Here is a 56,066-nt window from a genome sequence, read left to right on the forward strand (position 1 = left end):
TTTTTGTCTGGGTTTTTCTACTCTGCTCCCTTCGGGGCGGTGGCGTTTTGTTTTTGGTTTTTCTTTTCTGTGCGCCCCCCACTACAGGTTGTTTTTGCACTGAGGGAGCGGCGCAAGCCGCGAATCCGATAGATCTGCAGCGCAAAGCACCCCTCCCCAACCCTCCCCTTGCCTGCGGCGAAGGGAGGGAGCGATGCACGTGCTCGCGCAGATGCAGGGATGCCTGTAGCGCCGAGCCTTGCTCGGCACTACAGGGGAAGCCTTAACGACGACGGGCAGCCATTGGCTGCCCGTGCGGTACATCTGTATGCGGAGGTGCTTAGTAGCGCAGCAGCGCCGAGCCCCAGGTGAAACCGCCACCGAAGGCTTCCAGCAGCAACAGCTGGCCACGCTCGACGCGACCGGAACGGATCGCGGCATCCAGCGCCAGCGGCACCGAACCGGACGAGGTGTTGCCATGCTTGTCGACGGTGACCACAACGCGGTCCATCGGCATATCCAGGCGCTTGGCCGTGGCTTCGATGATGCGCAGGTTGGCCTGGTGCGGGATCAACCAATCCAGGTCGGACTTGTCCAGGCCATTGGCCTGCAGGGTTTCATCAACCACCGAGTCCAGCGCCTTGACGGCGTACTTGAACACGTCGTTGCCCTTCATGTTGATCTTGCCCGGCTTGTCGAAACCGACCGACACACCGATCGGATCCCACAGCAACTCCTTCTTGCTGCCATCGGCATGCAGGTGGGTGCTGAGAATGCCGGTTTCTTCGTCGGCCTTGAGCACGACGGCGCCCGCGCCATCGCCGAACAGCACGCAGGTAGTGCGATCGGTCCAGTCGACGATACGGGTCAGGGTTTCCGCACCGATCACCAGGATGTGCTTGGCGTCGCCGCTGCGGATGAATTTGTCGGCCACGCTCAGGGCGAAAATGAAGCCCGAGCACGCCGCGTTCACGTCAAATGCCGCCGAACCAGAGGCGCCAAGGCGGGCCTGGATCAAGCATGCGGTAGACGGGAAGATCAGATCCGGCGTGGTGGTACCCACGATGATCATGTCCAGCTGCGAAGCCTCGATGCCGGCAGCTTCCAGCGCGCGCAAAGCGGCGTTGTAGCCCAGGTCACTGGTGGTTTCGCTGTCGGCAGCGATGTGCCGCTCACGGATACCCGTGCGCGACTCGATCCACTCGTTGGTCGTGTCGACAATCTTGGTCAGATCGTCGTTGGTCAACACTTTCTCGGGCAAGTAACTACCAGTGCCCGCGATCCTCGAGTAGATCCGCTTGCTCATGCTGTTTCCTATTGCGCGAAGCCGCCCGCAGGCGGCCCCGGAAGAATCGGTGCAACAACCGCCACACTCAGGTGGCGGCAGCCGTCACAAATCAATCTTCTTCAACGACCGAGTTCGACTTGGTCGTGATCACCTTCTTGCCGCGGTAGAAACCGTCAGCAGTGATGTGGTGACGCAGATGCACTTCACCGGTGGTCGGATCGGTGGACAGCTGCTTTGCGCTCAGGGCGTCGTGGGCACGACGCTGGCCGCGGCGGGACGGGGTAACACGGGATTTCTGCACAGCCATGGGATTGCTCCAAACTCGGTTTCGTTTGCTTCGTCGTTTAATTGCACAGGACGCCAGCGTCCAGCACTACTCGCTTTCGCCGCAGCCGCCGACGATTACCGGCCGCAATTATTTCTTCAGCGCCGCCAATGCCGCAAAGGGATTGGCCTTGCTCAATTCTTCTTCGGTTGCGGAGAAGTCACGTTCGACCGCCTCGCTCCCCGGCGCCAGTGCAACCACCGGCACCGCCAACACCAATTCGTCTTCCACCAGATCCAGCGGCCGCAGGTTGCCATCTTCCGGCACCAGCAGCGCTTCATATTCCTCTGGAAGCGCGGATTCCTCGTCCTCGTCCTTGATCAAGCCCAAGCGCTGCTTGATCGACACCGGCAGCAGGAAGCGCTGCATGGTGCGCTGACAGATCAAGGGCAGCTCGGTATCGATGGTCAGATCGACATAGGCCACCTGCAGCACGTTGTCGCGATCAAATTCCAGCGCATACGTGCACTGGCCTTCGGTATCGGCAACCAGACCCTGCAGGCGGGTCAATTCGGACAAAGGCACCTGGCCGTCAAAGCGCCTACGCGCTACGACCATCCGCCAAGCATCCAGCAATTCGGGCACGTTCGCGGACATAAGCTGCAGAATGTTAAGGAGTAGCCCCGCCGCTGTCAAATCCAAGGCGACGGAAACATTGTCAGACCGGGGGCGGGGCAGCAGACTGCCCGTCCCGAGCTGCGTATTTTTACACATGAAGCCCCTGGTTCTCGCCTCCACGTCACGATATCGCGCCGAATTGCTTAACCGGCTCAGGATTTCGTTCAGTTCGGCCGCCCCGACGGTGGACGAAACCCCACTCCCCGGCGAACCGCCAAGCGCTCTGGCACGCCGCCTGGCCAGCGCCAAGGCCGACGTCGTGGCCCGCCAGCACCCGGGCAGCTGGGCTATCGGTTCGGACCAGGTTGCCGAGCTGAATGGGCAACCTCTGGGCAAACCCGGTAGCCGCGAGGCCGCTTGTGCGCAGCTGGCGGCAATGTCCGGCCATGAAGTGCTGTTCCATACGGCCGTATGCGTCAGCAATGGCGATGCGCAACTTCAAGCCATTGATCTCACCCGCGTGCGCTTCAGGACCCTGCTGATGGCAGAGATCGAGCGCTACGTCGATGCCGAGCAACCGCTGGACTGTGCTGGCAGCTTCAAGTGTGAGGGCCTGGGCATCACCCTGTTCGAGGCCATCGAGAACACCGACCCTACCGCGCTGATCGGCTTGCCGCTGATAAAGACCGCGCAGCTGCTGCGACAGGCAGGCTATCAACTGCCCTAACCTGCGGTTTCACCGTAGCGCGGGTAAGCGCAGCGCACCCGGGAACCACTATCTACCGGTCGTTCAATACTTCTCGCCAACAGCCCCGGGGGCGCTGTGCTTACCCGGGCTATGCTGCTGCGCTTACCCGGGCCACGGCTTCAGCTGCGACAAACCGACCAGGTCGCTATTTGACCTCGAACGGCTGCTCGGCCCAGGTTTCGACACTGCCGTCATTGCCGTGCAGGCGCAGACCCAGCCAATGCCTGCCTGGTGTCAATGCCGAGGTCTCCAGGCGTGCGTCGAAGCCGATATTTGGATGCTGCGGATCGTTGGATATCTTCCAGAACGGGCGCACGTCAAAGCTGCGCCCATAGGTGGCGTCGCCCACGCTGCGCCCATCCAGCAGCACTTCCACCCGCGACAAGCCGACACCGTCCTTGAAGGCCCAGCCACTGACTTCCAGTGCGCCATCCACCGTCTGACCCAGCAGCGGGGTTTCCACCCATGCCATCGCCGGCGTGACGCACGCCCCCTGCCGCTTCTGCGCTGGCAGGCGGAACAGCAGGAAGCGCTGGAAGCCATGGTCGAGGGAGATCACCCGCGGCGGCGGCAACGGCCCCACCAGCTCGCAGACCTTGTGGTAGCGCGCCAGCAGGTCACGGTACCGCTGGTCTCCCGGCGCCAATACCAGCAGCACCGGCGTCGAGCGGTTGCCATCGCTGATCAGCTTCCACAACGCCAGCTGCGCGGTACGACCGTGACGATCGTTGAGCGCATGCGGCAATACCTTGATCGCCGGATCATTGAGGCGGAAGCCGAGCTCGGCCCCCACCTTGAAGCTGCCTGCCAGCAATTGGGTATCTTCCGGCATCTGCGCGAGCTCATCGCGCACCCCATCCGCCAATTGCTGCCAACCAGCGAAATTGCGCGGGTAGTACTTGCTGCCGGCCATATGCTCGCGCAGCCCCGGCGAGGCGGCGAACAGGTAGTAACTCATCGCCAGCACCAGGCCCAGCGAGGTGAGCGCCCACAGCGCGCGCCGCCATGGGCGCGACCAATGGTTGAGCAGCGCCGGCACACAGACCAGCAGTGCCAGATAGCCCGGCAGCGGCCAATGGAAGCTGACCCGCTCCACGTCGGTGAAGAAGCCCAGTGCAAAGATCAGCAAGGTGGAGGTGGCCCCTACCAAGGCAAAGTAGCGCCATTGCAGATGATGGAAACCACCCTGCGCATTGCGCAGGCCCCGGACTGCCACCACCGCCATAGCCGCGAACAGCAGCGGCGTCACCATCAGCGGCTGGATCACCAGGAACAACAACCCTTCCGATTGGAACGCCCATGGATGGCGCTCAACCAGCTGGAACTTCAGCCCTGCATCCTGGTTGTCCAGGTTCCACGCCAGCAACGGCACCCAAGCCGCCACGCCTACCGACAGCGCAATCCATACGCGCGGATCGCGCAGCATCCGGCGGCCTTCCTGCAACAGCAGCAGCGCAATGAAGCCGACGCAGATCACACCGATGAAACGGTAATGGCTCAGCGCGCCCATCAACAGGCCGCAGGCCAGCAACAAGGCGCCGCCGGCGCCCACGCCACGCAGCAAGCGTGCACCGGCATCCAGACATAGCAGCGCCGCGATCGCCATCGGCACGTCCGGCACCGCTAGGATACCCAGCGTCGCCGACAAGGGCATCAACAAGGCCAGGGAACCGGCGCGCCAACCCATGCGCACGCCAAACCAGCGTGTGCAGATGGCAGCGACCATCCATGGCAACGCCGCGCCCATGATCAGGAACGGCAAGCGCACCCCAAGCCGATGATCACCGGCAACCTCGACCCCCAGCCGCGTCAACCACGCCGTCAGGCCAGGCAGGTCCGAATAGGCAGCAGCCAGATGCTGGCCTTCCTGCCAATAGAACGCTTCGTCCACGAACAGAGGCAATTGCGAGGCAAGCAGAACCTTGGCCGTGGTGACCAGCACCCACAACACCAGGAACGTTACGTATGCGCGTTGCTCACCCCTGATTGCCACGTACACTTCCTTCAGCCCAAATATCGAGACGACCATGACAATGGCGCCGCCCGGAATGCTAACCGAAGTAACACTACAGTCCCTATCGGCAGCGCAACAGCAGGTCAATTCCCTATTGCTCGGCAAGGCGCAGGAGGTGCGGATGGCATTTGTCGCGCTGCTGTCCGGCGGACATCTGCTGATCGAAGACCTGCCCGGGCTTGGCAAGACCACCCTGGCCCATGCCATGGCCTCCAGCCTGGGCCTGCAATTCCAGCGCGTGCAGTTCACCTCCGATCTGTTGCCCGCCGATGTGCTCGGCATCTCGGTTTACGAAGCCCATAGCCGCAGCTTCCAGTTCCATCCCGGCCCCGTGTTCTGCAACCTGTTGCTGGCTGACGAGATCAACCGCGCACCGCCCCGCACGCAGAGCGCCCTGCTCGAAGCGATGGCCGAGCAGCAGGTGACGCTCGATGGCGTGACCCATCGCCTGCCCGATCCCTTCTTCGTGATCGCTACCCAGAACCCGGTGGACATGTCCGGCACCTTCCCGTTGCCGGACTCACAGCTGGATCGCTTCCTGCTGCGCCTGACCCTGGGCTATCCCAATGCCGATGCCGAACGTGCCCTGCTGGCTGGCGAAGACCGCCGTGATCTCATCGCGCGGGTTGCGCCCTGCCTCTCCGAGCAGGACATCCGCATGCTGCGCGACGCGGTGACCCAGGTACATGCCAGCGACGCGCTGGTGGACTATGTGCAGGCCCTGCTTACCCGCAGCCGCCAGCATCCGGGGGTGCGCGTAGGCCTGTCGCCACGCGCCGGCATCGCCCTGCTGCGCGCAGCCAAGGCGCACGCCCTGCTGCTCGGCCGCCGCCATGTGATACCGGAAGACGTGCAGGCCTTGTTCATCGCGGTAGCCGGGCATCGCCTGGTCGCCGAGGCCGAAGCGTCCTCCGGCCCGACCCTGGCGCGCGCCATCCTGCACAGCGTGCGGGTCGACTGAAGTGCGGGCAGCGTTGCGGCAACGCCTGCAATCACTGCAGCTTCTGGCCCGCCCCCGGCAGCCCGAACAACTGCCTACGCAGCTGGATCGACGCCGCATCTACGTGCTGCCGACCGGCTTTGGGCTGTTCCTGGCGGCCCTGCTTGCAGTGATGCTGCTCGGCGCGCTGAATTACAACAACAACCCGGCCCTGTTGTTGGCCCTGGTCTTGGCCGCAACCGCACTGGCCAGCAGCTTGCAGGCACATCTGCAGCTGTCCGGCCTGCGCCTGGACGCCGTTTCCGCCGATCCGGTGGCCGCCGGCACTCCCATCCGCCTGCGCCTGGCACTTGCCCGCAGCGACGGTCGCCCGCGCCGTGCCCTGCAACTGGACTGCGCGCAGGCAGGGACCCACTTCAATCTGGAGCAGCACAGCCAGGCCGAGGCCGATCTGTGGCTGCCGACCGTGCAGCGCGGTTGGCTGGATCTTTCCCGCATCCGCATCGCAACCACGCAACCACTGGGACTGGTCCGCGCCTGGGCATGGTTCTGGCCAGACGCGGCGCTGCTGGTCTATCCCGCACCGGAAGCCAACGCGCCACCGCTACCCGACGCCGGCAGCGCTTCCACCCGCACCCGCGTGCATCCGCAGGGCGAGGAGCTGCAGCAGATGCGTCCTTACCGCAGCGGCGATTCGCGCCGCAGCATCGCCTGGAAACACTCGGCACGACGCGATGAATTGCTGGTGCGCGAGTACGAGCGCCCCTACGGCGCCGAACTGGTACTGGATTGGCAGCAGCTGCGCGCCCTGCCGCACGAACGCCGCATCTCCCGACTCGCACGCTGGGTGGAAGACGCCGAGCGCGAAGGCCGCAGCTACCAACTGCGCCTGCCGGGCATGCCTGCACTGGGACCGGCCAGCGGCGATGCCCACCGCCATCTCTGCCTGCGCGCATTGGCGCTGCTGCCACCGGCATGAAGATCAATTCCCCCGCACTGAGCGCCGGCAGCCGCGCCTGGATCAACCTGGTCACCGTGCTGTGCCTGCTGCCCTTGCTGCTGCAGCTGCCTGTCACGCTTGCCGTGGTCTTCGGTATCACCACGTTGCTGGTGGCGCTGTGGTCATGGCGCAACGCCATGCCCTTGCCGCTGCGCCTGTTGCTGGTTGGCATCATGCTGGCCTGCATCTACTGGCAGATGGGCGCCAGACCCGGCCGCGACAGCGGCTGCGCCCTGCTCGCCGCAATGCTGGCGATCAAGTCCAGCGAGCTGCGCAACCTGCGCGATGCACGCAGCCTGATTGGTTTTGCCCTGTTCGCCCCCTTCGCCGCCTTCCTGCTTGACCAGGGGCCAGGCACCTTGCTGATGTCCGCAGCCGCGGTGGTCGCCGCCCTGCTGGCCCTGCAACGGCTGGCGGATGAGGAAGTCGGCATCGCCCACCTGCCGCCGCGCGCGCAGCTGCGCACGGTGGGCCGGCTGATGTTGCTGGCGCTGCCGCTGGCGTTGTCGGCGTTCTGGCTGGTACCGCGCCTGCCGACGCCGCTGTGGGGCACGCCGGAACGGGCAGTCAGCCGGCCAGGCCTGTCCGGCAGCATGCAGCCCGGCGGTTGGATCGACCTGATGGCTGACGACAGTCCGGCGCTGCGGGTGGAGTTCTTTGGCCCGGTGCCACCGCAGGACCAGCGGTATTGGCGCGGCCCGGTACTGACCCGCTTCGACGGCCGCCGCTGGACCCGCCTGGAAAGCCAGCTCTACGGACAGCCGCCGGCGCTGCGCCCTGCCGCCCCGCGTTGGGATTACCAGATCGAGTACGAGCCGACCGACCGCCGCGAACTGGTCGCACTCGACCTGCCACTGCAGGCTCCCAACGGTGCCCATCTGGACGCCGACTACAGCCTCAGCACACCGCAACCACTCACCGCACTGAGCCGCTGGCGCATGCAGTCCAGCGCCGCCAGCACCTTCCAGGCCGAATTGCCGGCACCTCTGCGACGGCAGGTCCTGCAGCTGCCAGAGGGCTTCAATCCGCGCACCCTGGCCCTGGCCCGGCAATGGCGCGACGAAGCCGGCAATGACCAGGCCGCCCTGGTCCGCCGTAGCCTGGACTGGATCCACCGCGAGTTCGCCTACACCTTGGCCACGCCCTTGGCCGGCCGCCATTCCGTCGACGAATTCCTGTTCGACCAGAAAGCCGGCTACTGCGAGCATTTCAGCGCTGCGTTCGTGGTGCTGATGCGCGGCGCCGGGGTGCCCGCACGCGTTGTCACCGGTTACGCCGGTGGTGTCCGCAACCGGTTCGGCAATTACTGGGTTGTGCGCCGCCTGGATGCACACGCCTGGGCCGAAGTGTGGCTGCCACAGCGCGGCTGGGTACGCGTGGACCCCACCGCAGCGGTTGCGCCGGAGCGTATCTACGACACGCTCGAAGACCGCCTGGGCGACAACGACACCGGCGGCACAGGACTGGACCTGGCCGGCCGCTGGGGCAGCCTGCTGCAATACGGTGACTACCTGCGCCGCGGCTGGAACACCGCCGTGCTGTCCTTCAACGCCGAACGCCAGCAACACCTGCTCAGCGCCATCGGCATCAAGCAGTTGAACCCCTCGCAACTGGTCGCCTTGTTTGCCGGTTTCGCCGCCCTCACCCTGGGCCTGATGGTCTGGTTGCTGGCCCGGGGCGAACGCCAGCGTGACCCGCTGCTGCGTGCCTGGCAGCGACTGGACCGGCGCTACCAGCGCCTGGGCCTGGGCCGCGAGCCCTTCGAAACCGCCAGCGACTGGGCCAGGCGCGTCGACCGCGAACGCCCCGGCAGCGACCTGCTGGCACTCAGCCAGCGTTTCACCCAGGCGCGCTACGCTGGCGTCCGATCGGATGTCGTTTCATTATTGGCGGACCTGCACAGGCACCGCCCGAAACCCGGAGTACGAACATGAAGACCCGCATCCTCCTCGTTGCCGCTGCCAGCCTGGTGCTGGCCGCCTGTGCCACGGCCCCCAAACCGCTGCAGGGACAGTTCACCCCGGTTTCGCCGCGTGATGCGGTGGCACAGAAGCAGACCGGCGCACCGGTACGCTGGGGCGGCCGCATCATCGAAACCATCCCCGGCCAGGGCGAAACCTGCTTCCAGATGCTGGCCCGCCCGCTCAATGCCAGCGGCCGCCCGAGCACCACGTCCAGCGATGCCAGCGACGGCCGCTTCCTGGCCTGCCGCAGCGGCTTTTATGATCCGGCGGTGTTCGAGCCGGGCCGTGACGTGACCTTCATTGGCCGCATCGATGGCTACCAGAGCACCAAGATCGGCGAATACGACTACCCGCTGCCCAAGCTTGCCGCCGACGTGGTCTACCTGTGGCCGGTACAGCGCGAAGTGGAAGTAGTGCCCGCCTACCCGTACGGCCCGTGGGGCCCGGGTTGGGGTCCCGGCTGGGGCTGGGGTTACCGCGGCTGGTGGTAACAAACTGAAAACGCCGCCCCAAGGGCGGCGTTTTCTTTTGCTTGTTTAGCTCTTTTGTAGGAGCGGCGTAAGCCGCGAAGCCACAGATCCATCAAACACAGCAAGGCAAAGGCAAAACCACCCCCTCCCCAACCCTCCCCTTGCCTGCGGCAAAGGGAGGGAGCACAGCCGCCCCGCTCCCACAATCAACTAAACAACATCAAATCACGCGCCGAAATGCCCCAACGGCGCACCCGCCAGAAGATGCAGATGGATATGGAATACCGTCTGCCCGGCATCTTCGCGGCAGTTCATGACGATGCGGTAGCCGTTCTCGGCAAAGCCTTCCTGACGTGCGTAGGCTGCAGCTGCCAAGGCCAGCTTGCCGATCAGGTGCGCCTGCGTGGGCTGCAGATCATCCAGGGTGGGGATGACCTCGTTCTTCGGGATGAAAAGCACATGCACCGGCGCCTGCGGGGCAATGTCCTTGAAGCCCAGCACTTCATCGTCTTCGTAGACGATGGCGGCGGGAATTTCGCGACGAATGATCTTGCCGAAAATGGTGTCGGTCATGTGGGGCTCGCTGCAGTAAACGACCTACAGCTTACAACCCCCGCAGCGCTTATTCGCCGACTTCGCTGCGGCTGCCGAAGGCATGCGACAAAGTGCCGCGATCCACGTACTCAAGCTCGCCGCCCAATGGCAGGCCCTGGGCCAGGCGGCTGGGGCGCACCTTGTTGCGGCGGGCCAGCTGCGCCAGGTAATGCGCGGTGGCCTCGCCTTCAACCGTGGAGTTGGTGGCGATGATCAATTCGGTGACTTCGCCCTGCGCCAAACGTGTTTCCAGCTGATCCAGGCCCAGCTCACGCGGGCCGATGCCATCCAGCGGCGACAAGCGCCCCTGCAGCACGTAGTACACGCCGCGGTAGCTGGTGGCGTGCTCGATTGCCAGCCGATCCGCCGGTGACTCGATCACGCACAGCATCTGCCGCTCGCGGCTGCTGCTGGCGCAGACCGGGCACAGCTCGGTTTCGCTGAAGTCGCGGCATTGCTTGCAGTGGCCGATCTTCTCGATGGCCTCGGCCAACACTTCCGACAGGCGCTGGCCGCCGTCACGGGCACGCTCCAGCACGTGGTAAGCCATGCGCTGGGCCGTCTTCTGGCCAACGCCGGGCAGTACCCGGAAGGCTTCGATCAGTTGTTCCAGCAGCGGCAGGCTCATCGCAACGGTCTCATCACAGCAGGCGTATCGCTAAAACAAGCGCGCGAAGCCCGGAGGCTTCGCGGCGCGGGGACGTGCATGCGCCGGGTCAGCCGGCGCGAACCACATCAGAACGGCAGCTTCATGCCCGGCGGCAGCTTCATGCCGGCCGTGGCCGAACCCATGCGGCTCTGCGATTCGGCGTCGATCTTGTTGGAAGCATCATTGAAGGCGGCGGCGATCAGGTCTTCAGCCATTTCCGGATCGCTCAGCACCGACGGATCGATGCGCACCTTGCGGCACTCCTTGGTGCCACTCAGGGTCACGCTGACCATGCCGCCGCCGGCGCTGCCGGTGACTTCCAACTTGGCGATTTCTTCCTGGGCCTTCTGCAGGTTTTCCTGCATCTTCTGGGCCTGCTGCATCATTTGGGCGATATTGCCGCGCATGGTTCGTTACTCTTTGAAAGGACGGATGGAATCGGCCACGACCCGTGCACCCTGCTGTAGCAGCTGCTGCACCTGGGGGTCGGCCATGAACACGGCTTCTGCCGCGGATTGTTGTTCACCGCGCTGACGATCAGCGCGCTGGTGCAAGGTCTCAGCCTGCGCGTCACCGGTCTCAATGAGGATCTTGGGCGTGCTACCCAAGGCCTGCGACAGCGCCTGCGCCAAAGCATTCAAGGCGCGCTCAGACTGCAGGTATTCAAAGCCCGGCAACAAGGCCAGCCGCAGCACACCGTGCTGGAAGCTGACGAAGGCGGCATTGGCGGCCAGCTCGCGCGACGGACCACTCAGGCCGCTGTCGTCGATCAGGTCCAGCCACTGCTCGGCCGTGTTCAGGCTGCGCCCGCCCTGCGACGATACGGTCGGCGCTGCTGGTACCGCCGGTTCGATGGCGATGCCGGTCGGACGCACCGGCTCAGCCCGCTGAACCGGCTGCGGCGCAGCGACGGGCGCCGGCTTCGGCGACTCAATCGATGTTGCAGCCGGCATTTCAATGGCTTCGGGCGCTTCCGGCATGGCCATTTCGGCCGCCATTGCCTCATCGCGCGCATTCGCTTCAGCTGCCTCAACCGCCCATGGCGGCAGATCTTCGTCGGCCGCTGCGGGCTTGGCGGTTTGAACCGGGGCCGGAGCTGCTGCCGGAGCTTGCGCAGGCTCAGGCTTGAACGCGGGCTCGGCCGGTTCGGTTTCCGGCGCGAGTTGCTGAGGAGCAACCACTGCTGGTGCGGACACCGGCTCTGGCTTGGGCTCTGACACAGACGCAACCGGTGCCACCACAGCCGGTGCGAGCTGCGCTGCAACCGACTTGGCGGTTTGCGCCGACGCTGCGGCAGCGGCAGCGGCAGGTGCGGTTTGCGTGTTGCCACCCACACCTGCGCCAGTCCCGGATGCGCTGCCTTCCGGCGTTGCCGGCACCGCGCCTGCCGGGCGGAACGCCAGCATGCGCAGCACGGTCATTTCGAAGCCCGCGCGCGGGCTGGGTGCCAGATGCAGGTCGCGACGGCCGCCAAGGGCCATCTGATACCAGAGCTGCACCACTTCCGGGCGCAGGCGCTGGGCAAACGCCACCGCGTCAACGCCCTCGCCCGGTACGACAGTGCCCGGCACCAATTGCTGCACCTGGATGCGGTGCAGGCCTTCAGCCAGGGCATCGAGCACCCCGCTCCAGTCCGGCGAGAACTCAGCCAGCCCGGCAACCACCTGCAGCAGGCGCGCGCCTTCGCCATCGGCCAGGGCATCGAGCATGGCGCTGACCTGCGTGCGATCAACCGTGCCCAGCATGGTGCGCACCACGTCGTCGCGCAGCGCGCCGCCCGCATAGGCAATGGACTGGTCCAGCAACGACAAACCGTCACGCAGCGAGCCGTCGGCCGCACGCGCCAGCTGCACGATGGCACTGTCGTCGAACTCGATCTGCTCGGCGCCGAGGATCCGCGTCATCTGCCCACGGATCTGCTCCTCGTCCAGGCGCTTGAGGTTGAACTGCAGGCAGCGGCTGAGCACGGTGACCGGCAGCTTCTGCGGATCGGTGGTGGCCAGCAGGAACTTCACGTGCTCCGGCGGCTCTTCCAGCGTCTTCAGCAGCGCATTGAACGCCGCCTTGGAGAGCATGTGCACTTCGTCGATCAGGTAGACCTTGTACTGCCCGCGCGAGGGCATGTACTGGGCGTTCTCGATCACCTCACGGACGTCATCGACGCCGGTATTGGAGGCGGCATCGATTTCCAGCAGGTCGATGTAGCGGCCGGCATCGATGTCCAGGCAGGCCCGGCACTGACCGCAGGGGTCGGCACTGGTGCCGTTCTCACAGTTCAGCGACTTGGCGAAGATGCGGGCAATGGTGGTCTTGCCGACACCCCGGGTGCCGGTGAACAGAAAGGCGTGGTGGACGCGGCCACTGTCGAGCGCATTGCTGAGCGCGCGGACCACGTGTTCCTGGCCCACCAACTCGGCAAAACGCTTCGGACGCCACTTGCGGGCAAGGACGAGATAGGACATCAGGCAACCGTCTTCATCTGAAGCCCCATTGTGCCACGCCCGACCCTTCCGCCAGCACCCGCTCAGGGGGTGCTTGTGAACGGCCGCCAGTCCCTATAGAATCCACGCCCCTGCCGAGGCATTAGCGCGGCAGGATCCGGAGAGGTGTCCGAGTGGTTGAAGGAGCACGCCTGGAAAGTGTGTAAGCGTCTAAACCGCGCTTCGGGGGTTCGAATCCCCCTCTCTCCGCCAGATTACGCAAACCCCTGTTTACGCAGGGGTTTTTGCTTTTCTGGGGTGACCTTCGGCGGGACACAAATCGGGACACATCTCTCGATGCGCATCCCACACCACCTCGTTCGCGCGCCCTCAGGGCTCTGGTCTTTCCGGCAACGGGTCCCCACCGATCTCCAGGCCATCGTTGGCCGGCGCATCTTCAAGCGCACCCTGCGCACGTCCGAGCTGGCCGTGGCCCAGTTGCGCGCCCTGCAACTGGCGGCGCGCTATGCTCAAGCCTTCGACGTGTTGAGGGAGCAACGCATGGGAATCAAGGAAGAGGACATCGACGCGCTGCTCAGGCGCCTGACCGATGGCGACCCGCTACAGCAGTTGATCTTGAACCGGACCAAGACAGCAGACGGGACGGTGACCGAGCACTGGCAAATCGACACGCCAGACGATGTCAGGCTCTATCAGCAGATGATGGAGCTCTCTGCCTCTCAGCCCAGTGAGCTGAGCGAGTTGATCCGTGAGGGCGTGCCGCCCATGCCCGTGGCCCGTCGCGTGACCAAGCCTGCCGTGGAGACCATCACCCTGGGCAAGGCCCGCGACGCTTGGCTGGCCAGCATCCAGCCCGGCTGCCTCCCCAAAACGTTCACCATTAAAAAGACCGCCATCGAGGCACTGGTGTCCTTCCTGGGGGAAAAGGCCAAACTCCACTCGGTCACCCGGTCCGACCTGGCTCGGTGGTATCAGTTCATGCGAGACGGGGGCGCAGCCACCCCCACCCTTACGAACAAGCAAAGTTATGTCGGCGGCCGCGGAGGGTTTTTCGAATGGGCGATTGCATCCGGCCACTACCCCAAAGGCGACAACCCAGCGGCCGGCCATATCACTTACTCCACTAGGGAGAAGCGGGCGCGGAAGAAGTTCGGCTTCAAAGCCTATGACAGTCATCAGGTCCAAGCGCTGTTCGCACCGGCCGCGTTCCAAGACCTGGCCCTGTCCGCCCGTTGGGCCTCGTTGCTGGGCCTCTACACGGGTGCCCGGGCCTCAGAGGTCGGTCAGCTCTTGGTCGAGGATGTCTTGACGGTGGACGGACTGCCCTGCATTAGGATTTCTGACGAGGGGGAGCACCAGAAGGTCAAGACCGAAGTCAGCCTGCGCACCATCCCCGTGCATCCCGACCTCATTGAGCTGGGCTTCTTGGACTGGGTGGGCACCCTTCGAGCCCAGAAGGCACCACGGCTCTTCCCCGCCGCCAAGGCGAACGCCAAAAACGGTGCGGGCAACTGGATCACGAAGGCGTTTGGCCGACACCTGGAACAGGTCGGGGCGAACTGGCCGGAAGCCAAAAGGGGCTTCCATTCGTTGCGCAAGACCTTCATCCAAGAGCTTCAGGGCGCTGGCGTAGTGTCCGAACTCCGGGCCCAACTGGTGGGCCATGAGCTGGACGACGAGCACCATGCGACCTACAGCAGGACCTTCACGGTCCGGGAAAAGCTGGAAGGCCTTAAAGGCGTCTCGCCGGGGCTGGCGGTGCTTTCGTATGGGTTGACTCTGCCGGTCCTCAGGAGTCTCCTGACCGGTTAAAGCGCTAAACACCCCGCGACGGCGGGTGAAGCGGTTTGTCTTTTTAGCTTTTCAACATCAGGAGGATGTATGGGACGGCGAAGCGGCTTAGAAGGGTTTTTGCGGGCAGCCGGCCGGGCAGCGGCGGCGGCAGAGCGGGAGACCAAACGCCAGCAGAGGATGCAAGCCACTCAACAGAGGCAGTTGGAGCGCCAAGAGCGCATGGCGGCCGCACAGCTGTTGCGAGAGATTCGCGCCTACGAGCTGTCGGAACGTGAAGCCGCTCGCCAAGCCAAAGCGGGATACCTAGAAGATCGACAGGGCGAGGTCGACGATCTCAACGCCGAGTTGAAGGACCGCCTGGAGGAGCTCGAGGGGTTGCTGGTGCACACCCTGTCGGTGAACGACACCATCCGCTTTGACAGCCTACGTCACACCGCCCCCCACCCTGCCTTTGAGGTGCCGAAGGAGTTGGTGCCCGGCTTCGCACCAGCCGCTGCGGAGATCGTCCCACCGACGGGCCTTGCCCGCTTTTGGCCGGGAGCCGGGAAAAAGCACGCGGCTGCATTGGCGGCGGCGCAACAGGCCCACCAGCAAATCCTCGACCAGTTCCAACGGGCAGAGACGCTAAAGAAGCAGAAGCTGGCTGACCTGCGTGCTCAACACGAGGCTGCTCGCGCCCTCTACGAGGCCGACGTGGCCCGCCGAAACGGGGAAGTTGACGAGTTCCAACGCGCCTACTTGGCCCATGAGCCTGATGCCATCGTGGCCTACAACGACATGGTCTTGGCACGCTCGGAATACCCGACCCAAGGCTTTCCCCAGCGATACAAGCTCGCGTATGCGGACGCGTCCAAGGAACTGATCATCGAATACGACCTTCCAGAGCTTTCGGTCGTTCCCACGGAGGCCGACTACCGCTACGTCAAGACCCGGGATGCTATCGACGCCAAGGCGCGTAAGGCAAGCGACATCAAAGCGCTCTACCAGGACATCATCGCCTCGATCACCTTGCGCACGCTGCACGAGGTGTTTGAAGCCGACCAAGCGGATGCCTTAGCGTTGGTGACCTTCAATGGCGTGGTCGATGCACACGACCCCACCACTGGGCAAGAGGTCCGCGTCCCTGTGGTCTCGGTCCGCGCGACCAAGGCCGCCTTCCTGCAACTGCGGCTGGACCGAGTGGAAAAAATCCCATGCCTCCGGAACTTGGGCGCTCAGGTATCCAGCCGGCCGGATGAGCTACAAGCCATCAAGCCGATTGTTGAGTTCAACATGGTCGATAAGCGCTTCATTGCCCAGACAGACGTGCTCTCGGGCCTGGAGTCGCGGCCCAATCTGCTGGAGCTGACCCCTGGTGAGTTCGAAGCGCTGGTATCGAATCTCTTTAGTCAAATGGGGTTGGATACGAAGCTGACACGCAGCTCCCGCGACGGCGGCGTGGATGCGGTGGCCTTCGACACCCGGCCGGTGCTGGGTGGAAAGGTCGTCATTCAAGCCAAGCGCTATAAGGACACAGTGGGCGTCAGCGCGGTTCGGGACCTCTACGGAACCATGCTCAACGAAGGTGCCAGCAAAGGCATCCTAGTTTGCACCAGCGGCTACGGCACTGCGGCGTTCGAGTTCGCAAAGGATAAGCCCATCGAGTTGATCGATGGAGGCGGCCTGCTCTACCTCTTAAGGGAGCATGCAGGCCTTGATGCACGTATCGCAGCGTAAGGACCAACAAAATGGCAAACGGATCCGCCGCTCACGATAGCAAAGTGGCTGTGTTGGTCGATTGCGACAATGTAAACCCTGAGATCGTTGACCATGCCCTACTGATGGGAGCGCAGTTCGGCCGGGTGGTGGTTCGGAGGGGTTACGGCAACCACTCCACGCTGACCAAGCGTTGGCAGGAAACACTCGTCCGGCAAGCGTTTACCCCATGCCTGCAATACCAATACGCCGCTGGCAAGAACACGGCGGACATCGCGTTGGCGCTGGACGCCTTAGAAGCCATGTTCGACCAGCGCGCAGACACCTTCTGTTTGGTCACCAGTGACTCTGACTTCGCCTACCTGTGTCGTAAGCTTCGAGAACGAGGAGCCACGGTTTGCATCGTGGGTGAAGCTAAGACGCCAGAGGCGTTGCGTAACGCCTGCGACCAGTTTTTTGAGTGGCAACCAACGGAGTCGAATGCGACCTGCGAAGAGTCGCCTGCTCCGACTGCTAAAGTCGCGCCCAGCAAAGCCGAAGTGGCCAAGCCGATTCCCAAACGCCGCCCTCGCTTCCTTGTCGACGCGGTTGCCTTACTAGCCGATGGGACCACGGACGGGGAAGTGGTGCTAGGGACACTCGGCCACTATCTGAAGCGGACTGACCCATCCTTCTCGCCGAAGGCCTACGGCCACTCCGGCCTCCTGGACATGATCCAGACATATGACCTGCTGACAGCCACACAAGCGCCCGGCGGGCATTGGCTAGTCAGACTGGCACCACAACCCGAATCGACAGCTGCATGACTTTGTTACCGGCAGGCTTCTGTCATCCCTAGGCATTGAGAGTCAACTTCAATATTTGTGAACCAGCGCAGATTCCGTCTCTTGCCAAACTGGGACGAAGTGCTTCGATGTGAAGACCCTTCATACTGAGAGCTTCAGAGATCCAATGCCTGCCAACGTAGAACTTCGCATCGCCAGCCGCCTTCTGCCCGCCCTCATGGCGCAAAGCGGGACCAGAGACGTCGCCGAACGCGAAGCCGATATTCAACACGCTCTGGATGTAGCCGCCGCTCTGATGCGCCGGTTCGCAGCATCACCTGCCGGACAAGCGCAGCAAGCCTATGTGCCCAGCGCCGGGGCGCGACCTGCCCCACGGGCGGCGACTGTAAGCCGAGATCAGGTGCCGCCAACGTTCATTTCGCCCGACGAATGGCGCAAGGCACGCGGGCTGGCTCCCGCGCCGGCTCCTCGAAAGCCTTCTGGACCGACGATTCACTGAAAGGCAAAGCCCCGCATCTGCGGGGCTCTTTCGTTCAATGGAGGGTGGGCGGCCGTGGCTTCAAAACTGGCACCGGGGAGTCGGCGACAACCGGAGCCATGGTCTGGCACTCAAGGACGAACTGTGACGGCGAAGGCATGGCCTCCAGTTCGGTCGCTCTACGAAGAACATCCGCATCGACCTCCGCCAATGCCTCGGCGGAGCCCCGCGACCGCGCCTTCTCCAGATCCTTGGTCCGTTGCTCCAGCGCAGACAGGCGGCGCTCCCGGCGCTGCGTCCATTCGGGGCGCGAGTAGCCGTTGGTTCCCATGGGGTAGTCGGTGTTGAAGCGCTCCCATTCGTGCTGAGCCAGGTGATGTAGGCGTTCAGCCCTGCCCAGCGACACCAATCGCAAGGCACGCCCCAGGATTGCCGCTCGCAGTGCCCGGACCTGGAGAACCGCCGTGGTAATCCACTGCCGCAAGGGGACCGTCTCCCCAGCCCGCGCGAGTTCGGCTTGAGTCCATTCAAGCCCGGCACGGATGCGCTGGGTCGCCAGGTCTGCCCTGGCGCGCGCGATGTCCTGGAGGTCGCGCAGGGCCTGAGCCACGCGCTCGGCGAGGCTGATGGGCCGCTGATCTTCGTTCGCTTCGTGCTGGCGGCCCAAGACCTGAGGCAGCCGCATTCCGGACACGCCTCGAACCTCCAAGCCAGGAGCCAAGCCCCGTAGGGAGGGCGACCGGCCACCTGGACCATGACCGACTGACGGATGCATGGGCACGGCCCTGCCCTCACGCCCAGCTTGAATGGTGAGATGGTCCAGATGTTCGGCGTTGCCGGCCTCAATGGCGTCATTCTCTGCTACCAGCCGGCTGTCCATGCCCTTTCGGGACAGCGCGGCAGCCGCCTTGCCCAGGTGCTTGGTCGGCTCTCGAGACAATGCCACCGCCTGGAGTTCGTCTCCCCGGTCCGACGCCGCCCGAGCCTGCTCTGCCAAGCTGCGGTGGTCAATCGTGACCGTCAGGCCAGCGGCTTCAAGATGTGCGTTGGTCGTTTCAGCGACCATTTCCCGGACCCATTGAACCTGCACTTTCCCCGACACGCCCCCATCGAGCTCGCGCGTTTTCTGTCCAAACCCATCCGGACCAATGCGCCTGGTGCTGGCAAGCAGGTGCACGTGATGGTTGAGCCCGTCCGGGGTCCCAGGCGAGTGAATGCTGGCTTGGATGGCGAACTGGTAGCGGTCTACCAACGCCTCGGCAATGGAAAACGCCAAATGTGCACGCTGTTCGTCCGAAAGCTCATGGGGCAACGACAGCTCGAACTCGCGAGCCACCGTAGCGTCCTTACGACGCTCGGCGGCCTCCACGACGGCCCAGAGCTCGCCGGGCACCAGCGCCCAGTCTGGCGCATCAGGGGGAGCGAGGCAGAAAGTCTCAACGACGCCGCTCCTGCGGCGGTAGTCATGCTGCTGCCCGGTGATGACATCGGAGAGCAGCAAGCCACCTCGATAGGCGGCGGCGGCGACAGCGGATTGGCCTTTGCCTCGGCTGAACGTCTTGACCGCCGCGTGGAAGATAGCCATGGAAACTCCTAAGAAATAGAAGTCTTTATGGCTCAACTTTTGCCTTTGGCAAGCCTCGCAGAGGCTTGGGGTTCCAGGGGCGAAGCCCTTGGCGCACGCATCCGTCAGGATGCCTAAGTGCGCTCTTGCTTCAATCGCTTTTCGGTCGGAGACCTAAGCCGAAAGACACGTGCCGCTGGGCTCGCGCCCGCCCAACCAAGCCTATGCATCCCCCTCGCTCTTCAAGCTCTTGGCTTGCTCCCACATTTCAACCACACGCTCGCGGAAGGGCCAAAGCACCAACCTCAACATCGTCCACCAGAGCGCGACTGTCCCCACGCTTGCCAACTGGTCGTCCGAGATAAGACCGTGACCATAGCGATTCCGGAGGTTGTGCCCAGCCTTGTGCGTCAGCAGCGCCTTAAGTTCCAAAATCAAATCAGGCGAGAGAACGCTCCCCACATCTGGGTGGGCCAAGAGCTCGTTGAGGGATTTTTCCTCTTCAGCACCATCCGTCGCATTGCTATTGGACAGAGTGTGGATGCCGGCCCGTTTGAATGCCGCGCGCACAAATGGCTCGGCTTGGGGAATGAGAAACACCGCAGCCTCCTCCCAGTCCAGTTCAAGGCCCGCCAAGATTCCTCGTGCCAACGACCATTCATGGCCGCGCGGTGTAACCGGCGAGCTATGCAGTATCCCGACGATGTCGGCCAGGGTAGGCTCAAACTTTCCCTGTAGGACATCTAGAGCAGCGGGTATGGCCACCTGCGCCAGGATGGGATGGTCGTGCTGCGACACATGATTCACCATGCGCCGCTCCATTTCCGCTTCATCAGAAGCGTCAAATGGCGCAGTTGAGTCCACGGGAACGCCGTTGGCGTCATAGGTGACCTGACGAAACATCCCGGTAAAAATGAACCGCCGAGCGTTGTCTGTTACCTCTGTGCGAACCTGCTCAGCGTTGACCCAGTTGGAGAACGCAAAAGCCACTTGCAAGAGCGCGTCGGCCAGGGACGGGGCTGTGACGCGCTCTCGGACATGCTTGACGACTGAGGACACGTCGATCTGGTGAGAAAAGGTGCTCATCTCCCCGAGAATGCGAGACCTGATGTCGGCCAGCTCTGCCTGCAACTCCTTGATGCGGGTCCTGTCTCCTTTGTGACGCCGCAACACGGCAATGCCCTCGGCCATCCGGTCGGCCTGGAGCATGGCTTGCCCCGGCGTCCGAGCCAAGCCAATCAATGCATCCGCGCTCTTGTGGTGAGCGATCTGCTCCCGAGAGGGATCCTTTGCGGCGAGCCACAGCGCAGCAGCCTCTCGGAACAAGTCCACGGCATCTGGAGATGGACCACTGGCAAGCAACGTCTCGCCCTGTTGCTCGAAGGCTTCAGCAGCCTCCGCAGCCATGGAGCGATTCCGCTTCCGGATCTCTTCAGCGATCGGAATGCTGACGCCCGGCCATGACTTTTCTAGGCCTTGATGCATGAGTGACTTTGCAGTAACCCATAGTGCTTCCGAAAACTCGGTATCGCGCCGGAGGTATCTCCATCCCAGCTCCATTGCCCGCTGTAGGCTCTCTCTTCGAGACACTGCATGGTCATCCGAGCGCATCGAATACTCAAGATGTGCGCGAGCCGCCATCGCCCCCAGTTGCCAACCAGGCCTTTCGTAGACTGGAGCCACTTGCAAGGCCACGTCGGAGAGCCGCGCACGAACCCACGCATCTGGGGCCCTTTCAGCCATCATCTCAAGAGCATCCAGATCGTGTATGCCCAGATCGTCTGGGGCAGCAGACCGGCCGTTGCTCATCTGGAGTGCGGCCACATATGGCTGAGGCGTCCCGACAACCATGTGCATTGAGATAGCGGCTGAGAGCAGACGCAGAATCGCGGCATCTTGCGGACGCTCTTCTTTTATTTCATCGCCGCGCTTACGTAGCTCAGCCACACTGGTCCAGCGGCTAACCGGGCCTGATAGGCTTGCGAGCTCTTGCTGCCAGCCAAAGGCTTCCAAATCCTCCCTAGACACCGGGGCATCCAAAATTCCTTGGCGGATAAGCTCTTCACCGGAGGCGTCCCCCTGAACATCTGAACCTGTCATTTCTTCCTCCATGAAATCGCTTCGGGGCCCACCTTAGCAAGGGTGTGGTGCCAACCATCGTTGGCTCAAACAGCATTGCGCACCGCCGACAGTGGAGGCCAGCACGATAGATGCTGGCCCCCTCTACCGCATTACTTCTTACCTTTCTTGCTCTTGTCGGGAGCTTGGCTCAGGGCTGAGCCCGCTGCCGTCTTAGATTTACTGCCGGTTCGATCGTCACGCAAAACAGCACTTGCGGCCTTCGCTGCCTTCGGGCTCGTCTGTTCGTTTTTTGCCATGTCGTCTCTCCTGACCACCAAGGGGTGGCAGGCGGAGAATATGAAAAACAGACATAAACGCTAACAACTACATTTTTACATTTATCCTGCGTTCATTTTCAAAAAATGAACTGTTAGGTTACCTCAGTTAAACAGTACGGTAATGACTCCGAAAATGGGCTGACCTGACCAGCGCAAGTTATTGATTCTAATGTAAATGCAAGCGTGTTTTAGGGCAGTACGATTGGCTAGGCAGACGTGCAAAACGGCATCTCCCACGCGATGCCTAAGGCCGTAAACAAAACCCCGATTTTTCGTTGACGATTTTTAGGCTCGCAGTATCTGTACTTCCATCCTTCAGATGGAAGCAACGCAGTGACCTCCCCCACCTCGAAACACCTCGACTCCTACCTCGCAGACCCAAATGGCACTCTCAAACTGACAGACGTGCGCATTGGCCGCGTCCGCATCGGCGAAATGATCGTGACTGGCCGAGAAGCCGCCATCCATGCTCAAGAGATCATCAACGACGCCTGCGAGCGAACCCGTCGAGCACTCCTTGGAAAGAATGGCACGCGCCACCCTGAGCCTCTCCCCGTGGCCGCCCCCGCTCGATTGCTGTCTATCGAGATCCGTGACTACCTGGCTGACCGCGAGCGCATGGGCCTGACACGCAACACCATCGAGGCCACGGCGCGGTCACTGAAGATGCTCCTGATGGCCTGCGGGGATATTCCGGTGTCCCGGGTCGACCACGTGCATATCTACCGACTCTGGGAGCTGATGCGCTGGGCTCCACCTCTTCTCCAGTCGGACCCTCAGTATCGGAACTTCACGTATGAGCAGGCGGTGGCTCAGGGGAAGGCGCTCTGTGTCCAGCCACCCGCACCAGCCACCGTAGAAAAGCACCGACGGTTCCTCGTCACGTTCTTTGGCCGCTTGGAAAAAGCAAAAGCCATTGTGGGCTCTCCCATGCACTTTTTCCCAGAGGCGAAGAAGGATCTGGTCATTGACCCCGACAAGGCAGAGCGCTTGTTTGACGAAGAAGATTTGCGTCGCATTTTTGCCCCCAACACCTTCATCCCTTGGGCCATGAAAGCCCCTCATCGTTGGTGGGTGCCGATGATTGGACTCCACACGGGAGCGCGGATCAATGAAGTCGCTCAGCTGAAGTTGAACGACATCGTCCAAGAGGCAGGCGTGTGGTGCATCAAGATCCAGAAGACGGTAGACGCGGACCTGAGCCACAGAGACAGGAACCGGAGCCGCCAAAGCCTAAAAGGCAAAGCAGCCGTTCGGACGCTCCCCATTCCCCAACCGCTGCTCGATGCGGGGTTCCTGGCGTTCGTGGAGGACATCCGCGCTTGTGGCCATCCTCGCCTCTTCCCCCACCTGTCTGCCGGCGTGCGACGCGACAATGGCGACACCAACGCCCGTTACAGCCAAGGCGTGCTCAACCAGTTCAGCCGATACATGAAGGATCTCGGCTTTCCTAAAGGCGTCGGGTTCCACGCTTTCCGGCATACCCTTGCCACGGAGCTGCATCACATGGGGGTGGCCGATGAGGACATTGCCCTGGTCACCGGCCACTCCATCAGCAAGCGGGTCCCTGTGCTGCACGAGGCCTATTTCCACAAGAAGCCAGCGCAGGCACGAACGAAGCAGATCGCAGTCCTAGAGAAGTATCGCCCTGACGTTGTGCTTCCCGTCTACCAAGCGGGGCAGTTCAAGGCTGCGCTGTCCGACCCCCGCAAGTTCTATCCGTAGGGGGCGCACGGCTATGCGCACATACCATAACGACCTCTTTTCTAACCCGCGGCGCATGAGCTAGGCACCGATATGGCAAGCGTCGAGCGGGTGAATCTAGTAATCATGGGAAAGATCCACTCAAGGATTGACTATCTGACCAACTGATCTAGTGTTCGGCACCCCATGCTTGAGCGCCCAATGCAGATTCCTAACTCAAAAGATACGACCAAGTATTTCTCGCGCTACGGCTTGAAAATAAGCCCTGGCAATCTGCGGTCAAGCAGGGGCTGGACAGTGTCCGCCCCTGACCTCCCCCTTGATGAACGATGGTTCCCGTCTCTAGGAGCACTATGGCTGGAGTGGATGGATTACGCCGCCGAACGGCTAAGGATTGAGGGCCAAGTCAAACGCTTCATGGAATGCTTCGAACGCTCGGATCAAAACGAACGCGCAGTCCTGCTAAGTGCTTTAGCCAAGTATCCACAGACCTTGGAAGGACCTCTAAATGACATGTTTGAGGATCTCCCTCCACCGTCCACAGACCACCTGCCTGAATCCTGGCAGAGCGATTTTGACCAGATTTGGGAAGACCGGAAGTCTGGCTTCTGTTTTGCCGCACGGGCAGAAGCGGCATTGAGTAGACTGCCGATTAGAGTCTCTGACTAGGCATACTATGGGTCTTCCACATGGAGGACCCTTGCATGACAACCCCATCTCTGCTCAGTGCCTCGCTCGAGGCCGCTGTCAACACTTTGGTAGGACTGTGTGGTGTAAACGCTGAAAGCGAGGAGACGTTCACCGGAGCGTTTATGGGTGCTATTGCGGCCTCGAGCAACCTTCTCGCTCAGTCCAAACTTTATGAAGGTGATCAGAGTCCGATTTGGTGGGGATCGTTCAGCAAGAACCGGGGGCAGGACATGAAGATCACGGAGCCCGGTAGCGGCGCGGACTTTGCGTTGTGCTTGTTCCCAACATCAGGCCAGGCACGCCTGATCATTTTCCAAGCGAAGAGATCAAGCTTCGAGGCCGGCGACGGAAAGAAGCCGAGCCACTGGTATGCCGACTTAAATAGAATCCCAAAAGATCTTGATGATGGGACCACGCGCGACCCTCAGATCTTCATGCTCGCCGAGACCGGCCGACGAATCCAAGCACACAGCCAGGGGGAAGACTATGCCCCCTTGCAGTCTAAGGCCGTTCATAAGCTGCTTCAGGAACCCGGAACAGACCCCGCTACTATTGGGGGGCTTGAGAGCTTAAGCTGGATTCACTACCTCATCTACACCTTGGGCGAGCCGGTCTGCGTTTCACTAAGCAAACTTGGCGAGGTATACAAGAAGGAACTGGGCCGACAACGCTCGAAGACTAAGTATCCTCTTCCAGGGGAATCCCAACCCGTATTGCCCTTGCTGAGGAGAGGGACACAAGATGATTCCTCCGGATGGTTGCTCATTGACGCCGAAGTAGCAGTAGCTGAGCTACCGTTGCTTACACCGCTCATGCAAGTGGTGGTCGCCGATGCAAGCGGAAAATTCGGGCCCACTCTGCAAGCGAACCATCAGTTTTCCCGGATGGTTAACGCCCACAAAACCATTGAGCTTTGGAGGGCCCACCGCGATTCAAAGACCCAACCAACAACTCCCACCGCCCTCCCCCGGCTTCCAAAGCTAAAACCAGACGAATAGAGAAGATTTCTCACCCTATTAACGGACCCGGTCGCACATTTGGCGTTAGTGCGGGGAGACATCCACGTCTCGCACCCTGGCGGGGCTTCACCCGGAGGCACGCATCAGCGGCTGTTCCCTCAGCCTGGGCGTGCTTTTGGGGCCAGGACTGCTTAAAGCCCCCCCAACCGACCTCCAACGGCGGCTTGCTCCCCGCAGATGGTCCCCTCTCAACGTCAGGCAAGGCGGGCTTGGCCATCGCCCACCCCTGGCCTCGCGACTTGAGCATCAGAAGGCCTCGCCCCAAGGTAGGGCTCGACATACCCGTGGACATGCTCCATCGCGGTTTCTGGAGTGCCTTTTCGGCCGGGAGAGAGGATGAAGCCCGTCCAGTCTGCCCCCACCATTGTCCGGGTGTGGCTAGGGTCCGCCAGAAGCCAGCGCATGCTCCAATAAGGCATCAGGCGTCGCCCGATGTGCCCCCGCGCCAGCTCCATCACGTCGGAGTGGAGAGTGGACGCCCGGATGCGGCTGTAGGCAATCTCCAGCCCGTCGTCGGGGCCTTCCAGGTATTGGAGGTATCGAATGCCGTCAAAGAAGAGCACCCCGGTCACCGCCGCTTGAAGGTTGAACGCCACCGCTCCCGCTACCATGGCCTCCACGGTTTCCCGATCCCACGGCTGGGTTGCTTGGCTTACATAGCCGATGGCCCTGAGGGGCATGACGCGTCTCCTCCGATAGCGCGTTCCAACCATACGCCCCTATTAAGAAAGATGGAGTGATAGGCCCTTGTGACCTCGGTCATGGGCCCGGCACAGCCGGAGCAATGGCGCAGCCGAAGGGGTGGTTCAATCCAAAACCGGTCACCATGCTGTCGTAGGGCTCGCTTGAGGGGATAATGAACCCACTCACCGGACGAGGCGCTGGCGTGACATACGACAAAGTGGCCAAGATCGCTGCTTCCTTTGGCCTGCGTGACTCAATCCTTCATATTTGGGCCTATAGCCTGCATGTCGGTTATGGGCACCATCTTCCCATCGAGTATGAACACTCTCGGCCAGGGCTGCCGAACCAGGTCAAGGCCTACACCTTCGAGTTCTACCTAGATCTCTATCTGAGAGAAGTGCTTCAGCACGCAGGAGCCTCAAAAGGTGCTCGCCGTTCACTGCGAAACTGGCAAGACCTAGGCACGCTGCACAACGCCATCCGTAGCTACAGCGATTTCAAGGCAAGGTGTGATCTGGACATCTGGACAACCATGCACCGAATCGGTCACCAACAACTGCCTCATTTCGATCGCTTTGGACCCGCCTACTTTGGACGCTACTGGTCACTTTATAAGCGGGGTCGCCTTTCAAGCGTTGTTTTCAACGCACTGGGACTGACATCGGAGGACTACTTCCTGCTGGCCGGAGCTACCCAAGCGCTCTTCATGAGTAGCTACGAAGTGCCCTTGGCCCCGCAGCTCGCCAAGCTCGGATTGAATCCTTCGGTGGTCGCATCCCGTGTGGCAGCAATCACTGGCACGCCTAAGCTACTACGCGACCGATGCACGCTAGACGCAGGGTTTGATTCTTCTTGGGACTACACACCCAATCCTGTTGTCGTAAGGCCGCTCATCCAGCTCCGCTCCGACGCACCAGATCACCTTACCTGCCCGCGACCACAGTTGCTTGGGAAGCGCCTACTCGCCGGGCTCTTTTATGACCTCGCGAACGCTACCGGCTTCGCTCAGGCCTATGGCGATGCATTTGAGGAGGTGGTAGGGGATTGCTTTGGCCTCATCCAGGGCGAAACGGCGGCTGAGCGTCCCGCGCCATACGTCGTGCATGGGGCGCAGCACCAAGGGAGTGACTGGCTGCTGACGGATACCAACGCCACCGTGTTCGTGGAATGCAAGACCATGCGCATTCCCATCCCGGCAAAGCTTGCGGCTAACCCGGGCGATCTGGAGGCCGGCCTGAAGCGTTTGGCCAAGGCAGTCGTCCAGAACTATCGCAATATTCTTGACGCAACGTCGGGCCGAGCAGGCATCCAAGTGGCAGACGGACCCATTTATTGCTTGGTTGTCACCTTGGAAGACTGGGTGCTGTTTGGGGACAAGTCCGTGGACGCGCTTTCGACCCTAGTGGAAAGCGAGCTCGAGGAACGGGGCATGGAAGCCGGCATCCAAGAGCGCTACCCCTTTGCCGTTGTGGGCTATGCAGCGCTTCCGCAACTGGTGGATTCGATCAGCCAGCATGGACTGCGGATCTTCACTGAAAAGTCGACTCAACGCTTCAAAGGCTACCTCTTCCCGCAGTTCTTGAGGGAGTCCAAGCTCACCAATGGGGGGGCAGCATCCTCCATGTTTGAACGGGAGTGGCACGACTTCATGGGAAGGCTCAGAGCACGATTCCCCAAGGCTTCCATCACTTAGCCGCCTGAAGGCTTTGCCTTACGGCTATTGCCGCCCTTGGCCACTTTCTTGTAGACCATCGGCCTACAGGTCCGTTTTGCATTCAGGGCCGCGCGATACGCCGTCCCTTCCGCCAACCGATCTTCGCCCAATGTCATCAGGTGGATGGAGGGATTGGGCGTTTGCCCCTCAACCGTCAGCATCCCTAGAAGACTCGCGACGCCCTCGTTGTCCTCAAACTCTCCCCTCAGCACCCTGCGCCAGGCCGACGCCAACAGGTCGGCCACTTGAATGCCAGAAACATCGTGCGAGCGAACGAACTTGGAATCTCGCATGACCGCTCCCAAGTTCACCGCTGACTTGATCGTACGGTCGACCGCTTCTTGCAGGTAGGCGGGAATGTCCTGCGGGGCACTCCTAAAGTTCCTATCAAAGTGGGAGTAGTCGAAGCCTTCCACAAAGATTCCGGGGTCTCGAAAAGACTTTGCCTGGATGATGCCTGGGGCCATATGAGTAAGCGTCTGCTCGAAAAGCGGTCGAACTGAGTTCTTCTCATCCATGCGCCATTTGAAGCTGCTCAGCGTGGCCGGCAATCGTTGGGCGTAGTAAAGCGTCGCCATCCGAAAGATCTGGTCCAGTAGACTGATTTGCGCAACCATCTGGGTGTATAGCTGTGGGGAGAGTCGCTCCAGCCTGCCCGACAGATCATCGATGGAAGCACGTCCCTCCTCGTAAAGCATATTTGGGCGATTCGCCCGGACGTTCGCGACCTGCTGCTTCTGATGGGCCAGAACTACGTTAGGGTCTTGATGGCCCAAGTCCACCGCAGAAATGAAAAGGGTCCCTTCCAGCTTGCCAATGTCGCCGAGAAAGCGCTTCAGGTTCGCTTCCGACAGGTCTTTCAGTTTGACCTCATCCGAGACGCCTCGGCCTAACCGCCGTTTGAGCAGTCCCAACGACTGCTCTACCCGCTTCCTGGCGACTTCTGGCACGACATACCCTGCAACGACGCACCAACTGTTGCTATTCGCAGTCGGAGCGAATGAGCCGGATTCATCTACGAAGATAAACATGCAGTCTCTTCCGTGGACGCGTTTGGACAGGAAGCTGTCTGATGGTGGAGGTTGAAGACCCGCCAAAAGCCTTAATCGCTCCTGTTCTAGTCTTCAAACATGGCGGACAATACCAGCGCCGCACCTGTGCAAAAAGCACCAAGGGCAGCCCAGTAGTTCATGTCAGCTGACAAGACCAACATCGTCTTTGAGAACTGCTCGGGAGCACCGGGAGCATCCATCAACTCGCGCTGGATTCTGGCGGACATGAACCAAAAGAAGCCTGAAAGCAGCGAACCGCATGAAGCGAAGAAGATCATCAGCTTCCAGATAACCTTCTTCAACGCCCTTCCTCCGATTTAGCCAACATATCCTTCAGACGCTGGAGGGCTTCCTTCTGCTTGGCGACCGGCAACTTGGACACCAACAGAATCACTTCAGCCAGCGTATCTGAGGTTGCATGGAAGTAAGCGACCGGAAGTCCTAGCGCTTTCGCCAATGCCTGAGAGGTCGCCGGGTCAGGGTCATGCTGCCCCGTTTCGTAGCGGCTCACTCGGGTCGCCCCAGAGACGGAGTCCACCATCCCAATCCGCTCCGCCAGCTGGGCCTGCGTCCAACGCTTGGCGAGCCTAGCGCTTCGCAGGCGCTTGCCATAGACCGTCGTAGGCGTTTTGGGCTGCATCCGGATTTTTGCACCAAAGCTGAACTCCTCCCAAGTCTGACTGTTGGAACCCGATTGCACATCTGCGATTATCGTAAATGCCGCCGGCGTGGCGGTCTACAGGGGCACCTAATGAAGGACACCACAAGGATGGCCGCCACTCTGGCAGCCGCGCTGTCGCTGAGTGGCCAGATCGCATCGGCCCAGGAAGCCGCCCAGCCCAACCCGGAGTCAGGGAAGCCCGGCTTCTTCCGACAGTTGGGGAAGAGCCTGAAGGATGCGGGCGGCCAGATGATTGGGGTGAAGCCCACCGGGGCCACCGCCAGCCAAGCCTCTGGCAACCAGCCGATCTACGCCCCGGTCAGCGGGTCCGGAAAGATTCAAGGACTCTTCCAGGGTGACAACCACCAGTTGGCCCAGCAGGGCCGATTGGAGTGGCCACGGGTGGCGTTGACGTTCCAGGAGTGGGGGGTGTCCATGCCTTGTTGGACGGTCGAGGCGAAGATCTGGACCAGCGCCAATGCTTCTACGGTGGAAACCTTCCGGACCTGCGCCGATGCAGCCCTGACGGTGGTCGACGACCTGGGCGACATGGCCGAGCTCAACACGGCGGCGCTCTGGAAAGGCCGCGACAGCCTCACCGGCGTTCGGGTGCCGTCCAACAAGGCCAATACCGGGGCCAGCCGGTCTACCGGCCCCACCCCGCCCAGCCAGCCGTTCGTGGTCAACGTGTCTCGCCCTGGCGTGTCTGACAAGGCGGTCGACGTGGCCCTGAGGGTGGCATGGGTCTCTGGGCTCATCCAGACCGCTGACCTGCACCCGGGCGCGTCGGGGATGCTGACTCCGTTCAAGGACAGCCGGATGTGGATTGCGGGGTTCAAGCCGGAAGGCAATCGAGACCGGTAAGCCCCCTCTTTCTTTACCCGTCCGGGGCGGCCTACCGCCGCCCCATCATCACCCTCAAGGATTGACCCATGAACGCAAGGTTTCCCCTGGCCGGCTTGGCCATTGCACTTACCCTCACTGCTTGCGGTGGCCCGCCGTCTACTAACGATGCCGAAAGGGCACTCGCCACCCTTCTGGAGGAAAGCGGGGCTGGACGGGTTGGCGACATCCGCGACTTCGAACTGACCGGATGTGTCGAGGCCCAAGACGTGGAGGGCTACCGCTGCGACACTAAGGGGAAAGTCTCCATCGATATCGGCGGCCGCCAGGTGCCCATCCCGGTCAGCAAAAATCTTCGATATGCGAAGGAGTCCGGGAGCTGGAAGGCCTACGCCAAATGAGCGTCCCTCCCCCGCTGCTTGACCAGTCGCCCCCTGCCCGCCGCAAGTTGATGACCCCCAGGGAGCGGTTCTTCTGGTGGTACTCCTTGACCCTGCTCTTCCTGGGACCTTTTGGGTTCATTGTCGGGCCGCTTATGGCCCGGCGAGGAACACGGAAGGTAGGACGCCTCTACCCGGCAGAGGCCCGCGTGGCCCAGGCGCGGGACAAGGGCTTCTCATGGTGGCAGTGGTGGGCCATGACACTGCTGACCCTGATGGGCGCACTGGGGGCCTTCGCTGTCCTGAGCGGGCTGCCGATGTTTTTGTATGTGATGTATGCGCAGCTGACTCAGTAGCCAAAGATGCGACAAGGAACTAAAGGGCCGCTATATGCGGCCCTTCTGCTCATCGGCTAGCGTTCCAACCGATTTTGGGACCGCATACGATCGAGCGACACAATATGGGACACATGTCCGGTTTGCGACCTGCTGCTTGGTTAAGAGGTTGGGCTCGGGTTGATCCGATCCGCATCTTTCTTATTCCGCTCTTCGATTTCTTTTTCGAGAGACAAAGGCAATGACGTCTTTGCCATCCATCGAATACCAAGGCGGACAAAATTCTGGAACAGCTTTGGGCTGTGCTTTTGCCGAGCTTTCACGAACGGCAATGCGTTCTTATATAGCCACACAACACTCGTCGCATAGGCATCAAATAGCAGATCTTCGTCATAAACATCGTGCTTCAACGCGATTGCGACACTTTCCCATACGTTCAAAGCATTCACAACCACAGTAAAAGGGTCCGTATCGTCTTTACTGAGGCGCCCTTTATCACCCACGCCTTCCAGCCCTTCGTCTGTGTATCGAGCGAAAACATCTCGGGCATCTATCAGTGTGGATTTGTGTTTTTCTTTGAATTCTTTATCAAAATCTAACGTATGTTTAGCTCGCGTCAAATGACGTTGGGAGCGAAGGCTACGATACGCAACATACACACCAAGCAGGATAACGGGAATGGTTGGTGCCGTCTTGATACAATCGACAATGAAAGATGACACGCTCATGCTCTCCCCCAAAAAAAAGAGCGGCCTATCCGGCCGCTCTCGATCACCTAAAGTGATGTTAGGTCAATCCAAAATCGTTTTCGCGATTGCGCATACAACCTCCTCTCACGTTAGTTGCCAATTCTCAGAATCAAACCTATCAGATGTGGCGCAGCCAGTCAAGTTAAGGCCAATTCGGACCTACAAGCGGTCTGATGCCTTTCTGAACGCTGGCCCACGTATAAAGACCTTGGCGATCGTCCAACACTCTGAAGTGGGAGGCGGGGATCTACCTCGCATGCCGCTCACCGGAAGAACAGTCGGAAGGCTACACTACGGGACACAACACAGGACACAAGTCCGGTTTGCGATCTGCTGCAGGGTCAAGAGGTTACGTTCGGGTCGATCCGATCCCCCTCTCTCCGCCAGATAAAAAGAAAAGGCCGCCCATCGGGTGGCCTTTTCTTTTTATCTGGGGGAAAGCATGGGCGATGAGAGCCCCAACGGGTTCGACCGCCGGCGCAGCCGGTGGGACGGCGCAGCCGCCCGAAGGGTGAAGGTGCGAAGCACCGAATCAATCCCCCTCTCTCCGCCAGATAAAAAGCAAAGGCCGCCCATCGGGTGGCCTTTTCTTTTTATCTGGGGGAAAGCATGGGCGATGAGAGCCCCAACGGGTTCGACCGCCGGCGCAGCCGACCGAACTGACCACACACCCGAAGCATGGGCGCGAAACGCCAGATCGATCTCCCCTGGGCCAGCCACCCGCAGCCGCGAATGGGGCAACTGCAACGCCTTCGTCCCCCATATCCGGGTGATCGTTCATGAACGAGCTCGGACGCATGTAGCCGACAGCATTCAACCCAATAGACGACCCTTGTCCATGACCAGATTACGATCAGCATGCGCAGCTGCGCGGCTGTCATGGGTGACCATCACGATGGTTTTGCCAAAATCCCTGCTCAAGGACGTCAACAGCATCAGAATCTCGTCCGCCGATTTCCGATCCAGATCTCCGGTTGGCTCATCGCACATCAATACCGGCGGGTCAGCCGCTATCGCCCGCGCTATCGCCACCCGCTGCTGCTCGCCCCCGGACAGCTCCGAGCTGCGATGATCACCGCGCCCCTTCAGACCCACAATATCCAGGGCGATCTCCCCCCTGCGCCGCCGCTCCGCGCGCCCCAACGGCGACAAAAGCAACGGAAGCTCAACGTTTTGCCGGGCGGACAGGGTCGCCAATAAATTATAGAACTGGAAGATGAAACCGATATTCTGCGCACGCCAGCGCGAAAGCGCGCGCTCGGACATCTCGTCCAGTACCGCGCCCGAGAAGACAACTGCCCCGGCATTGGGCCGATCCAGGCCACTCATGATGTTGAGCAGCGTCGTTTTACCCGACCCGGAGGGTCCCATCAAAGACAGGAACTCCCCGGCCGCAACCGCAAGTTCGACATTGTTGAGCACATCCTGCTGCAGACTCCCGCGGCGATAGAACTTGGAAACAGCCCGAACCTGGATCGTTCCTTGCATTGGCATCAACTCGGTAGATAAACCAAAATCGAACGTAGTGGTGCTTGCGTTGCAGGTAGGCTAGGCCTGCTGCTCCCGCAACTGCTGATAAAGCTTTGCCTGCTCACTCACGTGCCGACTGGCATCTGCACATGCGCGCGCCCATATCGCATCGGCCAGATCCTCCCTCCTTCTTGCCAGCGCACGGATCGCCGCCATGCGGCCACGTGGGTACGGGTGTCGCTGCGCCAGGTGATCAAGCAGCTCGACGCACTCCTCGTCGCCAATATAGGACGCGATCTCACATATAAGCGGCAGTGATGTCCGGTTACCAAGACTCCGCACACTTCGATTATCAAGATCGATCATGTACTGATTGATCGTTGCGATAGCTTTCGGCTGATCCGCGACTACATTGAGCGATATGGAAAAACTATCCGGCGCCAACTGCTCATGGATATCGAGACTTCGCCGATAGAGGATCATACGTCCTTCTGAAAGCGCATCGCGGCAAACGAATCTCAGATTCAGCCTCTCACCGGGATACCCCACAACCTCGTCAAAGTCGTACTCGTAAAAATCGCTTATATAGCCAGGCCCGTAGTAACCGACCGTCAGAAAATCGAAATTGTGGTCATGGGGAATCCCGTAGAAGAACGCCCCCGGCCCGCTTGACCTGATCATCGTATCGTGGAGGGATGGCCAGAAGTTCGCACGCACAAAAAATTCCCGCCCTCTACCGAGAAAGAAAACCTGCGAGGAATACTGGTTATTCGCTTGCAGATCCACCAGATCGTGAAGCTCCTGGGCAACGCGTTCGGCGAGGAACGTCCTGTTGTTCGCCAGCGCCGCAAGCACTGGCGCCCCCGCTGCGATAGCGTCGCGATCACCAATATCGATGGATGCGTAGTAGTCCATCACTTCGCCAAGCGAACCGATGGCAGCCGAATTGTTCTCGATAACCAATGGCATGGATGCGCCTCAGGATTTTTCAGTCATGTAGTCGATCGTCCTCTGCGCGGCGTCCCTGACTTCGGGATGATCATCGCTCAACGCCTCGAACAGGCGCGGCTGCCCGACCTCGGGATCCAACCGCAACAAATGTCGGATCGAGTTCCACCTGACGAAATGGTCCTGATGGTGGCTGAGTGAAAGGAGCAGGGAACCCGCAGGCTTGTACTCGAAATCCGTGAGCATTCGCGTCAGCAACTCGATGCGTGAGGCAACCGGGTCGCCACTGATCCACCCGGAAAACCGCAAGCTTTTCGCATCAAACTGCGGAAGCAAGCGCACGCTGCTCGCGCCGGTGACCTCGACATAGATCAGCGCCCCATGAAGAGATGAAATGGTCACGTCGCGACCGGCTTCAAGATAGATACTGCTCCCCTGCTCCAACCGCTGCGTACTGGTTGGAACTATCCTCGGCAGTTCGCCTGCATCCACGCAATCAAGCACAGAGAAAACCTGCATATCCAACTTGTCGGCATGCAATATCCCCAGCACCAAATCATAGGGATAGGGCTGCAGCCTCACCGCTACAGACTCCGCGCCGGCCGTGACGGCAACCTCGACTGGCGCATCCGGCTGCGAACGACGCACACCCAGACTGATCGAGAAATGCTCTGTCTTCAGAAAAGTCCAACCACGCGTCAATCCTTCCATCACGAACCGCGGCAACTGATAGTCCGAATCGAGGTGCATATGATGCAGAGCAATCCGCAGCGCGGCATTGGCCAACGACCCGGTTGCAAGTCCACGGAGCCATTCGATGTTTGACCTGTAATCGAAAGGCGAACGAAGCCGCCTCTCGATCACCCCAACGTCTGGATGGGTCCGCAGCAGAAAATCGCATTCAACGAGGGTGCTATTCACGTGGGCAATCTCTCTGTAGCGCCATCGGCGGCGATCGAAACGATCACCGCCGTTGGCAAGTTCATCGAGGCACCGGCGTCGTTGTACCTCCATGCACGGCTGTTCCAACAGCCACCCCTACTGCGATGCCAACCCCAATGCCAACACCGACGGCGACGGTAATTGTGGAGGTCTCCATGTTCGCCATATTCGATCCGGCCAATGCAACCGGATGACGCAACTCAGGGATCTGTGATTCAGAGAGTTTCATGTTCGTTCCTGTCTATGGTCCGGGTAATACCGAGCGGACGATTCCGCCCAGATAGTTGATACGCCGGTTCTCGCGTTTCTAGAATCCCTAGCGATGCTAGGGTAACGCTCCCAATTTGATCTCGGGCATTGAAAAAGGTCTATCGTCAACGCATGAACACGATGCGTACACCCTTGCGAACGGCCCTCATCACGGGTGCAACAGACGGGCTGGGACTTGCGCTGGCAATCGCACTGGCTCGACAGCACCCCTGGAAACTGCTGTTGCACGGGCGCTCGCATCTTCGCCTGGAGGCTGCCCGTGCCAGCATTCTCGCCTGCACACCCAAAGCATCGGTGGAATGCCTACGCGCTGATTTTTCGAGCATGCGCGACACCATCGAGCTCGCGCACCACCTGGGAAAAGACAACAAATGCCTTGACCTCCTGGTCAACAACGCTGGCGTCGGCATCGCATCAACCAGATGTGAAACGCAGGACAACCACGAGCTCTGCGTGCAGGTCAACTACCTATCCACTTTCACGCTCACGCTGCAACTGCAGGTACTCCTGGAGCGCGCCTGCGGTCGTGTGATCTGCGTCAGTTCTGGTCTTCAGCAAGTCATGGACCAGGACGACCCTGATTTCCGTGTCGGCTGGGATGGCCAATCCGCGTATGCCCGCTCCAAATGGGCGCAGGCTGCATTCACGAGCTTCTGGGCGAAGCACAATCCAGAAACCAGCTCAACCATCCATTCACTGCACCCTGCTTCTCTGATGCCGACCAAACTGGTCTTGGGCCAGTTCGACGTCCAGGACAGCCTGGATCAGGGCGTCCACTCGCTTCTCAATCTGATCAACCCAACGGATATGCGAGCACACAACGGTCACTACTTCCACTACACGACCCCTGCCAGCGCCCCGGCAGCAATTGACAACGAGGCACTGAACGAGTGGCTATTTGAGTGGTCGCTGCGCTCTTTACATAGCGCTTGGCGGGCAACGTCCACCCGCCGTGCAGGGCTCTAACCTCAAAAGGTCCCTATCAGTGCAAGACGCTTGGCTCTTCTTGCTGCCAGGGTCAGCAAGAGCATGCCAATACCGAGGTACAGACCACCATTGACCATTGCCATCATCAAATCGGCCATGCTGGCCTCATAGCCACCGGCCAGTTGCCGTTGCAGAAGCTGCGCAGAAGGATTGATCGGTATGAAAAGGCTGATCCACCTCCCCCATTCCCCAAGGGCCTGGATCGGCGTCGCCACGAAGGCGATCAGGATGAATTGGCCGATGCTGAGGATCGCCGCCACCTGTTTGACCAACATCGCATAGGCACACACCAGAAGTCCCACCCCCACAGCCGCCATGATCTGGAAGGCGAACGGTATCAGTTCAACCCACCGGTACTGCAGACGAGTGCCGGTAATGAGGCAGATCACACCCAGGACCACACCTATCAACAACAGGTGCTGCGCCAGCCCGGCGAGCGTACGTACAACACTGAACGCGGCGAAATTGTGCGGCGTTATGAATAGTTGCTCAAGGATTCCGCTGCGGGAATCATCAACCAGCTGCGCTCCCGGCCCAGCGAACAAGCCCGTCGTAACAAGCCAGAGGACGTAGTTGGCAACCACCTGATCCAGACGACTCCCAAAATCGGCACCGGCTCCTGCGAGATAACGCGAGCCGGCGAAGAGAGCAGTAAAGATGATACTGAACACAACCACCCCGGCGAACGCCTCCATGGGATAGCGGAGAAACATGATCCACTGTCGGCGTGCTTCAACAAGATAGATATTCAGCATGTCTCTGCTTCCTTGATTCGCTGCAGGAAAACGCGCCCCAGATCCAACTGGTTGGTCAAGGATTCCACTTTCATCGGCTCAAGAACTCTCAGAACCTCGTACAAGAGTCCCGGCGGACACAGCAACTCCGAGCCAGAACAAGCCACTCCAAGTGCCAGCAACAGTTCCGCCCTTACCTCATCCAACGCCCCTTGGAATCGCAACGTGTATGGCATCGACTCCGAGTGCTGCATGAAAAGTCCACGCTCTTCCAACGCCATCAACCTTCCGTTGGACACCAACGCGATCCGATCAGCCAGCTGATCAACCACATCCATCTGGTGCGAAGTCAGGATCACGCACACCCCCTCCTGCGCCAGACCGCGGATCATGCCGACCAGTACCATCAGGTTCTCGACATCCACACCGAGTGTTGGCTCATCCAGAAGCAACAACGACGGCCTATGCACCAGTGCGAGTCCGATGGCCAGTCGCTGTTGCATGCCTCTGGACAGCTTCGCCGCAATCGTGTCCCTTTGGGCGCTCAATTGCAGTTTGTCGATCAGCTCGCCCGCGCGCCGCTTCGCAACCCCGATCGCCAAGCCCCGCAGCACGCCGAAGTACTCAAGGTTCTCACGCGGTGTCAGCCGCCAATAGATATTTCGATTGCCCTCAAAAACAGCTCCAACCTGTGCGGTGTAAGCAGCCGTCCCCACGTTCATCCCATTGAACGAGATCTGTCCCTCATCGGCCAGCACCAATCCGGCCACTATCTTGATAAGCGTGGTCTTGCCGGCGCCGTTGAGACCAAGGAAGGCGGTGATCTTCCCGCACGCAGCGCTCAACGACACATTGTCGAGTGCGCGAATCCTGCCCGCGCCTTTGCCCTGGTATATCTTCGTAACATGTGAAATCACCAGATCGCTCATGCCAGCTCCTCAAGCAGCATCAGAAATTCGCAACGCGTCAATCGCTCTCAACCGCAGAACGGAGAGCGCAGGAACAATTCCGCCGGCCAAACCAACCGTCACCGCGCCGATCACTGCAGCAATGATCGACGTCAATGGCGTATCCAAATGAAAAGCGATGGCGTGCATACCAGTGGAAGTAACGACCGCAACGCCCTGGAGCAGCCACGACGCCGTCACCCCCCCGGCCAGCGCACCAAGCACCGCCAGCAGCGCTGATTCGATCAGCGTGCTCATTCCCAGCGATGCCGCATCGAACCCCAGCGCCCGTAGTGTTGCGATCTCACGCGAACGGCGTTGCATCGCGGATTGCAGGACAGTCACAGAGCCAAGGCATGCCCCAAGTGCCATCAAGCCGATCAGTACCGCGCCAGGCAGTTGTATCAACTTGCGAAACCCTGCCGCCTGTCGTTCGACCAACTCACTCTCCCGGATGGCGCTGACTCCCAGACCCGGCATGCTGTCCAGGTAACGGGAGAACGGGGCAAAGGCAGCCGCCGCTGACAGCTTCACCCGGACAAGACTCCATTGCCCCGACATTCCCAGCGCAGCGGCCATCGCCAACGCATCGCCGGATATCTCACTGTCTTCAAGACCCCCGCTGGCTCTGCGAACACCCACGACGCGCAACACGGTGCCATTCACCATCAATGCACGCCCGACTTCCACACCGGTCATGCGGGCTGCAACTTCGCTCCCGACGACAACCTCACTTGTGCCAGAGCGAAACCAGCGCCCCTTGACGATGGCATGAGGATCCCGCTCCGCTGCCACCTCCCTTCCACGCACAAGGATCGAGTGGGGGCGCAGATCACCATGGGATAAAAAGGTCGTCGTCCCAACTACCTCTGGCCTGATCGATCGCCCAACTGCCAATCCTGGCGCTTGTCGCAGCAAGTCGGGGATTGAGATCGGCAGCCTGCTGTTCAGTTCCGACAGGGAGGACTGGGCCACGATTACGGCGACATCATCACGCCCGCTGAGTCGCCACATAGACTCCATGCCGGCGGAAAGACTGCTGACAGACACAAATGCCGCACCGGTCAGAAAGAAACCAAGCATCGTGCAAGCAGCTGCAACAGGTCGCATCCACCACGTTGAGAGCAGGTACACAAGAACGCCTAGAGACTGCCGGATGAAGCTCATAAGTTGCCGCCCCTCAGCGTTGCAAGCGGCGGCGTGCGCAAGGCAATCACACAAGCCAGCGCACCCGATGCCAGAGCGAACGATCCAGCCACCAACAGCACCAGGCCATAACCCGCCGCAGGGAAACTGAAGCCCTGTACGACGCCTTGCACCTGCTCCCGAAATGCCACCGTTATCAACCGTGCAGATGCAGTCCCCATGCCTGCTGCAGCCAGCGTCACCAAGAGAATCTCCAATCCAACGATCATCACAACGGTGCGGCGGGGAAAGCCAAGAACCTTGAGCAACGCAAAGTCGCGCAGACGCATGGTCGCGCGCTCATGCCAGACGATGCTTGCGAGCACGAGCATGCTGGCAAACACCCCGACGGCGACCATCGCAATCAGCGACGCAAAGTCTCCGAACTCTGCAAGCTGTCTCTGCGCAGATTCGTTCTCGGGACTGGTGACAACTTTTGGATTGGATGTCGCGAACTGCAGATCTATTCGGCCAGCGACCTCGCTGGCTTGGGCCGGATCCTGCAACGTTGAGATGAATACGATGGCCTGATCCTTATCCATTACGCGGCTGTCGTTCACATAGTCATAGCGAACGAACGCCAGATCCCCCGGTATCTTCGGATCAGCGCTCGTATAGGTTCCAATCAGCTGAAACGACCATGCGCCACTTCCGTCTCTGTTGAGCACATTTGTCTGCAGGGCGACTTCCTGGCCAACCTGCCAACCAAACCTCGCGACAAGATCCGGCCCCGCCACAAGTGCTGTCTTCTGCGTTGACCAGAGTGCACGTGCAGGCTGTGTCACACTCAACTCCGGAAAAGTCTCCAGGAATCCGGATTGGCTGACCGCCTGAAGCAGGAAGTGGCGAGGGTCATTCTGGAATGCTGCAGGTGTCGCGGTCGCGTAGATGACGTTCCGAACGCCGCTGACCGCTGCTATTTTCGCGGCAATGCTGATAGGCATGAACTGCGAGGAAGAGCTCGCACCACTGGTCCGCAACCTATAGGAAGACGCCGCACTGGAGCCCGCTTCGAGCACCTGACGTACGCTCAGCAGCAGGCCAAACAGCAGAAATGCGGTTGCCAAGCACGCCCACGTGAGTACCAGCTGGGCGCGCTGCCTTCTGATCTGCGAAGCCGCCAACGTCCAGAAGTTCATGTGCGCCACAGTACGTCGCATGCTTTGGTTGCACCCGTGCCCAACAACGTCAGCGTCGTCAACCAGGCGCAGAAGTTTGCAACGTTGATCACCAACACTGTGAACGTTTCAACCATGCCTGCGGCCACCTCGCCCTGTCGGAAGAGGCAAGCAAGCTTGTCGGCCGAGAACACCTCGCCTGACAGCAGCACAGCCGCCGCCAACCCGGCACCTAGCAGGCGCCAGATTGCAAGGACGTAGACCGTCGCACGGTACTGCGGTTGATACACGCGGGTACCAGTCAATAGTGCGAACACTGCAATCCATGCGAGCGCAAGCAGCGTCGGCCAACCCAGGAACCAGTCCGAAAGGATAAGGAAGGACCGCGCGTTCAGCGGATAGCCTGAAAATGACCAGGATGCAGGCCAACCACGCCAGAGCGGCAACAGGGCGAAGAACACCGCAAGGCACGCCAGCACAGAACCCTTTCCTCGCCAACGACTTCGCTGTTCTGCCGCGGGAAACACCGGCCCAGGGAAAACCGGCACCCAACCCATCTTCTGCAAGCCAAGGAAGTTCAGTGTGATTACCGGAAAGACGATGAGAAGCACAAGGAGAACACTGGCCAGCAGCCCCAGGAGCGCTGCTTCCCCAACCGCAAGCCGAGCAGCCACAACACAGAGCACCGATATCGATGCTGTTGTCACGACAACACTGCGGTGCAGAGCGCCCAGCTGTTCACTGATCAGCCCGGGGAAAATGCTCTGGTAGTCCTCGGCCACCAGCGCTGCAGAAGGCTGCTCCATCACGACCAGCGCTGCCAGGTGGTCGTCTTCAAGACCAGGATTACCTGCACGCATTGCATCCAGAGCGCCTTCCAGAGTGTGCTCCAGATCGCATCGCGCCTGCCGCCGCCGCACCAACGGGATCCGATGGATGACGTCCTCGATATAATCGTTGCAGTAGTGCATCGGCTTGCTCCGTTCACTCATGCTGCGCCTGCAGGGCGACCACGATCTCACTCAACAGTTCCCATTGGCTCTGCAGCAACTCAAGCGCTCCGCTCCCAAGCTGGGTCAGTGTGTAGTAGCGACGCAGCCGATCACCGGATACATCCCACCTGCTGATGAGAAGCTGCTGCCCTTCCAATCGTCGCAACAAGGGATACAAAGTACCTTCCTTGAGCGGAAGGCCTTTGCTCTCCAGCATCGACCGAATTGCATATCCATGATTCTCGGTTCTCAGGCAAGCCAAGACGGCCAGCGTGACAATTCCGCGACGCAGCTCACCAGTGCGATGGCGCGTCTCTTTCTCGGCAGACACAAGTTCCTTCCTTTGGAGCGTGACCAGCCTCCCGGTGAAATTCCCTGTTTGCCACAACAGCGTTGAAAACCTTCAGGATGCGTTCGCTCGGATCAGCGCAGACAACAGGAATTTGTCCGCAGATACCGCCACTCAGCTTCAACGCACAACTCATCCTATCGCTCAACAGCGGCCAGCAATCGTGGGCACAGCGCGTTATGCAAAGAACGACTTCGCATAAGCGGACGACGGCACTGCATGTGTCTGAAGGTCGACCGCGGCTACCTGCAGACGCCTGCAGATGCCTGCAGCGCGGGTTGCGACACGTAGCGTCGCGACAGCCACGTGATGTACGCCAGCAGCTAGCATGCCAATACCCAATCGATGCAGTTTTTCTGCCAATGGAACCCGGCCCATCGGATCACGCAAGGGAATCTGGCAGCGATACACATTGGGCAGCTGAGCGTGCTAATTTCCTGAATTAGACCGATCTAAAACAGGTGCTCAATGAAACTGTCAGGTGCAACCTTTCTGGTAGTTGCAGCAGCCATGGGAGCCATCACGATGGCACATTCCTCAGGATTGACGCCCTCCCCAGCCCACGAACACCGGGCTTTTACCGCAGTAGACCCCTTCATCGGCACCGGTGGCGAGGGCCATACCTATCCGGGGGCGACCGTCCCTTACGGCATGGTCCAGCTGTCGCCCGATACCCGCATCCAGTCGCGCAAGAACGGCTATGGCTGGGCGGCGGGCTACCGCTATGACGACAACACCATCGTCGGCTTCTCGCATACGCATTTCTCCGGCACCGGCCATTCGGATCTGGGTGATCTGCTGCTGATGCCTACTACCGGTGAGTTGAAGCTGGAGCGTGGCAATCCGGATCAACCCTTGAGCGGTTACACCTCGCGCTTCAGCCATGCCAGCGAGACCGCCCAGCCGGGTTATTACGCGGTGACCCTGGACGACTACAAGGTGCGCGCCGAGCTGACCGCCAGCGCGCGCGTCGGCATGCACCGCTACAGCTTCCCGGCTGGCAAGCCTGCGCATGTCGTGCTCGATCTGCGTACCAGCATGTATGACTACCCAGGCAAGATCCTGTGGTCGCGCCTGCGAGTGCGGGCCGATGGCACGGTTACCGGCTTCCGCGAGACGCGCGGCTGGGCGCCGGGCCGGCAGCTGTATTTCGCGATGCGTTTCTCGCAGCCGCTCAGTGGCCATCAGCTGCACGACACCGAGCAGGATGTCGCCTACAAGGGCTTCCCGCCGCCGGGCGAGAAGGACCCGACACAGCGCGCGCAGATCGAAGGCCGGCAGTTGGTTGCTGCCTTTGATGTGGTGCCGGAGGCTGGCAAGCCCTTGTTGGTGAAGGTGGCGATCTCGCCGGTCAGCGAGGAAGGCGCGATTGCCAACCTCGATGCGGAAGCGCCGGGTTGGGATTTCGATGGCATGCGCACTGCCGCCAAGCAGCAGTGGAGCGAGGCGCTGGGCGCGGTCGAAGCGCAGGGCAGCGCGGACGAGCGCACGCGCTTCTACACCGCGCTATATCACACGCTGCTTGGGCCAACCTTGTTCATGGACAGCGATGGCCGCTATCGCGGGCCGGACAACGCGGTGCACCAGGCCAAGGGCTGGACGAACTATTCGACGTTCTCGCTGTGGGACACCTATCGCGCCTTGCACCCCTTGGCCACGCTGGTGCAGCCACCGCAGCGCACCAATGACTTCGTCAATTCGCTATTGGCCTCACGCCGCGAAAGTCCTTACGGCGTGCTGCCAGTGTGGTCGTTCCACGGCCTGGAAACCTGGTGCATGATCGGCTACCACGCGGTGCCGGTGATCGCCGATGCCTATATGAAGGGCATCCGTGGCTACGACACCGAGGAGGCGCTGCAGGCCATGGTCGCCAGCGCCAACTATGGTCCGTACGACGGCATCGCGCAGTACCGCGAGCTCGGCTATGTGCCGATCGATGAGGAAGGCGAAGCGGCCAGCAAGACGCTGGAATATGCCTATGACGACTGGACCATCGCCCAGGTGGCCAAGGACATGGGCAAGACCGAGGTAGCGCGCGAATTCAACAAGCGTGCGGCGAACTGGAAGCATGCGTTCGACCCGGGCACCGGCTTCATGCGCGCGCGCAAGCGCGATGGCAGCTTCCGCGAGCCGTTTGATCCCAGCGCCAGCGGTTACGGCACGGATTTCACTGAAGGCAATGCCTGGCAGTACTCGTGGTATGTGCCGCAGGATGTCGCCGGCTTGGCGGCGGCGCATGGCGGCAGCGACAAGCTGCTGCAGCGCCTGGATGATGTGTTTGAAGCCAAGGTTGATCCGTCGATCTTCGCGCACATGGAAGACATCACCGGCCTGATTGGCTGGTACGCGCATGGCAACGAACCCAGCCACCATGTTGCCTACCTGTATGCACATGCCGGGCAGCCGTGGCGCACGCAGGCGCGCTTGAAGCAGATCATGGACACGCAGTACGCGGCCCGCCCGGATGGTCTGGCGGGGAACGATGATCTTGGGCAGATGTCGGCCTGGTATGTGTTTACCGCATTGGGTTTCTATCCGGTTACGCCAAGTAGCAACCAGTACATCATCGGGCGACCGTTCCTGCCGCAGGCAACCTTGAATCTGCCGGATGGGAAGCGCTTCAGGATCGTGGCTGACAGGCTGGATGCTGCGCATACGTATGTTGGTTCGGTGAGCCTCAACGGCAAGCCATTGGACCGTGCTTATGTGACGCACCAGGAGATTATTGCCGGTGGGGAGCTGCGGTTCACGATGCAGGCTGAGCCGAACAAGTCCTGGGCTGCTGATGCGGCGACGTTGCCCTATTCGATGTCGCGGTGATTGGGATGTTTGCTTTCTATCGCTGTGCTCTGCACTAAAAAGCACGCTGCGCGCTCCCCTCTCCCCAACCCCCGCTCCGCGCCCCGGCCCTTGCGCTGGCGCAAGGTCGTTCCAGGGGCCACGAACCTGTGGTTCGTCAGCCGGCCCCTTCCACCCCGCAAGGGGAGAGGGGCTAAGGCCAGAGCCATAGCAAAAACAACAGCTAAAGCAGCCCCCATCCTCTCTCCATCCAACGTCCAGAGAATGAGCGAACGGAAGCTGCTAGATTGCAGCGCATGCCGATCCGCCCCTATCAACCTGCTGATGCCGACGCCTGCCTGTCGCTGTTCGACAGCAATGTACCCAAGTACTTCACGCTAGCCGAACGCGCAGACTTCGAGCAGTTTCTACAGCGCGATACGCAGGGTTGCGACTATCAGCTGATCGAGCACGATGACCGGGTTGTCGCCTGCGGCGGCTTGGCCATCCGGGCCGATGGCGTCGCCGTTTTCTGCTGGGGCATGGTCGAACGCAGCGTGCATCGGCAGGGGTTCGGCAGACAATTGAGTCTTGCGCGTTTACAGCAGGCCAGACAGAGCCCGAACGCGAAGCGCGTGGAGCTCAGCACCAGTCAGCACACGCAGGACTTCTATGCGCGACTCGGATTCACCGTGACCCGGGTCGTGGCGGATGGCCACGGCCCGGGTCTGGATGCGGTCGAGATGGTGTTGGTGCTGGGCGAAGACTGAAGCCGTTATCAGCTGCTGGACAGCTTCATCAGCACCAGTCCGCTGACGATCAGCACCGCCGCGCCGATACGCATCGCGCTGATCTGCTCGCCCAGGAAGATGATGCCGATGATGAACGCGCCCACCGCGCCGATACCGGTCCAGATCGTATAGGCCGTGCCCAGCGGCAAGGTACGCATGGCCAAGGCCAGCAACCAGAAGCTGGCGATCATGCCGATGATGGTGACGATGCTGGGAACCAGCTTGGTGAAACCGTGGGATTGCTTCATTGCCAGCGCCCAGACGATTTCCAGCACACCAGCAACCACGAGATAGATCCAAGCCATACAGCCTCCTAGAGAAGCCAGGCCGTCCTGGGTGAAGTCCCGTGATGGGCGGAGGTCGTCCTCCGTTGGGCGGGCATTCTATCCAAGCCGGGCGTCTGGGGCCGCAAACCGGCGGCGGCGGGTTACACGGGGTTCAAGCCGGAACGCTGGTCGGCTGGTGCATGCATACGTTACAATCGCCGCACACGATCGGGACCTGCTCCAGTTTGTGTCCGGTCCATGAAGCATCGGCGGCTGATGATCGCATCGCCCCAGCCTCTCGTATCGTGAATGGCCGCGCCTAGCGCGGCCAAACCGTCTCTATGGTGGCCCCGTCGGCCCCTCGCGACGCTAGGTCGAAAATCCCGCCAGGGCCGGAAGGCAGCAACGGTATCGATCGACGCGGGCGCCGAGGTCAGCCGGCGGGGTCGCCACCTTTTTGGGCCTTGGAAAATTGCGCGGCTGCTGAAGCGGCGGCTCTTGCTTGTGCGCGCTGTAGCCCGGGTAAGCGCAGCGCACCCGGGGCTTTGGCCGTGCAAGACTTCTGCCAGGCGATCGACTGATTGCCGGCCACGAATTGGCCTTTTATTGGTTACGAGTTAACCGGCATGCTTCCCGGGTGCGCTGCGCTTACCCGGGCTACGTTGCCTCGGAGGGTTCGGATGGGGCTGACAGAGGCTGGCTTCGGCCTTGCCCTCACCCCAACCCCCGCTCCGCGCCCCGGCCCCCGCGTTGCCGCGAGTGCGCTCCAAGAGTCGCGAACCGGTGGTTCGCAAGCGCCTCTTCTCGCCCCGCAGGCGGGAGAGGGGCTTAGTGATCATTGCTTGGAATTACTGGGGCCTACGTGCGCCCAAGCGCGGTGGAGCCGAAGCACGACGCTCAGCCCTCGAACGGCTCCGCACGCGGCGCCGTCGGCTCGGCCAACACAGCGCACTCACCCGGCATCGCCACGCGGTGGCCACGGGCACGCAGGGCTTCGCCATCGGCCGCGCTGGCGTAGTGGTAGAGCATCATCCGCGCCTGGGTGGCGGCGTCGTATTCGCGCTCCAGGTCGTCCACGCCGGTATGCGAGGGATTGCCGTGCAGGCCGCAATCATGGGCAATCAGCTCGTTGTCATCGGCAAAACGCGCCAGCATTTCCGGGATCGGGCGGGTGTCGCCGCTCCATACCAGCGCACCCTGCAGGCGCAGGCCGTAGGCGGTTTCCGGCCAGTGGTGGCGCACCGGGAACACTTCCAGGCGCACGCCCTCATGCCAGAATGCCTCGCCCACCACGATCAGCTGGAAGGCATCCCAGAAGTTGGCGCCGCCTTCGGCCAGCACGTTCGGGTAGTCCCCTACCCGCTTGTGCAGCAACGGTACCAGCGGCGCCGGCACGTACAGTCGCACCTTGCCGCGCCGTTGCGAGTTGAAGAAGGCATCGACGAACAAGCGCTCGAAACCCGCCACATGATCCAGATGGATATGGGTAACGAACACGGCATCCGGCATGGCGCGGTAGTGGTTGCGGTAGGCAGTCAGCCCCTCGCCACCGCAATCGATGGTCAGCCACGGCGCGCCGCCGTGCTCGATCACCGACATCGGCGAACCCAGTTCCACCGCCGACGCATTGCCGACGCCCAGAAAACGCAAGGCCCAACTCATCTCACACGCCCCGGTTCCAGGCCAGATCATAGGCGCGGCGCAGCCGCGCGTAGTCCTGCTCCACGTCCTCTCGGCTGCGCGCACCGCGCAGCTTCAACAAGGAGCGCAGCAGGCGCTTGAGGTTGCGCTCGCGCCAGCGGGTGGCAGGAATGCGCAGCACGCCGCGATCGAAATCGATCAGCCAGCCGCGGCCAGCGTCATCGAACAGAATGTTGTGGGCGTTCAGATCGGCATGATCCAGGCCGGCACGATGGAAGCGCGCGATCATCCGCCCAGCCTCTTCCCACGGCGCTCCGCGCCCGGTGAGCTGGGCATGGTCAGCCAGCGAACGCACGTCCTCCAGCCGCTCCATCAGCAGTGCCGCCTTGTAACGCAGGCCTTCGCGCATATAGAACGCCGCATAAGGGCGCGGCACTGGCAGCTTCTGCGCGATCAGCTCGCGCATCAGCCGGAACTCGGCAAAGCTGCGCGTGCGGTTGGCACCACGCCACAGATAGCTGCTGTGGCTGATCTTGGCGGCGACGCCGCCGCGTAGGTACTGGCGCAGGACGCTGCGACCGAACGGCGCATCGATGAACCATGCACCGCCGCGCCCGCCATCGCCCACTGGATGGGCCTTGCTGCCCCACTGCGCAGGCGCGAACAAGCCCGGATCGGCTTGCCGCAGGCGTTCGCGGTCGAACAGAATGGCGCCATAGCCGCGACCATCGCGGCAGGGCGTCAGCGCTTCAGTGGCGTCAAATGCGACCATCAATACGAGTCTAACAACACATGCCTGCATCGTCCTCCCCGTTGTGCCTCTTACGCCTCTCGGCACTGGGCGATGTAACCCATGTGGTCCCGCTGGTACGCACGCTGCAGCGGGGCTTCCCGGGCAAACCCCTGCATTGGGTGATCGACAAGGCCGGCCACAAGCTGCTCGATGGCTTGCCCGGCGTGCACTTCCATATCTACGACAAGCGCAGCGGATTGGCAGGAATGCGTGCGCTGCGTCGCGAATTTCCGGCCGGTCGCTTCGAAGCCCTGCTGCAGATGCAGGTCGCCGCGCGTGCCAACCTGCTGTCGGCCTTCATCCCGGCCAAGCGCCGTATCGGCTACGACAAGTCACGCTCCAAGGACCTGCACGGTCTTTTCATCAATGAGCGCATCCCCGACCGCCCCGGCATCCATGTACTCGATGCCATCGGCAGCTTCTGCGAGCCGCTGGGCCTGAAGCAGACCGAAGTCAGCTGGGACCTGGCCACACCGCCGGAGGCACACGAGTGGGCACGGGCGCAGTGGGACGAGGATGGCCGCCCGGTGCTGATGATCTCGCCCTGCTCCAGCCACCAGCGCCGCAACTGGTACCCCGAGCGCCACGCCGCCCTGGCCGACCACGCTGCCAGCCAGGGCTGGCGGGTGGTGCTGTGTGGCGGCCGCAGCGACCTGGAGCGCAGCACCAGCGACGCCATCCTCGCCGCGATGAAGCACCCCGCGCTGGACCTGGTCGGCAAGGACACGCTCAAACAGCTGCCGGCACTGCTGGCCCGCGCCTCGCTGTTGGTCACCCCGGACTCGGGGCCGATGCATATCGCCAATGCCGTCGGCACCAAGGTGCTGGGCCTGCATGCGGCCAGCAACCCGGCCCGCAGCGGCCCGTATTCCGACCGCCGCTATTGCGTGGACCGTTATGACGATGCCGCCCGTCGCTATCTCGACAAGCCGGCCAGCGCGCTGAAATGGGGCACCAAGATCGAGTTCGACGAGGTGATGTCGTTGATCACGGTGGAAGATGCGATCGCCGCGTTCGAGCGCTATCGCGCGGATCATCCGAACTGAGAGGCTGCGGCGCTGCCTGCAATGTGGGAGCCGCATAAGCCGCGAAGCTCGGGACCCATGAAAGGCCCCTAAAGCCAACCCCTCCCCAACCCTCCCCTGCTGCGCAAGGGAGGGAGCAAAGCGGCAGCGCTGCGGCTGTCAGACGGCGCGGTAGTCCTGATAGGACTTCTCTTCCACGTAGCTGGAACCCAGCGCCAGGTTGATGGCCTTCTTGATGCGCGCGCGCTCATCGTTCTGGATGTAGACGCTGCGCGCCAGCTGTACGAACGCATCGTCGAAGGCCTGCGCCTTCTCTTTCAGGCGGATGTCGTCTTCGATATCCCACAGGCGCTCATTGACCGCCTTCAGCTCGGTACGCAGCGCTGCGATGTCCTGCGCGGCAGCCGGGTGCGCGGCCCAGGTGCTGTCCAGCGCGTTCAACTCATTGCGCACATTGGCCAGCTTTGCCGCATCGCTCATGCGCTCGGACTTGATCTGCAGGATGGAGATCTTGTCCAACAGCTCACCGAAGGACACGGGGACGAGGATTTCTGACATGGGGTTTACCGGTTGGATCAGGCGCACAGTGTAGTCGCTGCTGCCGGGTATTCCGCCGCAGCCCCAGGGCACAGGCTGCACACAAAGAAAAAAGCCACCCGAAGGTGGCTTTTTTCAGTATCTGGCGGAGAGGGGGTCTGCCTAGTATACGTCCAGCCCGGTCCACAACAACCCAAAGATTGAAAATTTAATCATTTATTTTCAACACCTTACGACACTTTCAAATCCATGCATGTCCAAGAGCATCCATCACCAGCCCTCTCCAAATGGCATACTGGATGGCATACCGGAAGCAACTGAAAATCCATGCCACTTCTCACCGATGTCAAAGCTCGAAGCATCCTTCCTGGAAGTCGCGCAGTACCTCATGGAGCCGTCACAGGCCTGAGCCTCCTCCCCTCATCGACCGTGAAGGGCCAAGGAAAATGGGTATTTCGATACGTCAGCCCCTCGACGGGGAAACGCAGGAACGCTGGGTTAGGCGGCTATCCACAGGTCACTATTGCCGCAGCCGGGAAGCTGGCTCGAGAGATGCGAGACCTGATCGCGACGGGACAGGACCCCTTAACAGTGAAAGCCCTGGAAGCCACCAAGCTCCAGATACCGACCTTTCAGGAGGCTGCGACACAGGTCCACACCGAGATGAGGCCTGGTTGGAGGAATGACAAACATGCCCAGCAGTGGATCAACACACTGGTCGAGTATGTCTTCCCGAAAATTGGGAATCTGCCGATCGACCAGCTACAGCCTCGGCACATCGCCGAAGTTCTTCGCCCCATCTGGCTTGAAAAGGCTGAAACTGCCTCACGCGTTAAACAGCGTATTCATGCCGTATTGGCTTGGGGCTGGGCGCACGGATTCAACCAAGCCAACCCCGTGGATGTGGTCAACCACTTGCTCCCTCAGCAACCCAGCAAGACGATCCGCCAAGAACACCAGCCCGCAATGCCTTGGCAGCACGTCCCCATATTTGTCGGAGCGGAGTTGGCAACCGCAGGTGAATTCGACGTGACCCGGCGCGCATTGCTTTTTCTGATCCTGACGGGCGCCCGCTCCGGCGAGGTCCGAGCCATGACTTGGAGTGAGGTGAATCTACGTAACGGGCTATGGATAGTTCCAGCAGACCGAATGAAAGCTAGACAAGTTCACAGGGTCCCACTTTCCAAGCAGGCAGTGGCCTTGCTCCAACAGCAAGTCGGCCATGACGAAGAACTCGTATTCCCATCCATTCAAGCCCGAAAGGTACTGTCAGATATGACGCTGACTGCCCTATTACGTAGGCTCTCGGCTCCCAGCGATTCAGAGGGCCGAGTAGCCACAGCACATGGATTTCGCTCTAGCTTTCGCGACTGGTGCAGCGAAAAAGGATATGCCAGGGACTTGGCTGAGCGCGCTCTAGCTCACACGGTTAAAAATCAGGTTGAGGCGGCATATCATCGAACCGACTTGCTGGATCAGCGCCGACCAATGATGCAGGCGTGGGCTGACTACATTCAGCCAGAGCAATAACGCTGAACAAATTATAAATACACCGACGCGGGCCCGCCCGTTTCCAAGGCAGTAACAAGCCCGCGTATAACCTCACATCGCAGCAATCAGCGCTTGCAGCACCAAGTCGGCGTGCTGCTTTACGGGCGCCATGCCCAGACCGCCATAGGTAGCCCGCGCGGTAGCGCCGCAGGTAGCCATCGTCAACGAACTCCTGTGGCGTGTGAGAACCCGCAGGATGCGCTCGGAGACGATGGCTGCCTGCAAAGAACGGATCAGTCGCGTTCCGTGTGGAATCGCTCTTGCCTGAGCCCGACGTGGGCGGCACGCTTCCCGGATGGAAGCTCTCTTCACACAAGCATTGGGTCTGAGTCCGCCATGGGCGGTGGTTTCGGTGGATTTCCGGCAGTCTGAGGGTGCCATCCACTTTGCGGTGGAGTGCCAGGCCAAGCGGCTGGCGTGTCCGGCGTGCGGTGCAGCCGACCAGCCGATCCACGACCGGATCAAGCGACGCTGGCAACACCTGCACTTCTTCCAGTTCCGGGTGTTCATCCATGCCCCTCTGCCCCGGGTGGCCTGTGCGGCATGTGGCAAGACCGGTCAGGTCCAGCCGCCATGGGCGCGGCCCGGGTCCGGCTTCTCGTTGGTGATCGAAGCATTCGTGATCGCGCTGTGCCAAGCGATGCCGGTGGCGCACGTGGCCCGACTGGTGGGGGTGTCGGACGATCGGGTCTGGCGGCTGTTGCGGCATCACATCGACCAGGCGCGTGCGCGGGAGGACTACAGCACGGTCAAGCGGGTGGGCGTGGACGAGACCAGCAGCCGGCGCGGCCAGCGCTATATCACCTTGTTCCACGATGCCGTTGCGGCCCGATTGCTGTTTGCCACGCCCGGCCGCAACGCGGCGACCTTCAGCGAGTTCATCGCCGACCTGCAGGCCCATGGCGGTGATGCCGGAGCGATCAGCGACCTGAGCATGGACATGTCCAGGGCGTTCCAGGCTGGCGCCGCCCGGCACTGCCCGCAGGCGCGAGTGACGTTCGATCCCTTCCACGTGGTGGCGCTGGCGGGCCGGGCGCTGGACCAGGTGCGGCGGGCGGAGGTAAAGGCCGAGCCTGACCTCAAGGGCAGCCGCTGGGCGCTGCTCAAGGACTCCGAGCGCTGGAGCTACAAGCAACTGTGCACCATGCACTGGCTGCAGCGCAGCGGCCTGAAGACGGCGCGCGCCTGGCACTTGAAACAGGCACTGCGACGCCTGTACGCAGCGGGGCTGTCGCCGGAAGAAGCCGACCACCAGCTGGACCGTTGGATCAGCTGGGCACGCCGCAGCCGCCTGCCGCCGTTCAAGCGTCTTGGCGCGACCCTGCGCGAGCACAAGGCCGGGATCATCGAGCACTTCCGGAGTGGCCTCACCAACGCCAGCGTGGAGACGATGAACGCCCAGATCCAGGCGGCCAAGGCGCGGGCGAAGGGCTATGCCACCCACGAGAACCTGATCGCGATCGCCTACCTGTTGTGCGCCAAGCTCAAGCACTTGCCGCGCAATCCATGGTTGGCGCCGGCGGCGGCATGATCAGGTCAGTTCCACAGGGATCGCGACAGAGCCCAAAGAACTCATGCCTCCAGATGTACTATGGAAAGGAATTCTGCGGAAAAGCCATGGTGGCCTGGGCTCACGACAAGGAAATCGCCCTGCGCTTGATCGAGCCAGGAAAACCGAATCAGAACGCTTATGTTGAGTCGTTCAACGGCCGGCTACGCGATGAATGCCTCAACGAACACTGGTTCCCAACATTGCTCCATGCCCGTACCAGCATCGAAAGCTGGCGACGTGACTACAACGAAGAAAGGCCCAAAAGAGCACTCGGCGGGATCACACCTGCCCAGCCTGAATCGCCCCTTCTCCCTCTATCGCTCAAAGAAAAGACACGAATTGAATTCATAGGCTGACTATGGCAGTTTAGTTCTATTCAAGGAAGATAACTGGAGAAGCTTCGTTGGAACGCGCGAGTTGTCGTGGTAAAGCCACCATCTTTTCTCCTGCCATTAATGCAGGATTAATCGCATTTTTTTCACTTTTTCAAGTCAGTTCCACCTATGCCAGCGAGCGAGTTCTAGCTCGCACAAAATTTGGCGATGTCATCTGGGGAACAAAAAGCTTTGTTGACCAAAGCCCTCCAAAGCTTAGGCTAAGAACGGCAGATGGACTACGTGAATTCTCGAACCGGCCAACCTCGGACAGCTCGCCTCCTAGTAGTACTGTTGCCGCACAAGCAGAGAGCGAAGGTAACGTTGCACTCCTGCTAAGATCCGACTCCAAGAACTGTACAGCGAGATTCCAGATTTTGCTGCTGACGCAATCAGGACGCGGAGATTCAATCAGGGCCTTGCCATCGCATGACTTTGGTATCTGCAACGAAGGTCAGTCAACGATCGAGCTGATCCACAACAAAACCTCCAACGGCGAAGAAGTCATCAGGGGAGTTGTGGCAACCCTTCCCGATGCCCTTGGCCAACACCAGTTTTTCGTCGTTCCACGCAACAACGAGCTAGCAGCCAGCTCCGCGAACGGCTTCGAAGATGGCAGGAAGTTCATTCCAACGCGCACGTCGGCCCCATGCCTATCTGGCATCTGCCTTGGAGACAGCATCACCGTTCACACTCACTCTGTGAATTGGAACCTTCCACTAACTAAGATCAACCTAGGGAATAGCCCTTTCTCGGAGCTTTACAGAATCCAAGATCGCATCATCGGACTGCCAGAGAACAGCGGAGCTAACATCTACCTATCAAATCGCACATCGAGAAGCCTCATACTCACCAGCGATTTTTATAAAAAACATCCATCTTTTAGGAATTTCGACGGAGAAATTATTGAACCAGAGGGCGCGATGGTTCGGGTAGACGCCCCTTTCATCCAAATTCTATCCAACCCTGGAATTGTGTTCTGCCGAAACATTTTCTTCCGAGCGAGTTTTACTAGCACAAATGGTTATAACACCTGGGTGTCATTTCGCCCTGATAGGGAAGGGGTTCCACGTGTGGTTGAGCTGATTCGACAGTATCGCCTCCCGAACCGACAATCTGTTGATGCTACGACGTTGTCGCTGCGTAAGGAGTACCCTTTTTTGCCCGCAGCTAGAAGCAATGGAGACGATTGGAGAGATGGCCCATGGGGCGGCAAATACCAGTTTATCGACTATGGAATAGATAACGAGCTGCGCCTGGCATTTACTCATTACGATAATGACGCAACCGACGAGCAACTCAGCGCAAAGCCGGTTTGCCCGCAACCCCAAATCCGAAACACCATCGACTAATTCTTTCATGACTAAAATGTACTGTCCTTGCTTTGTCGACTCCCCGTAATTCAGTGCCAGGCTAAATTAGAGGTTTCCGGTTCGTGACGGCCTCCCAGATATTGAGCCGATCTAAGGTAGAAAAATCGGCGTGTTTGGGGCTGTCCGAAATGCCTCGGCGAACTGCGCTGGCGCGGCATTTCCCAAGGACGAATGCGGACGAAAATGATTGTAGTCGGTTCTCCAGTTTTCGATCTTCTGGCGGGCGTCGTCAAGGGACAGGAACCAGTGCACGTTCAGACATTCGTCCCGGAATGAACCATTGAAAGATTCGACGAACGCGTTATCGGTCGGCCTACCCGGGCGCGAAAAATCGATCGTAACACCGTGATCGTAAGCCCATTTGTCCAGCACGATACTGATGAATTCAGGCCCGTTATCTGCCTGAACCCGGCGCGGCGAACCGCGTTCCTGTCGCAGGTATTCCAGCGTTTCGACAACATCTTCGCCACGCAGGCTCTGCCCCACGACAATGGCCAGACACTCGCGGCTGAAGTTGTCGACCACGGTTAGCGATCGGAAACGGCGTCCATCGAAGAGCGCATCGCTAACGAAATCCATGCTCCAACTCTGGTTGGGTGCGGTGAGTAGTGGCCGATCTAAGCGGTCCGCAGCCGCCCTGCGCCGCCGCGGTCGCTTTGAGCGCAGATTCAGCCCTGCCAGCTTGTACAGCCGATGCACGCGTTTGCGATTGATTGGCCAGCCTTCACGACGCAGCAGGATGTGGATGCGCTGGTAGCCGTAACGCACCCGCGTCTGGGCTATCTCCTCGATGCGCCGCGTCAATGGCGCATCCAGGATCTTGCGCACCGGTTTGTACGCCAGCCCGGAACGGGCTTGGCGCATCACGCCGCATGCCCGCCGCTGGCTGATTCCGTAAGCACGCTGCAGAAAGCCGATGAGCGTATGTCGCTGCACCGGCCTCAGAGCTTTTTTTGAATGACGTCCTGAAGCATCACTTTGTCCAGGCTCAGATCTGCGACCAGCTGCTTGAGCTTGCGGTTCTCTTCCTCCAGTTGCCGTAGCCGCCGCAGCTCGGACACGCCCCGAACTCAAATGGCTTGCCTGCGTAATCGCACAGCGTCGCGTTCTCTTTGGCGATGAACCAGTCATAGATTTCATCCTCGCGCACCACCGCGTCGCCGCGCTCGTTCTTGATGACATAGTTGGCCATCAGGAAGTAGCGAAGAAAGCGCAGTGGCTTTTCCCGTCCCTGCCCTACAGCGAGATGGCGAAGTTCATGAAGGAGCTGGGCAAGCGGGTCGGCGAGTCGGCGCGAGCCTTGGAGTTCACCATCCTCACAGCTGCTCGCACTGGGATGACCACCGGCGCGGTGCCGACAGAGCTGGATGCGAAGTGCCTCAACTGGACCGTGCCCGGCGACCGAATGAAGGCGAAGAAGGAACACGTCGTGCCCCTGCCCCTGGCCGCGCAGGAGCTGGCCAGGCAGCGCGGCGATCGTGAGCTTCTGTTCCCCAACGATGTCACCGGAGAGGCCCTATCCGAAAACGCAATGCTGGCCCTGCTGAACCGGATGGGCTACGGGCAAGTCACGGTCCACGGCTTCCGCACCACGTTCAAGACATGGGCCGACGAAGTGGGGGAGTACCCGGACGACCTGTCCGAGGCGGCGCTGGCGCACACGATCAAGGACAAGTCCAAGGCCGCCTACAAGCGCGGGACGATGCTGGAGCGCCGGCGGGAGATGATGGAGGCCTGGGCCAAATTCTGCGGGCGCTGATCGACCTGCAGCACCTGCATGCCCTGCAGTTTTGCGGGTGACCTGCGCGCCCTGCAGGCCAAATCGCCGCCAGCCACTTTCGAAACACTTGCGCCTCAGCCAGGACCAACCCAACGAAATTCGTCGGCTTGGCTGATCTTCGGTCCGCTGAATTTTCAGCAGTGCTTT

53 protein-coding genes, 1 tRNA gene, 1 other RNA gene and 1 pseudogene are annotated in these 56,066 nt (G+C 60.9%); 25 read left to right on the forward strand and 31 right to left on the reverse strand.

Annotated elements, in window-relative coordinates:
• Window positions 1-319: 319 nt before the first annotated feature.
• The 3 genes from AC1VXC_RS10185 to AC1VXC_RS10195 form a co-directional block, all read right to left on the reverse strand.
• A complete protein-coding gene (locus AC1VXC_RS10185; RefSeq protein ID WP_313170281.1) occupies window positions 320-1,285 on the reverse strand; it encodes a beta-ketoacyl-ACP synthase III in 966 nt (321 codons plus the stop codon).
• Window positions 1,286-1,376: 91 nt separating this feature from the next.
• Window positions 1,377-1,574, reverse strand: coding sequence for a 50S ribosomal protein L32 (gene rpmF, locus AC1VXC_RS10190; RefSeq protein WP_293715587.1), 198 nt, complete (start codon window positions 1,572-1,574; stop codon window positions 1,377-1,379).
• Between the two features lie 108 nt (window positions 1,575-1,682).
• The gene (locus AC1VXC_RS10195) at window positions 1,683-2,189 is read right to left on the reverse strand and encodes a YceD family protein (protein ID WP_313170280.1); all 507 of its coding nucleotides are present in this window, start codon (window positions 2,187-2,189) and stop codon (window positions 1,683-1,685) included.
• Between the two features lie 115 nt (window positions 2,190-2,304).
• On the opposite strand from AC1VXC_RS10195, the gene AC1VXC_RS10200 reads away from it, so the two are divergent.
• Window positions 2,305-2,877 (forward strand): Maf family protein, encoded by a 573-nt coding sequence (locus AC1VXC_RS10200; protein ID WP_481538538.1) that lies wholly within the window; start codon window positions 2,305-2,307, stop codon window positions 2,875-2,877.
• Between the two features lie 166 nt (window positions 2,878-3,043).
• Here the strand turns inward: AC1VXC_RS10200 and AC1VXC_RS10205 are convergent, their stop codons facing one another.
• A complete protein-coding gene (locus AC1VXC_RS10205; RefSeq protein WP_481538540.1) occupies window positions 3,044-4,885 on the reverse strand; it encodes an ArnT family glycosyltransferase in 1,842 nt (613 codons plus the stop codon).
• Between the two features lie 61 nt (window positions 4,886-4,946).
• On the opposite strand from AC1VXC_RS10205, the gene AC1VXC_RS10210 reads away from it, so the two are divergent.
• From AC1VXC_RS10210 to AC1VXC_RS10225, 4 genes are read left to right on the forward strand one after another with little or no spacing between them, the layout of a single operon-like run.
• The gene (locus AC1VXC_RS10210) at window positions 4,947-5,873 is read left to right on the forward strand and encodes an AAA family ATPase (protein WP_313170276.1); all 927 of its coding nucleotides are present in this window, start codon (window positions 4,947-4,949) and stop codon (window positions 5,871-5,873) included.
• A 1-nt stretch (window position 5,874) separates the two neighbouring features.
• The gene (locus tag AC1VXC_RS10215) at window positions 5,875-6,831 is read left to right on the forward strand and encodes a DUF58 domain-containing protein (protein WP_313170274.1); all 957 of its coding nucleotides are present in this window, start codon (window positions 5,875-5,877) and stop codon (window positions 6,829-6,831) included.
• Window positions 6,828-8,786: a transglutaminase TgpA family protein gene (locus tag AC1VXC_RS10220; RefSeq protein ID WP_481538537.1), complete on the forward strand. Its 1,959-nt coding sequence runs from the start codon at window positions 6,828-6,830 to the stop codon at window positions 8,784-8,786. Before AC1VXC_RS10215 ends, AC1VXC_RS10220 begins: the two co-directional genes overlap by 4 nt.
• Window positions 8,783-9,307, forward strand: coding sequence for a Slp family lipoprotein (locus AC1VXC_RS10225; RefSeq protein ID WP_313170270.1), 525 nt, complete (start codon window positions 8,783-8,785; stop codon window positions 9,305-9,307). Before AC1VXC_RS10220 ends, AC1VXC_RS10225 begins: the two co-directional genes overlap by 4 nt.
• 204 nt (window positions 9,308-9,511) lie before the next feature.
• Here the strand turns inward: AC1VXC_RS10225 and AC1VXC_RS10230 are convergent, their stop codons facing one another.
• From AC1VXC_RS10230 to dnaX, 4 genes are all read right to left on the reverse strand, one after another.
• Window positions 9,512-9,859: a histidine triad nucleotide-binding protein gene (locus AC1VXC_RS10230; protein ID WP_296252765.1), complete on the reverse strand. Its 348-nt coding sequence runs from the start codon at window positions 9,857-9,859 to the stop codon at window positions 9,512-9,514.
• 49 nt (window positions 9,860-9,908) lie between these two features.
• Window positions 9,909-10,508: a recombination mediator RecR gene (recR, locus tag AC1VXC_RS10235; RefSeq protein ID WP_282270729.1), complete on the reverse strand. Its 600-nt coding sequence runs from the start codon at window positions 10,506-10,508 to the stop codon at window positions 9,909-9,911.
• Window positions 10,509-10,615: 107 nt separating this feature from the next.
• On the reverse strand, window positions 10,616-10,936 hold the full coding sequence (locus AC1VXC_RS10240; RefSeq protein ID WP_313170267.1) for a YbaB/EbfC family nucleoid-associated protein: 321 nt from the start codon (window positions 10,934-10,936) through the stop codon (window positions 10,616-10,618).
• 6 nt (window positions 10,937-10,942) lie between these two features.
• A complete protein-coding gene (gene dnaX / locus AC1VXC_RS10245; protein WP_481538536.1) occupies window positions 10,943-12,991 on the reverse strand; it encodes a DNA polymerase III subunit gamma/tau in 2,049 nt (682 codons plus the stop codon).
• Between the two features lie 138 nt (window positions 12,992-13,129).
• Here dnaX and AC1VXC_RS10250 point away from each other — a divergent pair.
• The 4 genes from AC1VXC_RS10250 (at window position 13,130) to AC1VXC_RS10265 (ending at window position 17,265) form a co-directional block, all read left to right on the forward strand.
• A tRNA-Ser gene (locus AC1VXC_RS10250) sits at window positions 13,130-13,222 on the forward strand.
• 84 nt (window positions 13,223-13,306) lie between these two features.
• Entirely contained in the window at window positions 13,307-14,782 is a 1,476-nt protein-coding gene (locus tag AC1VXC_RS10255; RefSeq protein ID WP_197633394.1) for a DUF6538 domain-containing protein, read from the forward strand.
• A gap of 69 nt (window positions 14,783-14,851) precedes the next feature.
• Complete coding sequence (locus AC1VXC_RS10260; RefSeq protein WP_482995041.1) at window positions 14,852-16,480, forward strand: restriction endonuclease; 1,629 nt, start codon at window positions 14,852-14,854, stop codon at window positions 16,478-16,480.
• Window positions 16,481-16,491: 11 nt separating this feature from the next.
• Complete coding sequence (locus AC1VXC_RS10265; protein ID WP_049450268.1) at window positions 16,492-17,265, forward strand: NYN domain-containing protein; 774 nt, start codon at window positions 16,492-16,494, stop codon at window positions 17,263-17,265.
• Between the two features lie 512 nt (window positions 17,266-17,777).
• Here AC1VXC_RS10265 and AC1VXC_RS10270 read toward each other — a convergent pair.
• The 3 genes from AC1VXC_RS10270 to AC1VXC_RS10280 form a co-directional block, all read right to left on the reverse strand.
• On the reverse strand, window positions 17,778-19,307 hold the full coding sequence (locus tag AC1VXC_RS10270; RefSeq protein ID WP_481538534.1) for a MobA/MobL family protein: 1,530 nt from the start codon (window positions 19,305-19,307) through the stop codon (window positions 17,778-17,780).
• A 201-nt stretch (window positions 19,308-19,508) separates the two neighbouring features.
• On the reverse strand, window positions 19,509-21,386 hold the full coding sequence (locus AC1VXC_RS10275) for a DUF4209 domain-containing protein (RefSeq protein WP_482995042.1): 1,878 nt from the start codon (window positions 21,384-21,386) through the stop codon (window positions 19,509-19,511).
• Window positions 21,387-21,517: 131 nt separating this feature from the next.
• On the reverse strand, window positions 21,518-21,664 hold the full coding sequence (locus AC1VXC_RS10280) for a hypothetical protein (RefSeq protein WP_164092920.1): 147 nt from the start codon (window positions 21,662-21,664) through the stop codon (window positions 21,518-21,520).
• A gap of 354 nt (window positions 21,665-22,018) precedes the next feature.
• On the opposite strand from AC1VXC_RS10280, the gene AC1VXC_RS10285 reads away from it, so the two are divergent.
• Window positions 22,019-23,410, forward strand: a complete 1,392-nt coding sequence (locus AC1VXC_RS10285) for a site-specific integrase (protein ID WP_481538533.1) — start codon at window positions 22,019-22,021, stop codon at window positions 23,408-23,410.
• 683 nt (window positions 23,411-24,093) lie between these two features.
• Window positions 24,094-25,077: a hypothetical protein gene (locus AC1VXC_RS10290; RefSeq protein ID WP_481538532.1), complete on the forward strand. Its 984-nt coding sequence runs from the start codon at window positions 24,094-24,096 to the stop codon at window positions 25,075-25,077.
• 215 nt (window positions 25,078-25,292) lie between these two features.
• Here the strand turns inward: AC1VXC_RS10290 and AC1VXC_RS10295 are convergent, their stop codons facing one another.
• Entirely contained in the window at window positions 25,293-25,778 is a 486-nt protein-coding gene (locus AC1VXC_RS10295; protein ID WP_481538531.1) for a BLUF domain-containing protein, read from the reverse strand.
• Window positions 25,779-25,954: 176 nt separating this feature from the next.
• On the opposite strand from AC1VXC_RS10295, the gene AC1VXC_RS10300 reads away from it, so the two are divergent.
• On the forward strand, window positions 25,955-27,475 hold the full coding sequence (locus AC1VXC_RS10300; RefSeq protein WP_481538530.1) for a hypothetical protein: 1,521 nt from the start codon (window positions 25,955-25,957) through the stop codon (window positions 27,473-27,475).
• On the opposite strand, the gene AC1VXC_RS10305 is transcribed toward AC1VXC_RS10300, so the two are convergent.
• The 3 genes from AC1VXC_RS10305 to AC1VXC_RS10315 form a co-directional block, all read right to left on the reverse strand.
• Window positions 27,472-28,527: a DUF3800 domain-containing protein gene (locus AC1VXC_RS10305; RefSeq protein WP_481538529.1), complete on the reverse strand. Its 1,056-nt coding sequence runs from the start codon at window positions 28,525-28,527 to the stop codon at window positions 27,472-27,474. The genes AC1VXC_RS10300 and AC1VXC_RS10305 overlap by 4 nt on opposite strands.
• 86 nt (window positions 28,528-28,613) lie before the next feature.
• Window positions 28,614-28,850 (reverse strand): hypothetical protein, encoded by a 237-nt coding sequence (locus AC1VXC_RS10310; RefSeq protein ID WP_308680083.1) that lies wholly within the window; start codon window positions 28,848-28,850, stop codon window positions 28,614-28,616.
• Window positions 28,847-29,188, reverse strand: coding sequence for a helix-turn-helix domain-containing protein (locus AC1VXC_RS10315; protein WP_323438397.1), 342 nt, complete (start codon window positions 29,186-29,188; stop codon window positions 28,847-28,849). The genes AC1VXC_RS10310 and AC1VXC_RS10315 overlap by 4 nt, the downstream gene beginning before the upstream one ends.
• A gap of 111 nt (window positions 29,189-29,299) precedes the next feature.
• On the opposite strand from AC1VXC_RS10315, the gene AC1VXC_RS10320 reads away from it, so the two are divergent.
• The 3 genes from AC1VXC_RS10320 to AC1VXC_RS10330 all read left to right on the forward strand — a co-directional run bounded on the left by AC1VXC_RS10320 (window position 29,300) and on the right by AC1VXC_RS10330 (window position 30,788).
• Window positions 29,300-30,073, forward strand: coding sequence for a hypothetical protein (locus AC1VXC_RS10320; protein ID WP_481538528.1), 774 nt, complete (start codon window positions 29,300-29,302; stop codon window positions 30,071-30,073).
• A 68-nt stretch (window positions 30,074-30,141) separates the two neighbouring features.
• Complete coding sequence (locus AC1VXC_RS10325) at window positions 30,142-30,453, forward strand: hypothetical protein (protein WP_481538527.1); 312 nt, start codon at window positions 30,142-30,144, stop codon at window positions 30,451-30,453.
• Complete coding sequence (locus tag AC1VXC_RS10330; protein ID WP_481538526.1) at window positions 30,450-30,788, forward strand: hypothetical protein; 339 nt, start codon at window positions 30,450-30,452, stop codon at window positions 30,786-30,788. Before AC1VXC_RS10325 ends, AC1VXC_RS10330 begins: the two co-directional genes overlap by 4 nt.
• A gap of 140 nt (window positions 30,789-30,928) precedes the next feature.
• Here the strand turns inward: AC1VXC_RS10330 and AC1VXC_RS10335 are convergent, their stop codons facing one another.
• From AC1VXC_RS10335 to AC1VXC_RS10355, 5 genes are all read right to left on the reverse strand, one after another.
• Window positions 30,929-31,495, reverse strand: coding sequence for a DUF4760 domain-containing protein (locus tag AC1VXC_RS10335; protein ID WP_481538525.1), 567 nt, complete (start codon window positions 31,493-31,495; stop codon window positions 30,929-30,931).
• 834 nt (window positions 31,496-32,329) lie between these two features.
• Window positions 32,330-33,004 (reverse strand): ABC transporter ATP-binding protein, encoded by a 675-nt coding sequence (locus AC1VXC_RS10340; protein WP_481538524.1) that lies wholly within the window; start codon window positions 33,002-33,004, stop codon window positions 32,330-32,332.
• Between the two features lie 60 nt (window positions 33,005-33,064).
• Entirely contained in the window at window positions 33,065-33,955 is an 891-nt protein-coding gene (locus AC1VXC_RS10345) for a transposase (protein WP_481538523.1), read from the reverse strand.
• A gap of 9 nt (window positions 33,956-33,964) precedes the next feature.
• Complete coding sequence (locus AC1VXC_RS10350; protein WP_481538522.1) at window positions 33,965-34,855, reverse strand: HEAT repeat domain-containing protein; 891 nt, start codon at window positions 34,853-34,855, stop codon at window positions 33,965-33,967.
• Window positions 34,856-34,916: 61 nt separating this feature from the next.
• Window positions 34,917-35,105 (reverse strand): hypothetical protein, encoded by a 189-nt coding sequence (locus AC1VXC_RS10355; protein ID WP_481538521.1) that lies wholly within the window; start codon window positions 35,103-35,105, stop codon window positions 34,917-34,919.
• 128 nt (window positions 35,106-35,233) lie between these two features.
• On the opposite strand from AC1VXC_RS10355, the gene AC1VXC_RS10360 reads away from it, so the two are divergent.
• Window positions 35,234-36,112 (forward strand): SDR family NAD(P)-dependent oxidoreductase, encoded by an 879-nt coding sequence (locus AC1VXC_RS10360; protein WP_481538520.1) that lies wholly within the window; start codon window positions 35,234-35,236, stop codon window positions 36,110-36,112.
• Window positions 36,113-36,114: 2 nt separating this feature from the next.
• Here AC1VXC_RS10360 and AC1VXC_RS10365 read toward each other — a convergent pair whose 3' ends face one another.
• Genes AC1VXC_RS10365 through AC1VXC_RS10390 form a run of 6 tightly spaced genes read right to left on the reverse strand, consistent with a single transcriptional unit; the run spans window position 36,115 to window position 41,440 of the window.
• On the reverse strand, window positions 36,115-36,888 hold the full coding sequence (locus tag AC1VXC_RS10365; RefSeq protein ID WP_481538519.1) for a hypothetical protein: 774 nt from the start codon (window positions 36,886-36,888) through the stop codon (window positions 36,115-36,117).
• Window positions 36,882-37,796, reverse strand: a complete 915-nt coding sequence (locus AC1VXC_RS10370) for an ABC transporter ATP-binding protein (protein WP_481538518.1) — start codon at window positions 37,794-37,796, stop codon at window positions 36,882-36,884. The genes AC1VXC_RS10365 and AC1VXC_RS10370 overlap by 7 nt, the downstream gene beginning before the upstream one ends.
• Window positions 37,797-37,805: 9 nt before the next feature.
• Complete coding sequence (locus tag AC1VXC_RS10375; protein WP_481538517.1) at window positions 37,806-38,981, reverse strand: ABC transporter permease; 1,176 nt, start codon at window positions 38,979-38,981, stop codon at window positions 37,806-37,808.
• On the reverse strand, window positions 38,978-40,138 hold the full coding sequence (locus AC1VXC_RS10380) for an ABC transporter permease (protein ID WP_481538516.1): 1,161 nt from the start codon (window positions 40,136-40,138) through the stop codon (window positions 38,978-38,980). Before AC1VXC_RS10380 ends, AC1VXC_RS10375 begins: the two co-directional genes overlap by 4 nt.
• A complete protein-coding gene (locus AC1VXC_RS10385; protein WP_481538515.1) occupies window positions 40,135-41,088 on the reverse strand; it encodes a hypothetical protein in 954 nt (317 codons plus the stop codon). The genes AC1VXC_RS10380 and AC1VXC_RS10385 overlap by 4 nt, the downstream gene beginning before the upstream one ends.
• Window positions 41,089-41,101: 13 nt before the next feature.
• The gene (locus AC1VXC_RS10390) at window positions 41,102-41,440 is read right to left on the reverse strand and encodes a PadR family transcriptional regulator (protein WP_313494577.1); all 339 of its coding nucleotides are present in this window, start codon (window positions 41,438-41,440) and stop codon (window positions 41,102-41,104) included.
• 543 nt (window positions 41,441-41,983) lie between these two features.
• On the opposite strand from AC1VXC_RS10390, the gene AC1VXC_RS10395 reads away from it, so the two are divergent.
• Together AC1VXC_RS10395 and AC1VXC_RS10400 are read left to right on the forward strand one after the other, a co-directional pair.
• A complete protein-coding gene (locus tag AC1VXC_RS10395) occupies window positions 41,984-44,278 on the forward strand; it encodes a GH92 family glycosyl hydrolase (protein WP_481538514.1) in 2,295 nt (764 codons plus the stop codon).
• 275 nt (window positions 44,279-44,553) lie between these two features.
• Complete coding sequence (locus tag AC1VXC_RS10400) at window positions 44,554-45,006, forward strand: GNAT family N-acetyltransferase (protein WP_313494575.1); 453 nt, start codon at window positions 44,554-44,556, stop codon at window positions 45,004-45,006.
• Between the two features lie 8 nt (window positions 45,007-45,014).
• On the opposite strand, the gene AC1VXC_RS10405 is transcribed toward AC1VXC_RS10400, so the two are convergent.
• Window positions 45,015-45,332, reverse strand: coding sequence for a DMT family transporter (locus AC1VXC_RS10405; RefSeq protein ID WP_313494574.1), 318 nt, complete (start codon window positions 45,330-45,332; stop codon window positions 45,015-45,017).
• 311 nt (window positions 45,333-45,643) lie between these two features.
• Between AC1VXC_RS10405 and ffs the strand changes: the two genes are divergently transcribed.
• An RNA gene (ffs, locus tag AC1VXC_RS10410) (signal recognition particle sRNA small type) lies at window positions 45,644-45,740 on the forward strand.
• A 450-nt stretch (window positions 45,741-46,190) separates the two neighbouring features.
• Here ffs and AC1VXC_RS10415 read toward each other — a convergent pair.
• A complete protein-coding gene (locus tag AC1VXC_RS10415; protein ID WP_313173813.1) occupies window positions 46,191-46,955 on the reverse strand; it encodes an MBL fold metallo-hydrolase in 765 nt (254 codons plus the stop codon).
• A gap of 1 nt (window position 46,956) precedes the next feature.
• A complete protein-coding gene (locus tag AC1VXC_RS10420; protein WP_481538513.1) occupies window positions 46,957-47,706 on the reverse strand; it encodes a 3-deoxy-D-manno-octulosonic acid kinase in 750 nt (249 codons plus the stop codon).
• Window positions 47,707-47,726: 20 nt separating this feature from the next.
• On the opposite strand from AC1VXC_RS10420, the gene AC1VXC_RS10425 reads away from it, so the two are divergent.
• The gene (locus AC1VXC_RS10425) at window positions 47,727-48,773 is read left to right on the forward strand and encodes a glycosyltransferase family 9 protein (protein WP_481538512.1); all 1,047 of its coding nucleotides are present in this window, start codon (window positions 47,727-47,729) and stop codon (window positions 48,771-48,773) included.
• Window positions 48,774-48,911: 138 nt separating this feature from the next.
• On the opposite strand, the gene AC1VXC_RS10430 is transcribed toward AC1VXC_RS10425, so the two are convergent.
• Window positions 48,912-49,310 (reverse strand): DUF6165 family protein, encoded by a 399-nt coding sequence (locus tag AC1VXC_RS10430; RefSeq protein ID WP_313173810.1) that lies wholly within the window; start codon window positions 49,308-49,310, stop codon window positions 48,912-48,914.
• A gap of 306 nt (window positions 49,311-49,616) precedes the next feature.
• Here AC1VXC_RS10430 and AC1VXC_RS10435 point away from each other — a divergent pair, with 306 nt between their 5' ends.
• The 4 genes and pseudogenes from AC1VXC_RS10435 (at window position 49,617) to AC1VXC_RS10450 (ending at window position 54,118) form a co-directional block, all read left to right on the forward strand.
• On the forward strand, window positions 49,617-50,819 hold the full coding sequence (locus AC1VXC_RS10435; RefSeq protein ID WP_481538511.1) for a tyrosine-type recombinase/integrase: 1,203 nt from the start codon (window positions 49,617-49,619) through the stop codon (window positions 50,817-50,819).
• 316 nt (window positions 50,820-51,135) lie between these two features.
• Window positions 51,136-52,371 carry an ISL3 family transposase gene (locus tag AC1VXC_RS10440; RefSeq protein ID WP_481538510.1) on the forward strand — a complete coding sequence of 412 codons (1,236 nt, stop codon included), beginning with the start codon at window positions 51,136-51,138 and terminating at the stop codon, window positions 52,369-52,371.
• A 59-nt stretch (window positions 52,372-52,430) separates the two neighbouring features.
• Window positions 52,431-52,748: pseudogene (locus tag AC1VXC_RS10445) on the forward strand (integrase core domain-containing protein); the annotation flags it as partial.
• Window positions 52,749-52,795: 47 nt separating this feature from the next.
• A complete protein-coding gene (locus tag AC1VXC_RS10450) occupies window positions 52,796-54,118 on the forward strand; it encodes a hypothetical protein (protein WP_481538509.1) in 1,323 nt (440 codons plus the stop codon).
• A gap of 111 nt (window positions 54,119-54,229) precedes the next feature.
• Here the strand turns inward: AC1VXC_RS10450 and AC1VXC_RS10455 are convergent, their stop codons facing one another.
• Window positions 54,230-55,321, reverse strand: a complete 1,092-nt coding sequence (locus tag AC1VXC_RS10455) for an IS3 family transposase (protein ID WP_482995043.1) — start codon at window positions 55,319-55,321, stop codon at window positions 54,230-54,232.
• 76 nt (window positions 55,322-55,397) lie between these two features.
• Here AC1VXC_RS10455 and AC1VXC_RS10460 point away from each other — a divergent pair, with 76 nt between their 5' ends.
• Complete coding sequence (locus AC1VXC_RS10460; RefSeq protein ID WP_481538508.1) at window positions 55,398-55,898, forward strand: tyrosine-type recombinase/integrase; 501 nt, start codon at window positions 55,398-55,400, stop codon at window positions 55,896-55,898.
• Window positions 55,899-56,066: the final 168 nt, after the last annotated feature.

This window comes from Stenotrophomonas sp. STEN033, assembly GCF_056856655.1.

Bases quoted from the DNA above. Each gene is read 5' to 3' on its own strand.
- AC1VXC_RS10290 (WP_481538532.1), top strand. From the start codon at position 24,094: ATGACAACCCCATCTCTGCTCAGTGCCTCGCTCGAGGCCGCTGTCAAC.
- AC1VXC_RS10380 (WP_481538516.1), bottom strand. From the start codon at position 40,138: ATGAACTTCTGGACGTTGGCGGCTTCGCAGATCAGAAGGCAGCGCGCC.
- AC1VXC_RS10240 (WP_313170267.1), bottom strand. From the start codon at position 10,936: ATGCGCGGCAATATCGCCCAAATGATGCAGCAGGCCCAGAAGATGCAG.
- AC1VXC_RS10220 (WP_481538537.1), top strand. From the start codon at position 6,828: ATGAAGATCAATTCCCCCGCACTGAGCGCCGGCAGCCGCGCCTGGATC.
- recR (WP_282270729.1), bottom strand. From the start codon at position 10,508: ATGAGCCTGCCGCTGCTGGAACAACTGATCGAAGCCTTCCGGGTACTG.
- AC1VXC_RS10330 (WP_481538526.1), top strand. From the start codon at position 30,450: ATGAGCGTCCCTCCCCCGCTGCTTGACCAGTCGCCCCCTGCCCGCCGC.
- AC1VXC_RS10185 (WP_313170281.1), bottom strand. From the start codon at position 1,285: ATGAGCAAGCGGATCTACTCGAGGATCGCGGGCACTGGTAGTTACTTG.
- AC1VXC_RS10200 (WP_481538538.1), top strand. From the start codon at position 2,305: ATGAAGCCCCTGGTTCTCGCCTCCACGTCACGATATCGCGCCGAATTG.
- AC1VXC_RS10320 (WP_481538528.1), top strand. From the start codon at position 29,300: ATGAAGGACACCACAAGGATGGCCGCCACTCTGGCAGCCGCGCTGTCG.
- AC1VXC_RS10295 (WP_481538531.1), bottom strand. From the start codon at position 25,778: ATGCCCCTCAGGGCCATCGGCTATGTAAGCCAAGCAACCCAGCCGTGG.
- AC1VXC_RS10415 (WP_313173813.1), bottom strand. From the start codon at position 46,955: ATGAGTTGGGCCTTGCGTTTTCTGGGCGTCGGCAATGCGTCGGCGGTG.
- AC1VXC_RS10395 (WP_481538514.1), top strand. From the start codon at position 41,984: ATGGCACATTCCTCAGGATTGACGCCCTCCCCAGCCCACGAACACCGG.
- AC1VXC_RS10425 (WP_481538512.1), top strand. From the start codon at position 47,727: ATGCCTGCATCGTCCTCCCCGTTGTGCCTCTTACGCCTCTCGGCACTG.
- dnaX (WP_481538536.1), bottom strand. From the start codon at position 12,991: ATGTCCTATCTCGTCCTTGCCCGCAAGTGGCGTCCGAAGCGTTTTGCC.
- AC1VXC_RS10195 (WP_313170280.1), bottom strand. From the start codon at position 2,189: ATGTCCGCGAACGTGCCCGAATTGCTGGATGCTTGGCGGATGGTCGTA.
- AC1VXC_RS10460 (WP_481538508.1), top strand. From the start codon at position 55,398: ATGAAGGAGCTGGGCAAGCGGGTCGGCGAGTCGGCGCGAGCCTTGGAG.
- AC1VXC_RS10340 (WP_481538524.1), bottom strand. From the start codon at position 33,004: ATGCAAGGAACGATCCAGGTTCGGGCTGTTTCCAAGTTCTATCGCCGC.
- rpmF (WP_293715587.1), bottom strand. From the start codon at position 1,574: ATGGCTGTGCAGAAATCCCGTGTTACCCCGTCCCGCCGCGGCCAGCGT.
- AC1VXC_RS10440 (WP_481538510.1), top strand. From the start codon at position 51,136: ATGGAAGCTCTCTTCACACAAGCATTGGGTCTGAGTCCGCCATGGGCG.
- AC1VXC_RS10275 (WP_482995042.1), bottom strand. From the start codon at position 21,386: ATGACAGGTTCAGATGTTCAGGGGGACGCCTCCGGTGAAGAGCTTATC.
- AC1VXC_RS10355 (WP_481538521.1), bottom strand. From the start codon at position 35,105: ATGAAACTCTCTGAATCACAGATCCCTGAGTTGCGTCATCCGGTTGCA.
- AC1VXC_RS10260 (WP_482995041.1), top strand. From the start codon at position 14,852: ATGGGACGGCGAAGCGGCTTAGAAGGGTTTTTGCGGGCAGCCGGCCGG.
- AC1VXC_RS10370 (WP_481538518.1), bottom strand. From the start codon at position 37,796: ATGAGCGATCTGGTGATTTCACATGTTACGAAGATATACCAGGGCAAA.
- AC1VXC_RS10335 (WP_481538525.1), bottom strand. From the start codon at position 31,495: ATGAGCGTGTCATCTTTCATTGTCGATTGTATCAAGACGGCACCAACC.
- AC1VXC_RS10255 (WP_197633394.1), top strand. From the start codon at position 13,307: ATGCGCATCCCACACCACCTCGTTCGCGCGCCCTCAGGGCTCTGGTCT.
- AC1VXC_RS10265 (WP_049450268.1), top strand. From the start codon at position 16,492: ATGGCAAACGGATCCGCCGCTCACGATAGCAAAGTGGCTGTGTTGGTC.
- AC1VXC_RS10420 (WP_481538513.1), bottom strand. From the start codon at position 47,706: ATGGTCGCATTTGACGCCACTGAAGCGCTGACGCCCTGCCGCGATGGT.
- AC1VXC_RS10385 (WP_481538515.1), bottom strand. From the start codon at position 41,088: ATGCACTACTGCAACGATTATATCGAGGACGTCATCCATCGGATCCCG.
- AC1VXC_RS10325 (WP_481538527.1), top strand. From the start codon at position 30,142: ATGAACGCAAGGTTTCCCCTGGCCGGCTTGGCCATTGCACTTACCCTC.
- AC1VXC_RS10430 (WP_313173810.1), bottom strand. From the start codon at position 49,310: ATGTCAGAAATCCTCGTCCCCGTGTCCTTCGGTGAGCTGTTGGACAAG.
- AC1VXC_RS10405 (WP_313494574.1), bottom strand. From the start codon at position 45,332: ATGGCTTGGATCTATCTCGTGGTTGCTGGTGTGCTGGAAATCGTCTGG.
- AC1VXC_RS10280 (WP_164092920.1), bottom strand. From the start codon at position 21,664: ATGGCAAAAAACGAACAGACGAGCCCGAAGGCAGCGAAGGCCGCAAGT.
- AC1VXC_RS10210 (WP_313170276.1), top strand. From the start codon at position 4,947: ATGCTAACCGAAGTAACACTACAGTCCCTATCGGCAGCGCAACAGCAG.
- AC1VXC_RS10315 (WP_323438397.1), bottom strand. From the start codon at position 29,188: ATGCAGCCCAAAACGCCTACGACGGTCTATGGCAAGCGCCTGCGAAGC.
- AC1VXC_RS10455 (WP_482995043.1), bottom strand. From the start codon at position 55,321: ATGTCATCAAGAACGAGCGCGGCGACGCGGTGGTGCGCGAGGATGAAA.
- AC1VXC_RS10300 (WP_481538530.1), top strand. From the start codon at position 25,955: ATGAACCCACTCACCGGACGAGGCGCTGGCGTGACATACGACAAAGTG.
- AC1VXC_RS10365 (WP_481538519.1), bottom strand. From the start codon at position 36,888: ATGCTGAATATCTATCTTGTTGAAGCACGCCGACAGTGGATCATGTTT.
- AC1VXC_RS10345 (WP_481538523.1), bottom strand. From the start codon at position 33,955: ATGCCATTGGTTATCGAGAACAATTCGGCTGCCATCGGTTCGCTTGGC.
- AC1VXC_RS10225 (WP_313170270.1), top strand. From the start codon at position 8,783: ATGAAGACCCGCATCCTCCTCGTTGCCGCTGCCAGCCTGGTGCTGGCC.
- AC1VXC_RS10270 (WP_481538534.1), bottom strand. From the start codon at position 19,307: ATGGCTATCTTCCACGCGGCGGTCAAGACGTTCAGCCGAGGCAAAGGC.
- AC1VXC_RS10400 (WP_313494575.1), top strand. From the start codon at position 44,554: ATGCCGATCCGCCCCTATCAACCTGCTGATGCCGACGCCTGCCTGTCG.
- AC1VXC_RS10230 (WP_296252765.1), bottom strand. From the start codon at position 9,859: ATGACCGACACCATTTTCGGCAAGATCATTCGTCGCGAAATTCCCGCC.
- AC1VXC_RS10305 (WP_481538529.1), bottom strand. From the start codon at position 28,527: ATGTTTATCTTCGTAGATGAATCCGGCTCATTCGCTCCGACTGCGAAT.
- AC1VXC_RS10375 (WP_481538517.1), bottom strand. From the start codon at position 38,981: ATGAGCTTCATCCGGCAGTCTCTAGGCGTTCTTGTGTACCTGCTCTCA.
- AC1VXC_RS10435 (WP_481538511.1), top strand. From the start codon at position 49,617: ATGCCACTTCTCACCGATGTCAAAGCTCGAAGCATCCTTCCTGGAAGT.